This window comes from Janthinobacterium sp. LPB2021202312-11-4 (assembly GCF_037049705.1).
Taxonomy (GTDB): Bacteria; Pseudomonadota; Gammaproteobacteria; order Pseudomonadales; family Pseudomonadaceae; genus Aquipseudomonas.
In genome coordinates, this window is record NZ_JBAGKV010000002.1 from 288,358 (window position 1) to 346,028 (window position 57,671).

46 protein-coding genes (2 of these 46 only partly in view) are annotated in these 57,671 nt (G+C 62.9%); 14 read left to right on the forward strand and 32 right to left on the reverse strand.

Annotated features, from left to right (window positions below):
• The 3 genes from V5E99_RS03295 to V5E99_RS03305 all read left to right on the forward strand — a co-directional run.
• On the forward strand, nt 1–295 hold the 3' portion of the coding sequence (locus tag V5E99_RS03295) for a LysR family transcriptional regulator (protein WP_499800893.1). Its footprint begins 569 nt before the window's first position; the window shows 295 of its 864 coding nt (coding positions 570–864); the start codon falls outside the window, past its left edge; it ends in the stop codon at nt 293–295.
• 104 nt (nt 296–399) lie between these two features.
• On the forward strand, nt 400–1,545 hold the full coding sequence (locus V5E99_RS03300) for a sterol desaturase/SRPBCC family protein (protein ID WP_499800894.1): 1,146 nt from the start codon (nt 400–402) through the stop codon (nt 1,543–1,545).
• Nucleotides 1,542–2,621 (forward strand): SMP-30/gluconolactonase/LRE family protein, encoded by a 1,080-nt coding sequence (locus tag V5E99_RS03305; RefSeq protein WP_499800896.1) that lies wholly within the window; start codon nt 1,542–1,544, stop codon nt 2,619–2,621. Before V5E99_RS03300 ends, V5E99_RS03305 begins: the two co-directional genes overlap by 4 nt.
• A 93-nt stretch (nt 2,622–2,714) precedes the next feature.
• Here V5E99_RS03305 and V5E99_RS03310 read toward each other — a convergent pair whose 3' ends face one another.
• Together V5E99_RS03310 and V5E99_RS03315 are read right to left on the reverse strand one after the other, a co-directional pair.
• Nucleotides 2,715–2,906, reverse strand: coding sequence for a hypothetical protein (locus tag V5E99_RS03310; RefSeq protein ID WP_499800897.1), 192 nt, complete (start codon nt 2,904–2,906; stop codon nt 2,715–2,717).
• A 101-nt stretch (nt 2,907–3,007) separates the two neighbouring features.
• Nucleotides 3,008–3,250 (reverse strand): DUF465 domain-containing protein, encoded by a 243-nt coding sequence (locus V5E99_RS03315; protein ID WP_499800898.1) that lies wholly within the window; start codon nt 3,248–3,250, stop codon nt 3,008–3,010.
• Nucleotides 3,251–3,467: 217 nt separating this feature from the next.
• Between V5E99_RS03315 and V5E99_RS03320 the strand changes: the two genes are divergently transcribed.
• The 7 genes from V5E99_RS03320 (at nt 3,468) to V5E99_RS03350 (ending at nt 9,710) form a co-directional block, all read left to right on the forward strand.
• A complete protein-coding gene (locus tag V5E99_RS03320; RefSeq protein ID WP_499800899.1) occupies nt 3,468–3,989 on the forward strand; it encodes a DUF4142 domain-containing protein in 522 nt (173 codons plus the stop codon).
• Between the two features lie 299 nt (nt 3,990–4,288).
• On the forward strand, nt 4,289–5,140 hold the full coding sequence (locus V5E99_RS03325) for an STAS domain-containing protein (RefSeq protein ID WP_499800900.1): 852 nt from the start codon (nt 4,289–4,291) through the stop codon (nt 5,138–5,140).
• A 4-nt stretch (nt 5,141–5,144) separates the two neighbouring features.
• Complete coding sequence (locus V5E99_RS03330) at nt 5,145–5,507, forward strand: STAS domain-containing protein (RefSeq protein ID WP_499800901.1); 363 nt, start codon at nt 5,145–5,147, stop codon at nt 5,505–5,507.
• Complete coding sequence (locus V5E99_RS03335; RefSeq protein ID WP_499800902.1) at nt 5,504–5,908, forward strand: anti-sigma regulatory factor; 405 nt, start codon at nt 5,504–5,506, stop codon at nt 5,906–5,908. Before V5E99_RS03330 ends, V5E99_RS03335 begins: the two co-directional genes overlap by 4 nt.
• Nucleotides 5,899–6,909, forward strand: coding sequence for an ATP-binding protein (locus V5E99_RS03340; RefSeq protein ID WP_499800903.1), 1,011 nt, complete (start codon nt 5,899–5,901; stop codon nt 6,907–6,909). The genes V5E99_RS03335 and V5E99_RS03340 overlap by 10 nt, the downstream gene beginning before the upstream one ends.
• Nucleotides 6,902–7,777 carry a sensor histidine kinase gene (locus V5E99_RS03345; protein ID WP_499800905.1) on the forward strand — a complete coding sequence of 292 codons (876 nt, stop codon included), beginning with the start codon at nt 6,902–6,904 and terminating at the stop codon, nt 7,775–7,777. Before V5E99_RS03340 ends, V5E99_RS03345 begins: the two co-directional genes overlap by 8 nt.
• On the forward strand, nt 7,767–9,710 hold the full coding sequence (locus V5E99_RS03350; RefSeq protein WP_499800907.1) for a PAS domain-containing hybrid sensor histidine kinase/response regulator: 1,944 nt from the start codon (nt 7,767–7,769) through the stop codon (nt 9,708–9,710). Before V5E99_RS03345 ends, V5E99_RS03350 begins: the two co-directional genes overlap by 11 nt.
• Before the next feature lie 89 nt (nt 9,711–9,799).
• Here the strand turns inward: V5E99_RS03350 and uvrA are convergent, their stop codons facing one another.
• The 13 genes from uvrA to V5E99_RS03415 all read right to left on the reverse strand — a co-directional run bounded on the left by uvrA (nt 9,800) and on the right by V5E99_RS03415 (nt 26,020).
• On the reverse strand, nt 9,800–12,421 hold the full coding sequence (uvrA, locus tag V5E99_RS03355) for an excinuclease ABC subunit UvrA (protein WP_499800908.1): 2,622 nt from the start codon (nt 12,419–12,421) through the stop codon (nt 9,800–9,802).
• A gap of 136 nt (nt 12,422–12,557) precedes the next feature.
• Nucleotides 12,558–14,621 carry a hybrid sensor histidine kinase/response regulator gene (locus tag V5E99_RS03360; RefSeq protein ID WP_499800909.1) on the reverse strand — a complete coding sequence of 688 codons (2,064 nt, stop codon included), beginning with the start codon at nt 14,619–14,621 and terminating at the stop codon, nt 12,558–12,560.
• A gap of 391 nt (nt 14,622–15,012) precedes the next feature.
• On the reverse strand, nt 15,013–15,672 hold the full coding sequence (locus tag V5E99_RS03365) for a DUF799 domain-containing protein (RefSeq protein WP_499800911.1): 660 nt from the start codon (nt 15,670–15,672) through the stop codon (nt 15,013–15,015).
• Complete coding sequence (locus tag V5E99_RS03370; RefSeq protein ID WP_499800913.1) at nt 15,669–16,040, reverse strand: DUF4810 domain-containing protein; 372 nt, start codon at nt 16,038–16,040, stop codon at nt 15,669–15,671. Before V5E99_RS03370 ends, V5E99_RS03365 begins: the two co-directional genes overlap by 4 nt.
• An 18-nt stretch (nt 16,041–16,058) precedes the next feature.
• A complete protein-coding gene (locus V5E99_RS03375; protein ID WP_499801098.1) occupies nt 16,059–16,733 on the reverse strand; it encodes a CsgG/HfaB family protein in 675 nt (224 codons plus the stop codon).
• A 312-nt stretch (nt 16,734–17,045) separates the two neighbouring features.
• Nucleotides 17,046–20,144, reverse strand: a complete 3,099-nt coding sequence (locus V5E99_RS03380; RefSeq protein WP_499800914.1) for an error-prone DNA polymerase — start codon at nt 20,142–20,144, stop codon at nt 17,046–17,048.
• Complete coding sequence (locus tag V5E99_RS03385) at nt 20,120–21,535, reverse strand: Y-family DNA polymerase (protein ID WP_499800916.1); 1,416 nt, start codon at nt 21,533–21,535, stop codon at nt 20,120–20,122. The genes V5E99_RS03380 and V5E99_RS03385 overlap by 25 nt, the downstream gene beginning before the upstream one ends.
• Nucleotides 21,536–21,542: 7 nt before the next feature.
• The gene (gene imuA / locus V5E99_RS03390; protein WP_499800918.1) at nt 21,543–22,160 is read right to left on the reverse strand and encodes a translesion DNA synthesis-associated protein ImuA; all 618 of its coding nucleotides are present in this window, start codon (nt 22,158–22,160) and stop codon (nt 21,543–21,545) included.
• On the reverse strand, nt 22,160–22,768 hold the full coding sequence (gene lexA, locus V5E99_RS03395; protein WP_499800919.1) for a transcriptional repressor LexA: 609 nt from the start codon (nt 22,766–22,768) through the stop codon (nt 22,160–22,162). The genes imuA and lexA overlap by 1 nt, the downstream gene beginning before the upstream one ends.
• A 155-nt stretch (nt 22,769–22,923) precedes the next feature.
• Nucleotides 22,924–23,892 carry a Gfo/Idh/MocA family protein gene (locus tag V5E99_RS03400; protein ID WP_499800920.1) on the reverse strand — a complete coding sequence of 323 codons (969 nt, stop codon included), beginning with the start codon at nt 23,890–23,892 and terminating at the stop codon, nt 22,924–22,926.
• 16 nt (nt 23,893–23,908) lie between these two features.
• Nucleotides 23,909–24,796, reverse strand: coding sequence for a Dyp-type peroxidase (locus V5E99_RS03405; protein WP_499800921.1), 888 nt, complete (start codon nt 24,794–24,796; stop codon nt 23,909–23,911).
• 188 nt (nt 24,797–24,984) lie between these two features.
• Entirely contained in the window at nt 24,985–25,626 is a 642-nt protein-coding gene (locus V5E99_RS03410; protein ID WP_499800922.1) for a helix-turn-helix transcriptional regulator, read from the reverse strand.
• Complete coding sequence (locus V5E99_RS03415) at nt 25,514–26,020, reverse strand: AraC family transcriptional regulator ligand-binding domain-containing protein (protein WP_499800923.1); 507 nt, start codon at nt 26,018–26,020, stop codon at nt 25,514–25,516. Before V5E99_RS03415 ends, V5E99_RS03410 begins: the two co-directional genes overlap by 113 nt.
• A gap of 206 nt (nt 26,021–26,226) precedes the next feature.
• Here V5E99_RS03415 and V5E99_RS03420 point away from each other — a divergent pair, with 206 nt between their 5' ends.
• Nucleotides 26,227–27,177: a SphA family protein gene (locus V5E99_RS03420; protein WP_499800925.1), complete on the forward strand. Its 951-nt coding sequence runs from the start codon at nt 26,227–26,229 to the stop codon at nt 27,175–27,177.
• Between the two features lie 147 nt (nt 27,178–27,324).
• On the opposite strand, the gene V5E99_RS03425 is transcribed toward V5E99_RS03420, so the two are convergent.
• From V5E99_RS03425 to gspG, 9 genes are all read right to left on the reverse strand, one after another.
• Nucleotides 27,325–39,762, reverse strand: coding sequence for a filamentous hemagglutinin family protein (locus tag V5E99_RS03425; protein ID WP_499800927.1), 12,438 nt, complete (start codon nt 39,760–39,762; stop codon nt 27,325–27,327).
• 229 nt (nt 39,763–39,991) lie between these two features.
• Nucleotides 39,992–41,158: a substrate-binding domain-containing protein gene (locus V5E99_RS03430; RefSeq protein ID WP_499800929.1), complete on the reverse strand. Its 1,167-nt coding sequence runs from the start codon at nt 41,156–41,158 to the stop codon at nt 39,992–39,994.
• Between the two features lie 341 nt (nt 41,159–41,499).
• Nucleotides 41,500–42,711, reverse strand: coding sequence for a type II secretion system inner membrane protein GspF (gene gspF / locus V5E99_RS03435; RefSeq protein ID WP_499800931.1), 1,212 nt, complete (start codon nt 42,709–42,711; stop codon nt 41,500–41,502).
• Nucleotides 42,711–44,129, reverse strand: coding sequence for a type II secretion system ATPase GspE (gene gspE, locus V5E99_RS03440; protein ID WP_499800932.1), 1,419 nt, complete (start codon nt 44,127–44,129; stop codon nt 42,711–42,713). Before gspE ends, gspF begins: the two co-directional genes overlap by 1 nt.
• A 136-nt stretch (nt 44,130–44,265) precedes the next feature.
• Complete coding sequence (gene gspD / locus V5E99_RS03445; protein WP_499800933.1) at nt 44,266–46,614, reverse strand: type II secretion system secretin GspD; 2,349 nt, start codon at nt 46,612–46,614, stop codon at nt 44,266–44,268.
• Nucleotides 46,611–47,135, reverse strand: a complete 525-nt coding sequence (locus tag V5E99_RS03450) for a type II secretion system protein M (RefSeq protein ID WP_499800935.1) — start codon at nt 47,133–47,135, stop codon at nt 46,611–46,613. The genes gspD and V5E99_RS03450 overlap by 4 nt, the downstream gene beginning before the upstream one ends.
• The gene (gene gspL, locus V5E99_RS03455; protein WP_499800937.1) at nt 47,128–48,294 is read right to left on the reverse strand and encodes a type II secretion system protein GspL; all 1,167 of its coding nucleotides are present in this window, start codon (nt 48,292–48,294) and stop codon (nt 47,128–47,130) included. The genes V5E99_RS03450 and gspL overlap by 8 nt, the downstream gene beginning before the upstream one ends.
• On the reverse strand, nt 48,291–49,271 hold the full coding sequence (gene gspK / locus V5E99_RS03460) for a type II secretion system minor pseudopilin GspK (RefSeq protein ID WP_499800938.1): 981 nt from the start codon (nt 49,269–49,271) through the stop codon (nt 48,291–48,293). The genes gspL and gspK overlap by 4 nt, the downstream gene beginning before the upstream one ends.
• An 8-nt stretch (nt 49,272–49,279) precedes the next feature.
• The gene (gene gspG / locus V5E99_RS03465; RefSeq protein WP_499800940.1) at nt 49,280–49,729 is read right to left on the reverse strand and encodes a type II secretion system major pseudopilin GspG; all 450 of its coding nucleotides are present in this window, start codon (nt 49,727–49,729) and stop codon (nt 49,280–49,282) included.
• Between the two features lie 146 nt (nt 49,730–49,875).
• Between gspG and gspI the strand changes: the two genes are divergently transcribed.
• Nucleotides 49,876–50,256, forward strand: coding sequence for a type II secretion system minor pseudopilin GspI (gene gspI / locus V5E99_RS03470; protein WP_499800942.1), 381 nt, complete (start codon nt 49,876–49,878; stop codon nt 50,254–50,256).
• A gap of 1 nt (nt 50,257) precedes the next feature.
• Here the strand turns inward: gspI and V5E99_RS03475 are convergent, their stop codons facing one another.
• A complete protein-coding gene (locus tag V5E99_RS03475) occupies nt 50,258–50,689 on the reverse strand; it encodes a type II secretion system protein N (RefSeq protein ID WP_499800943.1) in 432 nt (143 codons plus the stop codon).
• Between the two features lie 120 nt (nt 50,690–50,809).
• Between V5E99_RS03475 and V5E99_RS03480 the strand changes: the two genes are divergently transcribed.
• The gene (locus V5E99_RS03480; protein ID WP_499800944.1) at nt 50,810–51,262 is read left to right on the forward strand and encodes a GspH/FimT family pseudopilin; all 453 of its coding nucleotides are present in this window, start codon (nt 50,810–50,812) and stop codon (nt 51,260–51,262) included.
• Nucleotides 51,259–51,867, forward strand: a complete 609-nt coding sequence (locus V5E99_RS03485) for a type II secretion system protein GspJ (protein ID WP_499800946.1) — start codon at nt 51,259–51,261, stop codon at nt 51,865–51,867. Before V5E99_RS03480 ends, V5E99_RS03485 begins: the two co-directional genes overlap by 4 nt.
• 1 nt (nt 51,868) lies before the next feature.
• Here V5E99_RS03485 and V5E99_RS03490 read toward each other — a convergent pair whose 3' ends face one another.
• From V5E99_RS03490 to V5E99_RS03520, 7 genes are all read right to left on the reverse strand, one after another.
• Nucleotides 51,869–52,849, reverse strand: coding sequence for a LysR substrate-binding domain-containing protein (locus V5E99_RS03490; protein ID WP_499800948.1), 981 nt, complete (start codon nt 52,847–52,849; stop codon nt 51,869–51,871).
• Nucleotides 52,850–52,946: 97 nt separating this feature from the next.
• Nucleotides 52,947–53,870 (reverse strand): peptidylprolyl isomerase, encoded by a 924-nt coding sequence (locus V5E99_RS03495; protein WP_499800949.1) that lies wholly within the window; start codon nt 53,868–53,870, stop codon nt 52,947–52,949.
• Entirely contained in the window at nt 53,867–54,346 is a 480-nt protein-coding gene (locus V5E99_RS03500) for a YbjN domain-containing protein (protein WP_499800950.1), read from the reverse strand. Before V5E99_RS03500 ends, V5E99_RS03495 begins: the two co-directional genes overlap by 4 nt.
• Before the next feature lie 16 nt (nt 54,347–54,362).
• Complete coding sequence (locus V5E99_RS03505; protein WP_499800952.1) at nt 54,363–54,992, reverse strand: DNA repair protein; 630 nt, start codon at nt 54,990–54,992, stop codon at nt 54,363–54,365.
• Between the two features lie 17 nt (nt 54,993–55,009).
• Entirely contained in the window at nt 55,010–56,710 is a 1,701-nt protein-coding gene (locus V5E99_RS03510) for a putative porin (RefSeq protein ID WP_499800954.1), read from the reverse strand.
• Between the two features lie 39 nt (nt 56,711–56,749).
• On the reverse strand, nt 56,750–57,454 hold the full coding sequence (locus tag V5E99_RS03515) for an energy transducer TonB family protein (RefSeq protein ID WP_499800956.1): 705 nt from the start codon (nt 57,452–57,454) through the stop codon (nt 56,750–56,752).
• Nucleotides 57,455–57,456: 2 nt separating this feature from the next.
• Nucleotides 57,457–57,671: the 3' portion of an ExbD/TolR family protein gene (locus V5E99_RS03520; protein ID WP_499800957.1), read on the reverse strand. Its footprint extends 211 nt past the window's final position; 215 of the gene's 426 nt are visible here — the last part of the coding sequence; its start codon lies beyond the right edge, outside the window; it ends in the stop codon at nt 57,457–57,459.

The window sequence follows — 57,671 nt, forward strand, 5'->3', positions numbered from 1 at the left end:
CGCTGCCCTGCCGGAAAAGGCCAAGGCTGCACTGAGTTTCAACCTCGGGCCGCTGGCCTTGCAGTACCTGCTGGAACACGGCGGCAGCGGTTACTTCCGCACCCGCGTGGTTCAAAGCTACCTGGAAAGCGGCGTTCTGGAAGCCGTGGCCAAGGCCCCGGAATTCAGCTACCCGACGTATCTGGTTTACTCCCGGGACCGGGATTCAGCGACCCTGCAACACGCGTTCGACCTGCTGCGCGAAGTGATCAAGAACGACGATGACTGGTCCCAGCGCTGGAACCCGTTGGGCTGAGCACATCGAGAGGCTCGTTTGGCGTTTGTGTCCTCAAGGTTCACCGGGCCTCTGCGGGCGGATCGGCTAATCTGCTGGGATAACAACAATCACAGGTGATTGCAGTGAGGCAGACCACCCAAGCGTTCCGCGCCCGATACCGAGCCGACATTCATCGTTTCTACAATCCCTGGTTGCATGGCGCCTTCGTGCTGCTGTTCGGCCTCCTGGCCATCGGCGGGTTCTGGCGCACGGTGCAGCAGGTTCAGCCGCTGGAGTGGCTGGCCGTGCCGTTGACGCTGCTGTTCTTCAACTTCGGCGTGTACATGGTGCATCGCCACCTCGGGCATCACAAAAAGAGCTTCGCGCGGATGTTCTACGCCCGGCATGCCGGCGACCATCACAGTTTTTTCGCCCCGGGCCACATGACCTATGACGGCGCCCGGGACTGGCGGGTGATTCTGTTTCCAGCCTGGCTGATCGTCGTTCATACGCTGGTCGTTACCCTGCCGCTCTGGTGGCTGATTTCGCAGGTCAACGCCAACGTCGCCGGGTTGTTCGGCGGCTGCATGGTCCTGGGCTACCTGACCTATGAAGTGTTCCATGCCTGCGAACATTTGCCGCCACGCAACCCGATTACCCGGCTGCCGTGGATTCGCCAGATGCGCCGCCTGCATGAACTGCATCACCGCCGCGAGCTGATGCAGGAACGCAACTTCAATATCGTGTTTCCACTGATGGACACCCTGTTCGGCACCCTGTACTGGGAACCGGAGCACGCCAACCCGCACCCGACGAGAACGCCCATGACCCGCATGCAGCACCAGATCGACATCGCCGGCAACCCGATTGCCGTGCTCGCCTACGCCAGCAGCGTGACCCGTTGGCCCGAGTGGCATCCGTCCTCGCTCAAGGTCGATGGCCAAAGCGGTCCGCTGCATGCCGGCTCGCGGTTCGAGGAAGACATCCGGGCTGGCGGGCGTGACGGGCACTTGAGTTGGGAGGTCGAGGAGTATTTGCCGGGCCGTCGTTGGAGCGCCCAGGCCCGGGGCGATCATGGCTTGTCGCTGGTGGTGACTTACGAATGCGAGGCGGTGGGTGACAGCACACGGTTTGTTCGCACCCTTGAGTATCAGTTCAGCGGCCTCGGGATGCGCATCGCCAATCAATTGCTGCTCAAGCGACGCATCGATCACGAGTCGGCAGCGTCATTGCTGGCGCTGCGCACCATGGCGCAACAACACCTCGCCCCGGCAGGAGTGAGCGCGTGAGGTCCGTCTTCAGGTTGTTACTGCTGCTTATCGTCGCGATTGCCGCCTTCCTGCTGCTGATGCCGACCAAGGTGCAACCGGTGGCCTGGACGCCGGCACCGGCGCCGTCTCTGGCCAGCGGCGTGTTTGCCGATAATCAGAAGCTCAAGGACGTGGAGCGCGTGGGCGCCTCGGACATCGACGGGCCCGAGGCCTTGCTACTGGAAAACGACGCCTTGATCACTGGCCTGCACGACGGTCGGGTGATTCGCACCAGCCTCGACGGCAAGGTCAGCAAAGTGTTGACCGATACCGGCGGCCGGCCATTGGGGCTGGCCCGGCATCCCAACGGTTTGCTGGTGATTGCCGACGGGGTCAAGGGCTTGCTGTCCCTCGACGCCCAGGGTCGTCTGATTCCGTTAACCACCCTGGCCAATGGCGTGCCCTTCGGTTTTACCGATGACGTGGCCATCGACAAGCCGGGGCATTACGCCTATTTCAGCGATGCGTCGAGTCGTTGGGGTTATGGCAAGGATGGTGAGGCGATCATCGAGCACGGCGGTGACGGTCGGTTGCTGCGTTATGACTTCCAGACCGGCAAGACCAGCGTGTTGCTGGACAAACTGGAGTTCGCCAACGGCGTGACCCTGGGGCCCGACGATGCGTTTGTGCTGGTCAACGAAACCGGCGCTTATCGCATCAGCCGCTATTGGCTGACCGGGCCGAAAGCCGGGACCCATGACCTGTTTATCGACAACTTGCCAGGGTTGCCGGACAACCTGGCGTTTAACGGTCAAAACCGTTTTTGGGTAGCGCTGTATGCGCCGCGGAACAAACTGCTGGATGCCACGGCGCCGCACCCGTTCGTGCGCAAGATGATTGTGCGAGCCATGAGCGTACTGCCCAAACCCGTGGAGAAACGCGCCTTCGCCTTGGGCCTGGATCTGGACGGCAAAGTGATCGCCAATCTGCAGGATGCCGGGCCTGGCAACTATTCGCCGATCACCACTGTGCGCGAGTATGGGGACTGGTTGTATTTCGGTTCGTTGAAGGCGCAGCACATGGCGCGGTTGCCGCTGGAAAAGGCGTTGCGTTAACGCATCAGGATCAAAAGATCGCAGCCTTCGGCAGCTCCTACCTGGGATTGCGATCATCTTGTAGGAGCTGCCGAAGGCTGCGATCTTTTGATCTCAGTATTTTGGATCTTCAACCCGTTCTACCGGCTTGCCCTGTTCATCATCCGGGATGTCTTCGGCATCCGGCTCTTCAGGCTCAACGGTATTGTGCTGCGGGCTCAACGGCTCCGGATGAGTCGGGATAGGATCGAACCCGCCCTGCTCTTCGCTTGGAAATTTTTCGTTGGACGATCGGGGATGATTCATGGAAGGCACCTCTGCGCGAGTCATGGATGGAAAGACTCTGTACGTTCGAGGTGCCGGGATCTGACGCCGTTCCAATTATTCAGTCACCGATGGTCGGCGACTCAGGACGACGCCTGGAGTTGTTTGACGATCTTGTCCTTGACCAGCAATCGCTGTTCCTTGAGCTTTTTCAGGGCGTCATCGCTGGGTGCATCCGATTTGGCCGTTTCAGCCTTGACCACTTCGGCGTCCGCTTGCGAATACTTGTTGATCAGAGAATCCAGTAATGGGTCCTTGGTGCGTTTTTGCTGGATAACTTCCTTTGAAATCTTCAGGTCCTGATAAAGGTCGTGTGGCACCGGCATGGAACACCTCCGTTTGTTGATCGGTAGCAAACGCGATCAATTGCGTTCACCAATTATCAGAATGGCCTCGGTTACCCGGTTCTGTCGACCTCCTGTCAGACCAGCGGTGTCCGTTCGTCGTCCTTTTGCATACCCGATCAAACCTTTCGCCGCCCGTCAGCCTCCACTGTTCAACGATCCTGTGATCGCCCATGAAAACCTCTGTGGAGAATAACCAATGGACGGATTCACCCTGCGCCACCTCGCCCTGGCCGTTGCCTTGAGCAGCAGCATGGGCACCGCATTCGCCGCCACTTCCAATGATTTTGTCGACAACGCCGCAGCCGGCGGCATTGCCGAAGTCGAAACCAGCAAATTGGCCGTGGAAAAAAGCTCATCGGCGGACATCAAATCGTTTGCCAACATGATGATCACCGATCACACCAAGGCCAACGATGAACTGGCCGCCCTGGCGAAAAAGCATGACATCGAGGTGCCGGACAGCACGACGCTGGTAAAGCAGGCTAAGGAGAAAATCCTCGGCCTGCGTGACGAGTCGTTCGACGCGGCCTACGCCAACAACCAGGTGAAGGCCCACGAAGAAACCATCGCCCTGTTCAAGAAAGAAGCCGACACCGTCACCGACGACCGAACCCCCGGCGCCACCGAACTCAAAGGTTTCGCGCAGAAAATGCTGCCGGCGCTGCAAAAGCACCTGGACGCGGCCAAAGCGTTGCAAGCGGCGCATCCGAGCAAGTAACCCCTCCACCAAAAAAACCGCATCCAGGGATGCGGTTTTTTTTGTCTGCCGTAATCCCCGCTCGAACAAAACAACGCCCCCCGTAGGAGCTGGCGAAGCCTGCGATCTTTTGATCTTTAACAATCCAACCAGCGCCACGATCAAAAAATCGCAGCCTTGGGCAGCGCCTACTAGAGTTGTTGCCCAAGGATGAAAATATCCTGCCGGGGGCGAACAACTATTTCGTACGGCAAATGTCACTGATTTGCGCCGATCAATTTTTGGGAAATCGGCCCAACACTTCCAGGGAGTCAAGGCACATGGCGGCACTGCAAAGCAGCACACTCGATGCAATGAAAAAAAACCAGGTGCAACTGGTTGCCGAATGGACGAACAGCCTCGAGGCCAGTGGTGCCACGCGTAACCTCAAAGACCATGACCTGAAGCAGCAGACGTCAGAGTTCTTTGAGTTGATCACTTCCGGGCTGGACCACGGCAACGGCCAGAACATCGCCGCACCGGGCTGGGACGAAATTCGCCAGTTTCTCGAAAAGCTCTCCCACAGCCGCGCCTTGCTCGGCCACGACTCGCAACAAACCGCCAGTTTCATCTTTGCCCTCAAAGGCCCGCTGTTTTCGTTGCTGCAGAAGCAGTACAAAGACGATCCGGCGCTGCTGGCCGAGCAACTCTGGGAAATCTCCGAACTGCTCGACGCCCTGGGCATGCACACCATCCACACCTTCCAGAAGTCCCGCGAAGCGGTGATCAAGCGCCAGCAAGAAGAATTGCTCGAACTTTCCACCCCGGTGGTCAAACTTTGGGACGGCGTGCTCGCACTGCCAATGATCGGCACCCTCGACTCGCAACGCACCCAAGTGGTGATGGAATCGCTGCTGCAACGGATCGTCGACACCGGCTCGGAAATCGCCATCATCGACATCACCGGCGTGCCGACGGTCGACACCCTGGTGGCGCAACACCTGCTTAAAACCGTCACCGCCATTCGCCTGATGGGCGCCGATTGCATCATCAGCGGCGTACGACCGCAGATCGCGCAAACCATCGTGCACCTGGGCTTGGACCTGCAAGGTGTGGTCACCAAGGCCAACCTGGCCGATGCGCTGAAACTGGCCCTGACCCGGCTGGGACTGACCGTCAGCAAGGCGGTATGAGGTGATGGAGCGGATTCCGATTCTGCAAATGGGCGACTTTCTGCTGGTGACCATCCAGGTTGACATGCATGACCAATTGGCCCTGACCCTTCAGGACGACTTGTCCGAGCGCATCAGCAAAACTTCGGCCCGGGGCGTGCTGATCGATATCTCGGCGCTGGACATGGTCGATTCATTTATCGGCCGGATGATCGGGACCATTTCCGGCCTGTCGAAAATCATGGACGCCCAGACCGTGTTGGTGGGCATGCAGCCGGCCGTGGCGATCACGCTGGTTGAACTCGGCATGACCCTGCCCGGCGTCAGCACCGCGCTGAACGTCGAGCGTGGCATGAAGCTGTTGCATGAGCGGGTGCGTGAACAATGACCGTACGCAGCAGCGGCAGCCAACCGATCCTGATCGAGCAAGACGTGGTGCTGGCCCGCCAGACCGCGCGCAAATTGGCTCAGGAGTGCGGCATGCGCCTGATCGACCTGACCAAACTGGTGACCGCCGTCAGCGAGCTGGCGCGCAACACCATGGTCTATGGTGGCGGCGGCGACATGGACTGGCAGATTCTCGACGAGCCTCCCCGCACCGGGTTGCGCCTGGTCTTTCGTGATGAAGGGCCAGGCATTCCCGACCTCAAGCTGGCCATGACCGATGGCTGGACTTCCGGCAGCGGCCTGGGGCTGGGCCTGACCGGGGCCAAGCGTCTGGTGGAAGAGTTCGAACTGGAAACCGAGCCTGGCAAAGGCACTCGCATAACGATTACCCGATGGACATGAACATTGACGGCACCTTGACGCAGGTCCTGCCGATCGAAGACAGCAGTCAGATCGGTCACGCCCGGCGCACTGCGCAGAAACTCGCGGAGCAAAACGGCTTCGATGTGACCGATTCCGGGCGCGTGGCATTGGTGGCCACTGAACTGGCCAGTAACGTGCTCAAACACGCCGGGCGCGGTGAACTGCACCTGCGGACCTTGCCCCGGGTTTCAGGCACGGGGATCGAGATCATTGCAGTGGACCGTGCCGGTGGCTTTGATTTGCACGCCTGCCTGACCGATGGCTTTTCCACCGGCGGTACGCAAGGCATCGGACTCGGGGCCGTGTCGCGGCAGACGGAAGTCTTCGATGTCTACGCTGATTCAAGGGGCGCCGTGTTGCTGACACGTCTATACCCGCGCACCGACAAGGCACCGGACCGGCGTATCGGCGTCAGCCAGCACTCCTTGCACAATGACCCGGCCTGCGGCGATGTCTGGCGCTTGGCGTTTGACGGGCCATGCATCAGTGCACTGGTGATCGACGGCCTGGGCCATGGCGAGGAAGCTGAACGCGCCGCCCGCGCCGGTGAAAAAGCCTTCGCCCTGACACCGTTTGCTTCTTCGACAGTGTTGCTTGAAGACCTTCATCACGCCATGACCGGCACCCGGGGCGGCGCCGCCGCCATCGCGCAGTTCGACGGTGACGCGCTGAAGTTCATCGGCATCGGCAATATCGGCGCGAGCCTGATCGCCCCGGACAAATCCCGAGGCCTGGCCTCTCATCCAGGCATCGTCGGCGGCCAATACCGGAAGGCCCAGCCCTTTGACTATGCTCATGTGAACGGACAACTGTTGATCATGTACAGCGACGGCCTGCAGTCCCGTTGGAACCTGCAAGATTACCCCGGCCTGGTGCACCGCCATCCCGCCGTGATTGCCACCATTTTGCACCGCGACTTCTGCCGTGGACGGGACGACGTCACGGTGCTGGTTATCGCGCTGGAGGCCGCCCATGGCTGAGTCACCCAACCTGACGCCCGACGAACAATCGGTGCTGATCGCTCAATTGCAGAGCGAAGCCACTGCCCTGTTCGACGAACTCGACGAAACCAACCAGGGGGTTCTGGCGCTCTATGCCGAGCTCGACCAGCAGGCTGAACAACTTCGACAGGCCTCGGACCTGAAAAGCCGCTTCCTGTCGTACATGAGCCATGAGTTCCGCACGCCGTTGGGCTCGATCCTGAGCATTACCGGCCTGCTGACTGACGAGCTCGACGGGCCCTTGAGCCCCGAGCAGCACAAGCAAGTGGCGTTCGTCAGCAGTGCCGCGCGGGAACTGAGCGACATGGTCGACGACTTGCTCGACCTGGCGAAGATCGAGGCCGGGCGCATCACCATTTCACCGGCCTGGTTCGACATGTTCGACCTGTTTGCCGCCCTGCGTGGAATGTTCCGGCCGATAGTCGAGGGCAGCGCCGTGGACCTGATCTTCGAAGAACCGGTCGGTATCCCTCGCCTGTTTACCGACGACAAGAAACTCGCACAGATCCTGCGCAACTTCATTTCCAACTCGTTGAAGTTCACCACACGCGGTGAAGTCCGGGTGTCGGCGCGGCTGGAAAACGGCGATAACGTGCGCTTCGCCGTCAGCGACACCGGAATAGGTATCGCCCCGGAGCTACATGGCGCATTGTTCGAGGACTTTTCCCAAGTTGATTCGCCATTGCAAAAACGCCTGCGTGGCACCGGCCTCGGTCTGTCCTTGTGCAAACGCTTCGCCGCGTTGCTGGAGGACGAAGTCGGGGTCGAGAGCACGCCGGGGACCGGTTCGACTTTTTTCGTGATCATCCCGCTGGCCATTGCCGTGGAGCCCGCCGATGAAACGTGACATCTGCTTGCTGATCGTCGACGACAACGTCGCCACCCGCTACGCCCTGCGTCGGCGCCTGGAACGGCACGGCTACGCGATACTCGAAGCCGGCACCGGCACCGAGGGCCTGGCGTTGATCGACAGCGAACGGATCGATGCGTTGATCCTCGACGTCAACCTGCCGGACATGAGCGGCTTCGATATCGTGCGCAAACTGCGTGCCGAGGCGGCCACCGCCCTGCTGCCGGTGATTCATGTCTCCGCGGCGTCAATCCAGACCGGCGACATCATCACCGGCCTCGACGCCGGCGCCGATGCTTACCTGATCCACCCCGTGGACCCGGACGTCTTGCTCGCGACCCTGCGCACCTTGCTGCGGGTGCGCGACACCGAGAATGCCCTGCGCGAAAGCGAGGCGCGGTTTCGGGAGATCTTCAGCAACGTTTCGGCCCCCATTGCGGTGATGGACGCGACGCTGAAAGTCCACGAATGCAATCACGCTTTTGCGCAACTGATCCAGGACAACCTCGATTCCAACACCCTGCGCGAATGCTTTGCCGACGATCAGGGCGCGGTGATTGATGAGTTGCGTCTGCGCCTGGCCTACGGCGAGCGTTGGAAAGGCACGCTGAACATGCGCGTCGAAGGGCTGGTACGGGAAACCGAGTGGCAAATTTCGCCCTATCGCACCCCGGAACTGAGCCTGGTATTTGTCGAGGATGTCACCGAGCATCGCCACCGCGAACGCTCGCACCTGGCCCGACTCGACGACGCCACCACGCAACTGGCCAAGGAGGTCGCCGAGCGGGTGCGCACCGAAGCGCAGTTGCTGCAAGTGCAGAAAATGGATGCGCTAGGCAAGTTGACCGGGGGCATCGCCCATGACTTCAACAATTTGCTGACCGGCATCATCACCAGTCTGGAACTGATTCAGAAACGGATCGCCGACTCACGCACCGACAAGGTTCAGTTCTACGCCGAAGCGGCGCTGAACTCGGCCATGAGTGCTGCGTCCCTGACCCATCGCCTGCTGGCCTTCGCCCGCCAGCAACCGCTGGATACCCGGCCGGTGGACATCAACGAGAACATCCGCTCACTCGAAGAACTGCTGGTACGCACCATCGGCGAACGCATTGCCCTGAAGCTGGAATTGACCTCCAAGGCTGCCGTCGCGCTGGTCGATCCGATCCAGTTGGAAAGTGCCGTGCTCAACCTGGTGATCAACGCCCGGGATGCGCTGCCCCAGGGCGGCAATATCTGGGTCAGCACCTACGCGGCCTATTCCCACGGCGACCCCAATCTGGCGGACGGCGCCTATGTGGCGCTGGCGGTACGCGATGACGGCACCGGCATTGAACACAGCGTAATCGACAAGGTCTTCGACCCGTTTTTCACCACCAAGCCGCTGGGCCAGGGCACCGGGCTGGGGCTGTCCACCATTTACGGGTTTGCCCGGCAGTCCGGGGGCGATGCGCATATCCGCAGCGTGGCCCGTCGCGGCACCGAAGTGACCATCATGCTGCCGGCCAGCGCCGACCCTACGGCGGCCGAAACTGAATCGGTGGTCGTCGATTCCCAGGGCTCGGGCGAGCATGTGCTGATTGTCGAGGACATGCCGTCGGTGCGCATGTTCGTCGCCGAGGCGTTGGTGGATGCGGGTTATCGATGCACCCAAGTGGGCGATATCGAAACCGCGCTGGAGCGTTTGCAGAATGATCCGACGGTCGACTTGATGCTGACTGATGTCGGCTTGCCGCGCATGAGCGGGCGGGAACTTGCCGATGTCGCTCGGGGCTGGCGCGAAGGGTTGCCGATTTTGTTTATGACCGGTTATGCGGAAAACGCGCTGAATCGTTCTGAGTTTCTGGGCGAAGGCATGGACATGTTGGTCAAACCGTTTCAGATCAATGAATTGCTCGACAAGGTTCGACGCTCCCTCGACGGCGCCTGAGCAACTCAAGATCAAAGGATCACAGCCTTCGCCAGCGCCTACCGGGTTCGGCGTAGGAGCTGCTGAAGGCTGCGATCTTTGAATTGCCGCTACAAAACCCTGGCCAAAAACGGCGCCGTGCGGCTCTTCTTGTTTTTGGCAACGGTCTGCGGCGTACCGGCCACCACAATCTTGCCGCCCTGATCCCCCGCCCCCGGCCCGATGTCGATCACCCAGTCACTCTGGGCAACCACGCGCATTTCATGTTCGACGACGATCACCGTATGCCCTGCTGTCACCAGCGTATCCAGTTGTTCCAGCAACCGATCGACATCCCGTGGGTGCAACCCGGTGGTGGGTTCGTCGAGCACGTACAGGGTCGCGCCCCGCTGGTTGCGTTGCAGTTCGGTGGCCAGTTTGATGCGCTGGGCTTCGCCGCCGGACAACTCGGTTGCCGGTTGCCCAAGGCGCAGGTAACCGAGTCCGATGTCCCGCAGCACCTCCAGCGAGCGGCGGATGCCCGGTTGTTCGGCAAACACCGTGACCGCTTCGTCCACCGTCAGTTGCAGCACCTGGGCGATGCTCAGGCCATTCCAGGTGATCGCCAACGTCTGCGGGTTATAGCGCGCGCCGTGACAAGTCGGGCATGGCGCGTAGATGCTCGGCATGAACAGCAACTCGACACTGACAAAGCCCTCGCCTTCGCAGGTCGGGCAACGGCCCTTGGCGACGTTGAAGGAAAACTGCCCGGCGTCGTACCCCTCGGCCTGCGCCTCGGGGGTGGCGGCGAACAGTTTGCGCACGTTGTCGAACAGCCCGGTGTAGGTCGCCAGGTTCGAGCGCGGCGTGCGGCCAATCGGCTTCTGATCAACTTGCACCAAGCGTTTAATCGACTCCAGCCCCGCCGTGACCTGACCGCCGCTGACTTGCGGCGCGTCATCCTCAAGGCTCAGCTCTTCGGGCTCGCTGGCAGCCCGGCCCAGATGCGCACCCACCAGTTCAAGCAACGCCTGGCTGACCAGACTCGACTTGCCAGAGCCCGAAACACCCGTCACCGAGGTGAAGCAGCCCAAGGGAAACTCGACGCTGAGGTTGTTCAGGTTGTTGCGGCTGATGCCTTCCAGCCGCACCCAGTCCTTGGCCTTGCGAATAGCGCGCGGCGCCGTGACCTGTTCGGCGAACAGGTAGGCGCGGGTCTGGGACTCGCTGATGTGCTCCAGCCCTGACGGCGCGCCGCTGTAGAGAATGCGCCCACCATGCTCGCCCGCCGCCGGCCCGACGTCGATCAACCAGTCAGCGCGGCGCATGGTTTCCAGGTCATGCTCGACCACAAACAGCGTGTTGCCCGCTGCTTTCAGGCGTTGCAGGGCTTCGAACAGTGCCTCGCCATCCGCCGGGTGCAGACCGGCGGACGGTTCATCGAGGACGTAGATCACGCCGAACAGTTGCGACCCCAATTGCGTCGCCAGGCGCAGACGCTGCAACTCGCCGGACGACAACGTCGGCGTGCTGCGTTCCAGCGCCAGGTAACCGAGGCCCAGGTCGGTCAGGGTGCTGACCCGCTCCAGCAAATCTTGGGCGATGCGTTGCGCGGCCAGGCGTTTCTCCACCGACAGGTTCGGCGTGTGGCGCACGTCAGGGGCGTTGGCGTGACCACTGGCGCCGTGGGCGACACGCTGTTCGCGGGCCTCGCGGGTCTGGTCATGGGTCAGGACTTCGCCGGGTTCATCAGGCTGTTCAAGGTAGGTTTGAGCCGCCACCGGTTTCAGGACTTCAGCCACTTGCAGCAACGGCATCTGCGACAACTCACCGATGTCGTACCCGGCAAACGTCACCGATAACGCCTCGCGCTTGAGCCGCTTGCCGTCGCACAACGGGCACGGGCTGCCGAGCATGAATTGCGAAACGCGCTTTTTCATCAACGCACTTTGCGAGTGGCTGAAGGTGTGGAGGATGTAGCGCCGGGCGCCGCTGAAAGTCCCCTGGTAACTCGGCTCCATTTTGCGCTCGAGGGCGACTTTGGTTTCTTCCGGGGTCAGCCCGGCGTACACCGGCACGGTGGGGGCTTCTTCGGTGAAGAGAATCCAGTCCCGCTGCTGCTTCGGCAGTTTGCGCCAGGGAATATCGACGTCGATGCCCATGGTCACCAGGATGTCCCGCAGGTTCTGCCCTTGCCAGGCCAGCGGCCAGGAGGCAATCGCCCGTTGGCGGATGGTCAGGTTCGGGTCCGGGACCATCAACGCTTCGGTCACTTCATAGACACGTCCCAAACCATGGCACTCAGGGCACGCGCCTTGGGGCGTGTTCGGCGAGAAGTCCTCGGCATACAGCATCGCCTGCCCCGGCGGGTAGCTGCCGGCGCGGGAATAGAGCATGCGGATCAGGCTCGACAAGGTTGTCACGCTGCCCACCGAAGACCGGGTGCTCGGCGTGCCGCGCTGCTGTTGCAGGGCCACGGCCGGCGGCAGGCCTTCGATGGAGTCCACGTCCGGCACCCCGACCTGATCGATCAAGCGTCGGGCATAGGGCGCCACGGATTCGAAATAGCGCCGTTGCGCTTCGGCGTACAAGGTCGAAAACGCCAGGGACGACTTGCCCGAGCCGGACACCCCGGTGAACACCACCAGGGCATCGCGGGGAATGTCCACGTCAACGTTCTTGAGGTTGTGCTCCCGGGCGCCGCGCACCCGGACCATGCCGGAGGGAGGGGTTGAGGTGCGCTTTGAAGTCATGAACCAGCCTTAATTCAAGATGCATTGAAAACGCGATCCCCCGTAGGAGCTGCCGAAGGCTGCGATCTTTTGATCTTGATCTTTAAAAGCAAAATCAAAAGATCGCAGCCTTCGGCAGCTCCTACGGGGGTATGTGTCAACCGTTGAGGACGGTGCGGACCATTTGGGTCAGCGCTTGCGGCCCATACGGTTTGCTGAGCAAATGGGTATCAGGGCTTAGTTGGTGATTGCGCGAAATGATGTCCCGGGTGTGCCCGGAGGTAAACAGCACCGCCACCGCCGGGCTCTGCACTTTGGCCCAGGCCGCCAGGTCCGAGCTTTTGATCAGGCCGGGCATGACCACGTCGGTGAAGATCAGGTCCACGGCCACGCCCTCCATCAACATCTGCATGGCCGTGTCGCCATTGGTGGCGGTCAGCACCTGATAGCCTTCTTCACGCAGCAATTCCACCGCCGTGCTACGCACGGCTTCGTTGTCCTCGACCACCAGAATCGTCTCATGCCCGCCCGGCGGATTCGGCCCGTGAAGCGGCGCCTCATTGGCCAGCGGTCGCAGGCTGCGCGGGAAATACAACTGCACCCGCGTGCCCTCGCCCGCCACACTGGCGATCTCGATGTGCCCGCCGCTCTGCTTGACGAAACCGAACACCATGCTCAAGCCCAAACCGGTGCCCTGACCATCGGCCTTGGTGGTGAAAAACGGTTCGAACGCTTGGGCCAGTACCTGCGGTGACATACCGATGCCGGCGTCGGTCACGGTCACGCGCAGGTAGTCACCGGCGACGATGCCTTTGCCCGCACAAAACTTCCGGTCCAGGGCAATATTCCCGACGCCAAGGCCGATGGTGCCCTCGCCTTTCATGGCGTCGCGGGCATTGATCGCCAGGTTGAGAATGGCGTTTTCCAGCTGATTGCGGTCCACATACAGGCGCCAGGCATCGTCGGCCACAGCCACATTGATCTGAATGGTTTCCCCCAATGCCCGCTGCAACAATTCCCCCAGGCCTTCGAAGATTTGCCGGGGGTCGCAGACCGCTGGCGACAACGGCTGACGGCGGGCAAACGCGAGCAGTTGCGATGAAAGCTTGGCGCCGCGCTCGACCGCCGCAATCGAAGCACTGACCCGGCGCTGCACGTTGGGATTATCCGGCTCATGCCGGGCCAGCAGATGCAGGTTGCCGGCAATCACTTGCAGCAAATTGTTGAAGTCATGGGCCACACCGCCGGTGAGGCCACCGATAGCTTCGAGCTTCTGGGACTGGCGTAATTGTTCCTCCGCCGCCAGTCGCGCGCCGACTTCATCAGCCACCCGTTGTTCCAGGTTACGAGTGAACTTGAGCAAGGACTCTTCGGCGATTTTGCGTTCATGGATGTCGATCAACACCCCGGGAAAGCGAAACGGTTTGCCCTGTTCATTGAACTCGCAACAGCCGCTGGCCAGTAACCACCGGTAGCTGCCATCAGGGCACAGGATGCGGTACTCGGCGTTATAAGGCTCACCGGTTTGCACGGAGTGATTGACCTGCTCCTCAACCCAATCGAAATCGTCAGGGTGAATCCGCGATTCGGCGATGGCAGTGGGCAAGTCGGCCAGGTCCTGATGCGCCGGATAAGAAAACGTGCGCGCAAAACGCTCATCTCCGGACAACACGTTGGTCTCGATATCCCAGACAAACGAACCGAGCAACGCCCCGGCATTCAGCGCCAGGCGCACCCGCTCATTGTCAGCGCGATAAGCGTTCTCGGCTTCCTGGCGCCGGCGTTCGGAAATCACATGGGCGGTGGTCTCGACCACCATCGCCATGACCCCGCCGGGATGGCCTTCGTCATTGGCGACGGGGCTGTAATACAGATCCAGCCAGACATCTTCCGGAACACCATCGCGCAACAGCACCAGCTCCTTGTTGCGAAAGGACAAGGTGCCGCCCGCCAGGCACGTATCCACCACGTGGCGATTGAAATCCGCGACTTCCGGCCAACCGAGTTCCACCGGCGCCCCCAGCAGATAGGGATGGCGGCCACCGGCAAACACCGAATAGGCGTCGTTGTAGATCATGTAACCGAGCGGCCCCCAAAGCATCACCATCGGCAGCGGCGACGCCAGCATCAACTGCACCGTACTGATCAGGCTGCGGGGCCAGCGATCAATGGCACCCAGCTCGGTCTGGCTCCAGTCGAACGCACAGATACGTCCGGCCATTTCGCCATTCCAGCCAGCACACCCGTGGCTATCAGATAAAAACTGCATCGGCTGACTCTGTGTCCTGTAATGGCGCCCAGTTGTTTCGAGCACCGCGCAGTGCTAATGGTTTCATGCAGGTATAGCTGATTTACCCATGGAACACTTTTGTGCCGAGGGGCTTGCCAGGCACACCTGCGAGTGCGCCTCGATCAGATACTTGAGCCGATGGTAGCCATTTCTCAGGTTGCCGGCGACGTCGAAAATGGTCTTCTCGATGGCCAACGAAATGCGGGGGGTGGGGAGCGAGATGCTTGCGGGGTGCCGGACGCGTGCAGGTGCACGGCGTGCAGCGATGGCGTCCGTGAAATCGCCATCGCCGCAAAGCCGTGCCACTACAGGAAGATCACTATCAATCCGTGCCGTATTTCGGCGAGCGCGGTCCGTACAGCAAACCGGCTGGATGCCCGGCCGACAGCAATCGATTGCTGGCGACACCGGCAATCGGATAGCCGGCGTCGGTGGAGCTGTTGATGATCTGTTTCACCGCAGCGGTAATCAGCATGCCCACCAGACCGCCGCCGCCGTTGTTGCCGCCCTCTTCGCTCGACGCGCGCGCCGCACCGGTCCACAGGGTGGTGCCGGTTTTCAGGTCGACCAGTTTGGCGGTCGCGGTGACGGCCGTTTCGCTGCTGATCACCATGTAGCGTGTGCCGTATTCAGTCACGGTGATGTACAGCGCGGCGTCGGCGCCGAAAATGCTCCGCAGTTTGTCCGCCGGAGCCTGGTGAATATCCGCTGGCGTGGTCAGGCCGTTCTGGCGAAACGTTTCGTCAACCAAGGCAATCGGCAGCACGTAGTAACCGGCCTCGGCCAACGGAAAGGTCACTTGGGACAGCATGGCGTACGACGCCTTGACGTCCGGGGAGTCGTTCAGCGGCGGCAACACCAGAATGGTTTTCGGGCGGGCTTGCTTGTACGCCGAATAGTCCACGGTCTTGGGGCTGACACAACCGCCAAGAACCGCCAGTGCCAGCAGGCCGGCCATCAGTTTCAATGAGCGCGAGATCATTTGGCGTCTCCGGTTTTAGCGTTCTTGAGCAGAAAATCCATGTACGCCCCGGACTCGGGGAACAGCGTCTTCTCGGTCCGGAACTGCTGAACCATCTGATCGTCCTTACCCATGCTCAGGTACAACAGGCCCAAGTGGGCGTGGTAACCGGGCGGCGGGGTCTTGCCCGTCGAGGCGATCTTCTGCAAGTCGCGCTCCAGGGCTTCGGCCTGTGCTTCCTTGGGTGTTTCACCCTTGAAGTACTCATAGACTTCCGGCTGGTAGCTTTCCCACTGGTACAGGGTGGGCGGGCCGCTGTTGCAGCCGGCCAGCAATGCGCTGCCCGACAGGACCAATGTCATCAATGGCCATGCTAGAAACTTGTTCATTGGGTTATCGCTCCTTGATCAGTTGCCCGGTTTCCATGCACCGGAGTTCATGCCATCCACCAGGCGATTGATCGCCTCGCGCATGGCCAGGTCGAGCACTTTGCCGTTGAGGGTCGAATCGTAGGCCGCAGTGCCGCCAAAACCGATGATTTCGCGGTTGGACAAGGCGTACTCGCCCGCGCCCTGGGTCGAATAGACGACTTCCGAGGTGCTGATATTGACGATGTTCAGGTTGACCTTGGCGTAGGCCACTTGGGTCTTGCCGCGACCGAGGATGCCGAACAGTTGATGATCGCCGGTTTCTTTGCGGCCGAACTCGGTCACATCACCGGTCACCACGAAGTCAGCACCCTTGAGGCGCTGGGTCTGGCCCTTGATCGACGCTTCCTGCTGGATCTCGCCCATGTTGTCGCGGTCCAGCACGCTGAAGCGGTTGGTCTGCTGCAAGTGAGTGATCAAAATGGTCTTGGCCTGACCGCCGAGGCGATCCACGCCATCGGAGAAAATCCCGCGCATGTAGCTCGAACGGTTGTCGAACTTGCCCACCGCCATCGGTACGCGAACACCGGCCCAGGCTTGGCTGGCGCTTTCGACTTTTTCTACCGGCAATGCGCGGGAGCTTTCAGTTGCACACCCGCCGATAGCACTTAATACGGCAATCGCGGTACCCGACACCAACATCCGAGAGATCATTCTCACTGTGTATTCCTTCTTGAAGTGCTGTTGATCCCGGCACGGCATTGGCCAATCGCTGCGGGTTGCAGCGACGAAAAAGCGTTGGGGATTTGAATCGACAATCGACGTGCGGAACGTCGGCGGCGGGCATTATGCCAAAGTGCCACCACCCAGAACAGCGAATAAATATTTTTGGCGCCAGATCGTTGACCGCACCGCCCCTGTAGGAGCTGCCGAAGGCTGCGATCTTTAGCTCTTGATCCTCGTCGATTTGGGGGGCGTCAAAAGATCGCAACCTTCGGCCGCTCCTACGGAGGGTGAACCGGCTGTTCAGCGGAAATCCCGGCTGCGCACGCTGATGCCATCGAGCAACGGGCTCAGGTCGCTCAAGCGTCCGGCAATCAAGTGCCGCACCTCGCCTTCCTTTTCCCAGCGCCCATCGACCTTGAGTAATTGCGACCCCACCAACACCTGGCGCTGCCGCTCGGCCAAATCACGCCAGACCACCACGTTGACGTTGCCGAACTCGTCTTCAAGAGTGACAAAGGTCACGCCACTGGCGGTGCCCGGTCGTTGACGGCCAGTCACCAGCCCGGCGACGCTGACGGGCCGGCCATGCTCGACGTCGAGCAGTTCCTTTGAACTGCGGCAACGCCGGGCTTTCAAGTCTGCACGCAACAACGCCAGCGGGTGCGGCCCGAGGGTGGTGCCCACCGCTGCGTAATCGGCTTGCAAGTCTTCACCCACGGTGGGTTTTGGCAAATCGACTTCAGGTTCTTCCTGACGCGGCAACCCGGCAAACAACCCAAGTTGTTTCTGCACCCCGGCCACTTCCCAGCGCGCTCGATGGCGATCACCGGCCAACCCGCGCAAGGCGCCGGCATCGGCCAGTTGCTCCTGGGCGCGGGCGTCGAGCTGCGCCCGTTCGCCGAGGTCGGCGATGTCGGCAAATGCGCCCCTCAACCGCGCAGCCTCGATGCGCCGGGCATCGTCCTCGCGAAAGCCCTTGATCATGCGCAAGCCCATGCGGATCGCCGGTTGCGCGCCGCTGATCGGTTCCAGGCTGCAATCCCAATCACTGGCGCGCACGTCCACCGGGCGAATCTGCAGATGATGCCGGCGGGCGTCCTGCAGAATCTGGTCCGGGCTGTAGAAACCCATCGGCCAGCTATTGATCAGCGCACAGGCGAACGCTGCCGGTTCGTGGCATTTGAGCCAGCAACTGGCGTAGGTCAGCAAGGCAAAACTGGCGGCATGGGATTCGGGGAAACCGTAGCTGCCGAAGCCTTTGATCTGCTCGAAAATCTGCGCGGCGAATTCTTCCGTATAGCCGTTGTGCTTCATGCCGGCGGCCAAGCGCTCCCTGTGTGGTTCCAGTCCGCCGTGACGCTTCCAGGCAGCCATGGAACGGCGCAACTGATCAGCCTCGCCGGGACTGTAGTCGGCAGCAACGATGGCGATCTGCATGACTTGCTCCTGGAACAACGGCACGCCCAACGTGCGCTCCAGCACGACTTTCAGTTTTTCCGAAGGGTATTCGACCTCCTCCTCACCTTTGCGACGACGCAGGTACGGGTGCACCATGCCGCCCTGAATCGGCCCCGGACGGACAATCGCCACCTCGATCACCAGGTCGTAGAAGTTCACCGGTTTGAGCCGGGGCAGCATCGACATTTGCGCCCGGGATTCGATCTGGAACACACCGATGGTGTCGGCACGGCCAATCATTTCGTAGGTGGCCGCGTCTTCGGACGGGATGGTCGCCAGGCTCAGATCAAGGTTTCTATGGTGTCGCAGCAGATCGAAACAACGGCGAATCGCGCTAAGCATGCCCAGTGCGAGGATATCGACCTTGAGCAACCCGACCGCATCAAGGTCGTCCTTGTCCCACTGGATGATGGTGCGCTCGGCCATGGCCGCATTTTCCACCGGCACCAGACTGTCCAGCGGTTGCTCGGAAATCACGAAACCGCCGGGGTGCTGGGACAGGTGCCGGGGGAAACCGATCAACTGCCCGGTCAGGCTCAAGACCCGGTGCAACACCGGGCTCTCGGGGTCGAACCCGCCTTCCAGCAAGCGCTCGACGGGTGGCGTCTTGTCACTCCAGTGGCCGCAACAATCGGCCAGGGCATTGATCTGATCCGGCGGCAGGCCCAACGCCTTGGCCACATCGCGCACCGCGCCGGCCGCATGGTACGTGCTGACCACCGCTGTCAGCGCGGCGCGGGTGCGGCCATAACGCTGAAACACATACTGCAAGACTTCTTCGCGCCGCTCGTGCTCGAAATCCACGTCGATGTCCGGCGGCTCGTTGCGTTCCTTGGAGAGAAACCGTTCGAACAGCAACGTGGTGCGATCCGGGTCTATTTCGGTGATGCCCAAGGCATAACACACCGCCGAGTTGGCCGCCGAACCCCGGCCCTGGCAGAGGATTTTCTGGTCATGGGCGAAGCGCACGATGTCGTGGACCGTCAGGAAATAGCTCTCGTAGCCCAGCTCGGCGATCAGTTCCAGTTCCTTGTCGATCTGGAGCAGTACTTCAGGTTTCGGCGCTCTTTCCCAGCGCCACTTTATGCCTTCTTCGGTCAAATGACGCAGCCAGGAAGTCGCCGAATGACCGTCAGGCACCAGCTCCCGGGGATATTGATAGCGCAACTGGCCCAGGTCGAAGGTGCAACGCCGGGCGATGACCAGCGTTTCATCGAGCAAGGCCGGCGGATAGATTTCGCCCACAACATCGAGGCTGCGCAGGTGCCGTTCACCATTGGGATGAAGGCGCAAACCGGCCGCCGCCACCGGCAGGTGATGGCGGATCGCGGTCATGGTGTCCTGCAAGGCGCGCCGGCCACGGGCGTGCATGTGCACATCGCCGCTGGCCACCGCCGGGATTCGCAGTTCCCTGGCCAGCATCAACAGGTCGTTCAGCCGTCGGTTATCGTCCTGCCCACAATGCAACTGGACCGCCAGCCACAGGCGTTCGGCGAAGGTCTGTTTGAGCCAGTGACCGCTTTTAAAGTCATCCACCGCATCCGGCACCCACAAGGCCAACAGCCCCGGTAGCGGTTCGTCGAAGTCCTCGCGCAGCACTTGATACTGGCCTTTCTGCGTGCGGCGCCGGGCACGGGTGATGAACCGGCACAACGCCTGATAGCCTTCAAGGTTTTCCACCAGCAGCACCAGCTTCGGCCCGTCCTCGATGCGTATTTCGCTGCCGATGATCAGCGGCAACTCAACCGACTTGGCTGCTTGCCAGGCCCGGACGATCCCGGCCAGGGTGCATTCATCGGTGATCGCCAGCGCCTGATAGCCTTGCTGTTTAGCCCGTTGAAACAACTCCAGCGCACTGGAAGCCCCGCGCTGGAAGCTGAAATTCGACAGGCAATGCAGCTCGGCATACTCGACGCTCATGCGAACCAGCCTTGCAGCCACAACGGACCGCCCTCACCCACCGCACGATAGGCCCAGCCCTGTTGGCCGGCGCGAGTCTGGATCAGGTAATAATCCCGGCGCACGTCAGCGCCGTCCCACCAACCGGATTCGATGCGCTCCGGCCCCATGAGGATACGCGCCGAACCTTCGTGCACCGCGAGCGGTTCGGTCAGCAGCCAGCCCGGCCGATGCACGCCGGGCAATCCGCCACAGAGTTGACTGTCGACGGTGGTCTGCCAGGCACATTCAGGGCGGTGATCGGCCTGGAAGCGCAAACCCTGCACTGCTTCGTCACCCAGCCGTGCCCGCAGGCGTTCGCGCAATTGCTCCCAGGGCAAGGACTGCTGCGGACGGTCGTCGAACAGTTCCTGACGCTGGGGCACGAAGCTCGGCAGGTCTTCGGCGCGCAGGCGAAAACCGCGCACCGGGGCTTCGACTTGCACTTGTTCCAGTCGGCCCCGAGCCAGTTCGAAGAGCATCGCCGGGTCACGTTCGGCACTGAGCAGCCCGACCTTGATCACGCTGTCGGGCAACCCGGCGTGTTCCAGGTGCAGGTCGAAACGCTGCACGCCGCTGTCCCGACCGCAGAGGAATGCCGACAAATCGCCGGTCAATCGGCGTAATGGAAACAGCAGCGCCTGATGGGACTGCACGTCGAAGTTGAGTTCGATGCGCACATCGAAACGGTCCGGTGGCAGGTAGAACGCCAGGGCCAGGTGTCGCAGGCCGAACAACGCGTCCAGATGCTTGAGCACCTGGGCCTCGAAACGCCGGGCCAGGGTATGCCGGGGCAGCGCCTGCACCTGACTCAAGGTGCGCAGGCCCATGCGCGACAACGCCGTGGTCACCGAAGGTTCAAGGGCGACCCGGTCGACGGGTAACTGCCCCAGGTGATAGCGCAAGGCTTGATCATCCGGCACCACCAACCCGTCATAAACGTTGGCCAATACCCGTGCCGCCACCGGGTTGGGCGCAGCGACTATCCGGTGACGAAAACCCAGTTCGGTGAGTTCGGTGCGCAAGCGTGCCTCGAACTGCGGCCAGGCGCCGAACAGGCCCAGGCTTGATTCGATTTCAAACACCACGGCGCGGGGGTAATGCACGCTGACCTGGGAGCTGAACCGATAGGCCCAGGCCGCAAGAAACTGCTGCCAATACTCAATCTCGGCGGCGTCGTATTCAGCCGTGACGAAGCCTTTGCTCAAAGCCTGGGCGGCAGTCATCGACTGGCCCGGACGCAAGCCGAGCGCCCGGGCCGCAGCGTTGACCGCTTGCAGCACCCGACGCTGGGCCGGGCCAGTCAGCAGCGCCAGCGGCTCATCGGGATCGGGGCGCTGGCGCAGTACCGCGTCCAGCGCCAATTGCGGGAACAGAATGCAGACCCAGCGCATGGCAACCTCAATGCCCCATGGCAAAGGCAATCGGCGCCGCGCGGGCCAGTCCGCCGCGACACTTCAAGACCCGTAACTGCGCAGGCCTGGCGTCGATGGCAATGCGCAGGGCCGCCGGCGAAGGGTTGACCGCTTCAGCCAGCGAGCGATAGGCAAACGCCAGGGTCGAGCCGGTTTCCGCCGCCACCTGCAAGCGCCGCAACGCCCGGTCATCGGCCTTGTGCGGCCAGCACAGCACCGCACCGCAACTGCCCGAGCGCAGGCATTGCTCCGCCGCCCACAACGCATCGCGCTCGCTGGCCTGGATGATCGACAACTGGCGCAAATCGACCCCGGCGTTCTGCCAGGCCTGGGGGTATGGCACGTACGGCGGTGCGATCAGCACGATGCGCTCGCCCGCCGCCGACAACCGCGCCAGGGCCGGCCACACCAGTTGCAACTCGCCGACGCCCTGCCCGGCCAGGAGGATTTCGGTCAGCGCCGCTTCCGGCCAGCCACCGGTGGGCAACGCCGCATCCAGCGCGGCATGCCCGGTGGGTTGCGGGCTGACGGCCGGGGGCGCAGGCCGGCCCTTCCAGACCAGGCCGCCATTGAACAGCGTATCCAGCGCAACGACGGCGCCCATCACCCTTGCCTCACCAGGCCACAGAACACGCCTTCGATGGCCAGGTCCTGATCGGCTTCGACGATGATCGGTTTATAGGCCGGGTTGCGTGGCAGCAGTCGCACGGTGTCGCCGACCCGCTCGAAACGCTTGATGGTGACTTCACCGTCGAGCCGCGCCACCACGATCTGGCCGTTCAGCGCCTCAGGGTTGCGGTGCACGCCCACCAGATCGCCGTCGAGAATGCCGTCCTCGATCATCGAATCGCCCTGGACCCGCAGCAGGTAATCCGGCACCCGGGAGAAGATCGACGGGTCGAACAGCAAACGGCTGTGAACCTCGGCATCCGCGCCAATCGGCGCCCCCGCCGCCACCCGGCCGAGCACCGGGATGTCCAGCAACTCAGGCCGTGCCGGTTGCCCGAGCAAGCGAATGCCCCGGGCCTGATGCGGGTTGACCTCGATAAACCCTGCTTCGGTCAGCGCCAGCACATGCTTGCGCGCCACGCTGCGGGAGGCGAAACCAAAGGCCTCGCTGATTTCAGCGAGGCTCGGGGACTGACCGTGCTCCGCGATTCGATCACGGATAAAGGTCAGGATGGCAGTACGGCGGGGAGTGAGAGTCGTCATGGAGTACATTTGTACTCTTTTGACATTTTCCTGGCAAGTGCCAGCGGTGTAGGAGCTGACGAGTGAAACGAGGCTGCGATCTTTTGATCTTGATCTTTAAAGGCAAGATCAAAAGATCGCAGCCTCGTTTCACTCGTCAGCTCCTACAGGGAAGTTCAGCCGCGCTTGAGGATCTGGTCCATCACCCAATCGGTCTTCAACGCCTCCCCGGCCAGCGCCGGGTGCTGGGTTTCACCACGAATATGGGCGTTCATGCCCAACACGTGATGCCACTGGATGTGTTCGTGATGCTCGATGTGCAGGCTGATTTTTTCATCGGCATCAAGCATTACAGGCTGTTCATCGAACACCGAGAAACTGATCCGGCCTTGGCTGCCGATCACCTCGACCCGGTCCTCACGCCGATCCGCCACGAAGTTCCAGCACCCCATCCCCATCGCGCCCGACGCAAAACGCCAACTGGCGCTGACGGCGTCTTCAGCCGCATACAACCCGGCTTGACGCCCGGTGAAACCGGCGACTTCAACAATGTCGCCAAGCAGATACTGGAACAAGTCAAACCCATGGCTGGCCAGATCGGCAAAGTAGCCGCCACCGGCAATCACCGGGTCGGTGCGCCAGTTTTCGGCGCCACTCAAGTCGTTCGGTGACGGGGCTTTGGTCAGCGTCCAGGTCAAATGCCGGACCTCGCCGATCCGCCCTTCTTCCAGCCATTGCCGCACTTGCTGGAAGCGTGGCAACGAACGTCGGTAGTAGGAAACGAACAGTTGCAAACCGGCAGCGCTGAACACCTGCTGCATCTCACGACTTTGCCCGGCATTCAGCGACATCGGTTTTTCGACGCAGCAATGTTTGCCGGCAGCGGCGACCAGCAGGGCATAAGCGTGGTGACTGTCGGGTGGCGTGGCGATGTACACCGCGTCCACCTCGGGGTCGTTGATCAGCGATTGAGCGTCGGTGTAGACCCGGGCGATGCCATGGCGCGCAGCGTAATCGGTCACCGCTTCCAGGCGTCGGCCCATGACCGCCACCAGCGCCGAACCGGGCGCTTTATAGAAGGCCGGTCCGCTTTTGCGCTCAGCGACGCTGCCACAACCGATCATGCCCCAGCGCACCACGCTCATATTCACTCCTTGAGATTCAGCCAATGCGCAATGCGCGCAGGTCCAGATGACCGTCCTTGAGCGGCGGGCACCAGTAATAGCCGCCGGTAATCGGGCGACTCATGCGGTACAAACCATCGGTGATGCCGTCTTCCAGCCCGCTCATGCGCCGCAGTTGCGCTTCGAATGCGTCGAGGGAAAAACCGAACGCCAGGAACATCAAACCGGCGCGGTCGCCTTCGATCCACGGCATCGAACGGCGGACCACGAAGGCTTCGGGGGCGAAGCTTTCCTGGGCGGTGCGTTTGACGTGGGCGGAGATCGGCGCGTCGTCGAGTTCTTCGTTGTCGCTCAGGCGGCGGCCCATGATGTTGTCCTTTTCATGGGACGGCATCGCGTTGAAGCCCTTGAGGTCGTGCTGCCACTGCTGGATCGCGGCGAAGCTGCCACCGACCGTGCCGTCAGCGCCATGGCCCACCAGCGCAGCGGCGACGGCGGCTTCGTCGTGGGGGTTTTCAGTGCCGTCTTCGTAACCGGTCAGGTCGTGGCCGGTGAGGTGGCGGAAGGTTTCATTCATCTGCACCAGGCGAAACGCCGGGGCCAGTGCAGCTTCGAGGGCAGTGCTGCGATTGAGCAATTCACCACGGTCCACGCCGTGCAACCAGCACCAGAGGGCGTGTTGGGTCGAGGGGTTGTCGACGCCGACGCCGGTCATGGCCGGGAATGCGCGCAGGCCTTCGATCTGACCGTGCAACGCCTTGACCAGGGACTCGCCAAAACCGACCACCGCCGACTGGCCGTCCACCAGGTGCAACAATTTGTCGAGCGCAGCCGGCAGCGCGGCGGCGGATTCGAGGGCGAAGAACATATGACGGGCTTGGGGCGGAACGGGGGTGGCGAGAATGCCCGGCTGGTAGTGACTCATATGAACTCCTTAAAAAAGAAGCGCGGAGTTTAACCGTTGCAGGGCAGTGAGCGGTAACGAAAGGCAGAACACAGCCCCTGTAGGAGCGAGGCTTGCCCGCGAAAGCGTCGGCACATTCAACATTGATATTGACTGACACAATGTCTTCGCGGGCAAGCCTCGCTCCTACAGGGGTGGCGGCGCGCAGTCTATGAGCTGACACGAAACGCCGTCGGGCTCATCCCGGTCCAGCGCTTGAACGCCCGGCGGAAGCTGCGCACGTCGCTGTAGCCGACTTCTTCGGTGATCCGTTCGATGGACATCTCGGGGTTGGCCAGCAGGCTCAATGTGCGGGCCTGGCGCACCTGTTCCAACAGCGTTTCGAAGGTCAGGGCATGTTCGGTCAGGCGCCGACGCAAGGTGCGGCTGCTCATGTTCAGGTCGCCGGCGATCTTTTCGATGTGGCTGCCCTGGGTCAGGTCCCGGGCAATCGCTCGTTCCACAGCCTGGATCAGGTCGATTTTCTGGTGCACCTGCGCCGCTTCCAGCTCCAACAACTTGACCGCCTGACGCAACGCCAGCGAGTGGTGATTGGGCAGTCGCACATCCAGCCAATGCGCGGCGATCACCATGCGGTTTTGCAGGCAACCGAAACGCACGTCCGGCCCGAGCAAACGCGTGTATTCAGCGAGGTAATCCGGCGCGGCGTGGACGAACTCCACGGCCATCGGCTTGAAGTCAGCCCCGACCAGTGCCCGGCCATACACCAAGAGGCTGGCGAAAAACTCCTCCACGGCAAACAACTGCACATCGGCAAACGGCAGCCGGCAGCCGGCATTCGATATCGACAAACACCCGATCCCCCGCCTCCTCCACGCTCGACACCACGATGCCGCCGGAGGTGTGCTGGTGGCGGATGCCCAGCTCAAAGGCATCGCGCAGGGTTTTGCACAGCGACAACACATGCCCGAGCAGGCCGAGGGTGCCGAGCACATTCTGCGCGCCGACCCACAAACCGAGCCCGCGATTGGGCAGGACCTTGAGCGCACGCTGGATCATCGCCACGGCTTGTCGATAGGAGATGCGCTGCGCCGGGTCTTGCAAATCTTCCAGGGTGAAGCCCAGCCCACGACAAAGACTCTCGGGGTTGATCCCTTTGAGTTCGGCAACTTCGGCCAGGGTTTGCAGGAGAAATGGCGAAACGAGCGCCAGCTCGTAGGTAGGGTCGACGACTTTCATTTGCATGGGGCAAGACATCCCGGATCAAGCTGAATTCTTATTTTTTGTTACCGGTTATGTCGATGGAAGTTAGCACAGGGTTTGACGGCTGTCCGCAGAAGTCCCCCTACGTGGCCGCCAATACCCTGCCCGGCCCGGCCTGAACCGCTTATTTCTATGCAACGGCCCGCGCGGCCGGCGGTGCGTCCCTAACAATAATAATGAGTACACCCATGAACCCGACCCGCACGACATTCTGCTTGCGCTTGGCTGTCAGCCTCGCCGGCGTGTTTGCCATTCACTTGCCGGCCCTGGCCACCGAGGCCGGCGTGGACAATATCGGCCCCGGCACCGATGGCTTCTTCATGTTGCCGCTGGACGTGAACAGCCTCCCGGACAACATGGTGGCCTTCAACCTCTACTACAACCATTACAAATCGACCCGATTCAACATCAGCTCCCTCGGCGGCAAAGTGCCTAAGGTCGATATCGAATCCACCGCCGTGATCCCGCGCCTGGATTACCTGAGCCCGTTGCACCTTTTCGGCGGGCGCCTGGCCGGCTACATCGCCCAGCCCTGGCTCAAGCAGGAAGTCTCGGTGTTCGGCCTGCACGACACCCGCGAAGGCATGGGCGACACCACGATTGCGCCGATCATTCTCTGGGACATGGGCAAGAACCTGACCCTCGGCGCCGCCGTGGAAATCACCGTGCCGACCGGCGAATACAGCGTCGATCGCATCGCCAACACCAGCAACAATTTCTACACCTACAAGCCGCTGTTCTCCTTCACCTGGCTGCCGACGGACAAGACCGAGGTGTCGATGAAGACCACGTACAGCTTCAACGAAAAGAACAAAGACACCGACTACAAGTCCGGGCAGATTTTCCACTTCGATTATTCCGCCAGCTACAAGATCACCGACGATGTGATGCTCGGGATCAACGGCTATTACCTCAAGCAAACCACCGACGACAAACAGTTCGGCCGCACCGTGCAGTTCAATGGCCAGGACGTCAACGACGGGGTGCGCGGCCAGGTGTTCGCCATCGGCCCGGCGCTGCACCTGACCTTCCTCAAATACGCCAGCGCGGAGATTCGCTGGGCCCGGGAATTCGACGTCGAAAACCGCCCGGAAGGCGACATGCTGTGGGCCAAGGTCAGCATTCCCTACGCGTTTTGATGAACGCCACAGCAACAACTGTGGAAGCGGGCTTGCTCGCGAATAGGCCGCCTCAGTCAACATAGATGCTGGCTGACACAGCGCATTCGCGAGCAAGCCCGCTCCCACACGGGGCTTCGGTGATTGCAGAATCTGTGTTCGACAGTTCTATAACGTCAGTTGGCTGCGCTCCTCCTCGGTCAACTGCTGCCGGGCCCGTTCATCCAGCGCCCCGGCGCCCAGCACTTGCACCGGGCTGTCGGGATTGTAGCCCTTGGTCGGTGCCAGGCTGGCGCCATCGCGGGACGGTGCCAACTGTTCCGAGCCAAAGCTCAGCACCTGCACGGTAAACACCGACGCCTGATTTTGCCGCGCCGCCGCTTGCTGCTGGCGGGCCACGTCTTCCGCCGCTTGGGTGGCCGAGGTCGCCGCCGAACTGGCCGAGGTCATCGCCCCGGTATTGACCGAGGCCGTCACCGGCACCCCGGACGATTTTCCCTGGGTCTGAATGTTCGCCGCGTTCACCACCGTCAGCGCGGCGATGTTGACGTTGCCCGACACCCGAATCCCCGCCTCGCCGGCATCGATAGTGCCCAACGGCGCGATCAGGTCGATGTCCCCCGGCGCCACTTCCGCAATCGGGTTGAGCGTGGCGATCCCCGCGCCAGTGCTCGGCACCGACGGCGACAGGCTGACGTTGCCCCAGGTGTCATAGACCCGTTTCGGTGGCGTGTAGACCACGGTGGTTTTCGAGCCGCGACCGGCGTTGATGTCGCCCTGGGCCGACCAGCCGAAAATCGAGCCGCCGAAGGTGGTCATGATCCGGCTCTGGCCGAGCAAAATGCTGCCCTGGGAATACAGCTGAATATCGCCGGAGCCCTGGGTGATCACCCCCGCCGTGGACGGTGGCGCCGCGCCTTCGATGCCGTAGACCTGGCGTCCGCCCGGGGTCAGCACCTGGATGTCGCCACCGAAATCGGTGTGAATGCCCGCGCCGCCATAGAGCGTCACGTCGCCGTCGTAGTTGATCGTATTGCCCGCCACGTCCTTGGTCGGGAACAGTGCGGTAATCGCCTCGCGTCCTCGCACATAGCTGCCGCTGCGGAGGGCGCCGACGGTGTTGTATTCACGGCCGCCGGCCTTCAGTTCGGCGAAGTAGATCTTGCGTGCAAAGACCCGTTGTTGCTCGGCCGGCAACCCTGCGAAATACGCCGCCGCTTGCTGTTCATCACCGTTGAAACCAAAGCGCTCGCGCAGCCACTGGTTCAGGTCGGTGCTGTAGTTCTTGATCGCGCCCGGCCCCAGGTAACGGTTCAGCAACCCCTGATAATTCGGTCCCTGGGCACCGGCGCCGACAATCAGCGAAATCGAGGCGCCAGCGTCGTTGACCGACGCGCGTGAATCGACATTGCCGATACTGGTAAAACCGCCCTCCTGATACACCTGCCCCACGCCTGAACCGGCGCCGTACAGGTTGCGTCCGGCGGTGACTTCCAGCAGGCCCGGCCCGGCCACGTTGAAGGTGCTCAGGCGAATATCGCGCCCGGCTGACACCACGGAAATATCATCGGCCCGGCTGTGGATGATCAGGTTGCCGGTGGACAGCCCTCCCGCCGTACCATTGACCTCCGTCGGCACGAAGGTAGTTGTGCCCAGCGGCACGCCCGCGTTGACGATGTCACGCCCGGCCATGACGCGTAGCGGACCACTGCCCTCATAGCGAACTTCGTTGCCCGCGTTTCCATAACGCAGGATTTCCCCGGTACGCAAGCCAACGATGTCACCGTCAAGGGCATAGAAGCGCACCGGTTGGCGTTCCGGCCAAGCCATGGTGCTGAAGCCATCGGCGCCGAAGGTGAACAACGAAAATTTGTTGGCCTCTTTGTAAATGTCCGCACTCAGGTTGCTATAGAGAATGGCCCCGTACTGATTGGTGCCCGCAAAGGCCGGGTTGAACGGCGTCGGGATTCGCGCTGGATCGGCACCGGACTGCGTCACCGCATAACCGCCAGCGTAAATCAAATCACCCGCCATCAGTTGCAGCTCGGCATTGGCCGACGGCGCGGTGATGAGTGAATACGTCGATGACTCACCGCTGCGCCCCGATGCCGAAGCACCGTAATAGAGGCTGCCATTGGCCGCCACCGCACGCAGGATCGAGGGATAGAACATCCGTCCCCCGACGGCGGGCGTGTTGAGGCTGGGTTTATTTTCAGTGTTCAGAAATGGCGTCAGATTGCCGCCCGCGCTGAACAGGTCGATCGCGGTGTTCGGGGTCCACAGCGAGAAGCCGCTGTAACCGAAACCGTCATGGTCAGTGCCGGATGCATCCTTGAAGCCCGTGGCGTTTTTCATTTCCAGACGTCCAGGGTCACCCACCCCATCGAGCACCAGGTCACCTCGGCTGTTCAACTGCACACCGGCATCACCGGCCACCACCGTCACGCCCCCTTGAGCCTTGGCCAGGGTGGCGACATAAGCGTCATAGGCGCGGGACTCTTTGGGGTCCTGGTAAGCGCTGTAACTGCCGTAGCTCAGATCCAGCGCACCGATGGCACCGGCCTGCAGTTGCAGGGAACCGCGCAGGTTGACCAGGGTGCCTTTGAGGTCGGCGGTTGAGCCGTTGGCGGCTGCACGGGCGGTGGCCGACGCGTTGAGTTGCCCGCCGATGTGCACCTGCAGGTCGCCACCACCGGTCAGCACCAGGCTGCCATCGCTGGCCACTCGACCGCTGCTGCCCACGGCCAGGTTAATGCCCTGGCTGCGCTGCACCGTCGCATCACCGGTCGCGCCGCTGTACCCCAACAACCCCGCGTCACCGGCAGCGCTCACCTGCAGATTACCGCCGCCCAGCGTGCCGATACCGGTAAAGCCCACCAGCGCCGGGTCACCCGTGGGTTGCCCGACAAACGTACCAAAGTTGATCCACCAGGCGGTCGGGATGTCCGAGCCATTGCCCATGCCCTGGCGCCACAGCCAATTGCCGACGGCGGCCGAGCCCACCTGCGCACGCACGCCATTGGGATCAGCCTTATGCCCCAGCGTATCGCCGCGCAGTTGGCCCCCGGCATTCAATCGCAGGTTACCGCCCTGTTCCGGGTACCACGCTTGATAAGCGGCCCCCTGCGTCAGCGCCTCGTAAGCGCTGGCGTCGGTCCCCAATACGGTGCCGTCGGAACCGCGACCACGGGCTTGTTGCCAGTGATCGCTGCTGTCGCTGGCAAGCGAGGCCGATTGAGTGCCCGCCGTATACACGCCGAACAACGATTGCAGGCTGAAGTCACCGGCGCTGAGCAGGTCAAGATCACCCGTGCCGGTGCGCAAGACGCTGAACAGCTGAGTGCTCGGCGTGACGACGGTGCGAACGGGCTCCTGGGGCGCCGGAACTTCAACGCACCAGCTCGGGAAGAGCGAACAGAACTGAATCTGATCTTCAGGCACGGGCGTTCCCGGGTCCGCGATGGGGTTATCGGGGCTCCACATCCAGACCGTTTTAACCGGCGCCTTTACACACCAATTGGGAAACAGGTCGCATAGCACCAACTGATCCTCAGGCACCGGCGTACCTGGATCGGCAACGCCGTTTTCGTCACTCCAGAGCCAACCCGTGCCCGGGTCTTCACCCGTGGTTTCGCGCTTGGCCATGTAATGCCCATCCGCCAGGCGCAAGTGTCCTTCGCTGCCCTCCACCCGCGTCAGACGAGTATCCGCCGCCTCGGTATCCGCCCCGGCCACCAGGCGCATCGACCACGACAGTGAGCCATCCGGCAACAACGTTGCCACCGCCCAGTTGCGGCCCTGTTGGCCGTTGACGCTGGGGCGCAACTCGATCAGGTCGGTGCCTTCGGCCAGTTTCACGTCGGTTTCAGCCGGGATCAGCCCCCCTATAGGCAAGGCGTTGACTCCCGACTGCACCAGCCCGGTATCCGGCAGCGCAACGCCCTTGGGCCAGACGCCGGCCTGCACGGCCACCGCGACATTGAAGCGGCTGCCAGCGTCCAGGCGGGAACCGGACGGCAAGGTCACCGCGTCCTTCAGCAACGTGCCGGCCGCAAACAGCACGTCGCCATTGACGTCGCGCACGGCGGCGCTGAGCAAGGTCCCGGCGGCCAGGTTCAACGGCGTGTCCAGCACCAAGGCATTGGGCAACAGGGTGCCGGCATTGAGGGTCATCGCCTTGAACGGCACGTCATAGTTGAGCACGCTGCCCGCCGGGTATTGCGTGCCGTCGGCCAGTTCAACACCACCGCGCGGCACCACCACATCCGCGCCGAAGGGTTGCTTGCCGGGGATCAGCAACCAACCGTTACCGTCCGTGCGCCCGACGGCGTCCGATGGGTCCGGCGGCATAAAGCCGTCGGTAACGCTGCCGAAAATATCCAGGTTGCCCCCGGCGCGAATCACCAGGCTGCCCGGCTCGCCGGAACCATAGACCGAGGTTTTCTGACTGTGGGGGTTGAGGCTGGCGTAGCGGTAACCCGACAGATCGACGTCACCGGAAATCACCATGTCGCCGTTCGCCGTTGCGCTGGCAATCTGCACGCCGGGACGCAGGTGGAACGCGTCGGCGTAGGTGCCGTTGTTCAGTCCGGCGAGCTTACCGTTGAGCAACGCGGTGTTGGCCAGTGCCGCGTCGATAAACGCGGCGCTTTCGGTGTGCTTGCCATCGAGGTAGGCCTGATCGATCACCTGATACGGACGGCCCTCGGCATTGTTGCCGTTTCCGGTCGGGGCATCGGTATAACGCTGAACCGCATTGAGCGTGATTGAACGCGCACCTTGAATCGCCAGCGGGCCACGGGCATCGATGTCGATGTCATCCGCGCCCAGACGTCGGGTATTGAGTTCAAGGGTGCCGCGCTGGCGGCCATCGTTTTGGCCGGCACCATTGCCCGTCGGCGCGTCAGTACCATGACGCAAATCGATCCTTGAACCTTGTGCCAGAACCAACGTGCCGTCCCCGGCCGTCAACTCGACAACGGCGCGGTTCGGCGCATCGATGATTTTGCCGTAGCTGTCCACCCGCAATTGCGTACCGTGGGCGTCCAGCAGTGCCGTGCTGGCCAGGGTCAGCCCCGTGTTGCCCGCCAGACGAATGCTGCCCACCTGACGCCCACTGGCGTCCACCGTGCCGAGCACCGTCAGGCTGCCGTTGTCCACCGACACGTTGATCTGATTGGCCTTCAGTTCATTGCCGATCACCAGATCGCCGCGCTTGAGCTGGAAGCTGCGCGAGCCGAACACGTGGTCGCGGTTCAGTCGCTGGTTGAGCGCGGCAAAATCACCGACGCTTTGCGCACGAATATCCACCCCGCCCGCCGCATAAGGCACCTGCGTGCCACCCGCGTTGTAGTCACCGCTGGCACTGCCGAGGATCTGCCCTTGCAAGTCCACCAGGCCAGCCGTTTCATCCAGCGCGTAGGCGCTCAGCGAACCGGCGTGGTTGTTGCGGGCACTCATGTCGATGAGCGACCCGCCCGCCTGGCGAATACTGCCGGTTTGGCTCTTGAGGATCAGGTCACCGCCCCAGCTGTATTTACGCACGTCATTGAGCAGCAATTCGCGGCCGGCCAAATCAATCAACCCGGCGTCACCCAGGGTCAGGTCGCCCGTGGTGGTCAGGCTCAGCTTGCCGCTGGGCAAACGCACGGTGCTGTCGAGCAACACGTTGCGACCTTCGAGGGCCAGTTCCGCACCCAGCGCTGAAGCGTCAACCACCCCGGCGCTCAGGCCTGCCATGCCGGACACGGTAATGGCGCCCCCGGCCTTGATCCGGTTGATCGAACCGGCCTCGCCGGTCCACAACGGCGTGCTGACCCGCAGGTCGCCACCGCTGTAGGTGAAGCCGCTGCCCGCCACGTAATCGCCTTGCGCCTGATAAACCCGCAAGCCACCGGTATGGTTGGCGGTGATGCGCTGGCTCGCCGTGAGACTGACTTGATTGAAGCCCAGGGCCAGGCGCTGGCTGTCGTTGTTACTGGCCTGACTCTGCGGCCCGTAACCGAACTCCAGGGTATCGACCGCAATATCCAGCAAGCCGCTGCCGGTGCCCGCGCCATTGGCAATCGGCGCGGCGGCCGGAGTGCTGGTGCCGTTCCACACCAGGGTGCCGGTGCGAATCGTCGCCCGATCACTCGCGGCGCCGTAACCGTAGATAGCCGGGGTGCCGAGCACCAGGCGTTGCAAGCGCGACTGGCCATTTGAGTCGAGGGTGCTGAGTTCGGCGCTGCCATAAAAGTTCACCGAATCCCGGGCGTTGAGCACCAGGTTTTCCAGGGCCGGGGCGCCTTTGGCCGGGTCGCCGCGCAACAGCCGATCCAGCACTGGCTGATTGAGGGTCAGCCCTTGGGGCAAGGCATTGCGTTGCTGCGCGGCGGCCAACGCCTGGGCCGAACCGATGTTGACCCCGCCCACCGCCAGGATCAGGTTTCGCGTGCCGAAACGTACCGAGTCATCCAGGCTGAAGGTGTTGTCGGTGGCCACGGTGATCGAGCCTTCGGAGTACAACTCTGTCGTACCGGTGCAGGCCAACGCGTTACACAGGCCGATGCGCACCGGGCTGGCGCCGCTGACCCCGGCCGCCGAAGCGGTGGGTGGCAACACATCGAGCCAGCCATTGGACACCGCTAACAAGCCATTCTGGCCCAGATCAAAAATGAAGCCGCTGCGCGAATCGTAAGGTGCCTTACCCTGCCCGAGGGTATTGAGGCTCGCGCCTTGTTCAATGACGATGCCGTCGCTGTTTTTCCCGTTCGCCACCAGGAACACTTCGCCGGCCCGCAGCGTTGCCCCCTGGCGCAGGTAAACATCGCGCACTTGCGCATCAAACGTCACCAGGTTGCCGCCCTGGCCATAGAGCACGCCCGGTAGCGCACCGAGGGACAGCCTCGGGGCCTTGAGCGCATTCAGATCGCTGTCGTACACCGACGGCCCGGTCAGGCCCGGCGTGGCGGACTGGCCGGCCGCCAACACTTCCAATGCGCTGCCGCCGATAACGCCGACGCTGCCGCCTAATCCTTCGCTGGCCGGCGTAAACGCTGCCTGGCCCTTGAAGCTGAAGGTGTGCTCGGGATTGCCGGTGCCGGTGAAGTTCAGCAAAAGCGTCTTGCCGTCCGCCTCGATCATTGGGCGTGGCACACCCTTGAGCGCAGCGTCGGCCTTGGCAAACGCGGCGTAACCGGTTTCGTTGTACTGCGAGTAGCGGCGCAGCACATCGCCCGAGGTCACGATCAACTGGCTGGACAACGGATCACTTATCCCGGTGTTGGCAATCGACAATCGGCCCGATGTCGCCCACGACCCATTGCGCATGGCCAGGCTTTTGCTCAAGGTGCCGGCACGGGCCAGGCCATTGAGCTCAACCCGGAATGCGCCGGGCAGCAAGGCGTAGCTGGCCGGCATCAAAGTGTAGGTTCCGGCTGGCAACCCCGGCACACCGGCGTCCAGGGTGATGCGCTGGCCGATCACCGGGTCGCGCACCCCGCTCTCGCCCGCCAGCGGCGCGTAAGCCGACGCACTGCCCGGCACAATGGCGTACACCGGATTGGTCGAAAGCCCCGGCAACGTGAAACGCCCGTCCGCGCCGTTTTGCACCAGCGGGTTGTAACGGGCGTCCGTGGAACCACCGCGCCCGGCGATAAACCCGGCGCCGCTCAACTCGCCACCGCCGGACAGGTCCAGTACTGCGTCGGGTTGCACGTCAACCCGGGGGGATTTGATTGCAATACCCACGCTCAGTACGCTTTTGCCCACGCTGCCGCCCGCACCCAGCAACTCGACGGTTTTGCCGTTGTATTGATAAGTCAGGCCATCGACGGTGCCGCCGTAGGGCATCCGCAAACCTTGGCCACTGACCGAGGTCAGGCTGCCCGGCAGGAATGACAGTTTTTGCAGGACGTCTTGCTCGAGGCCAAAGCTCAACAGGCCAAACGGCGCACGAATCCACCCGCCTTGCTCAATGACCCCGCCGTCCAACGTCAACTGGCCGAATGCCGAATACGGCACGGCCGGCGCCGTGTCGGTCGTGCGGCCGATGCTCAGGGTTGATTGGGTGGTGGTCAGGACTTTCGCCCTGGCCCCGGTGACCGGGTAAAGCTGGGCGGCCAGCAGGTTGAGGTCGGCGTTGCTTTGCAGCACGGTCTCGCCACCGGCATTGGCGGCCGAGGCCCCCAGGAAGCGCAAATCTCCCGAACTGCGCAGGCGGGTCTGGGCGAAACCGCGACGATCCACCAGAAGGTCCGGCCCTTGATTTTGTTTCAGCGAACCATGGGCACCAAAGGTGACCTGATCGCGCACATCGAGCAGGTCAGCGCTTAACAGCAATTGCGCCGCTGAATCGCGGGTGGACAAGCCCCCCTTCACCGTTGGACGGGTGGCGATATCCGTACTGCTGGCCGTGGCGCCCGCCAACCGCAAGTACGGCGCGTGCAACGACACACGGCTGGTATCCGCCGCGTTTTCCGACAGCGCCAGCGAACCGGCATACAGGCTCAGGCTTTGTTTGAGGTTGAGGTTCACGTCGCCGTCAAACGCCAGGATGCCGTTGCTCAGCAGCGACAGATTGTCGAAACCGCCCGAGACAATGCGTTGCACATCCAAACGCCCCTGACCATAGGCCAGCGGCGCCGAGGGGTCGGCCGCCACGCCGGGCCCCTGGGACAGTATCAACTCCCGTGGCGAACGCACCGCGCTGTCGATCGAGCGATTCAGGTACAACCCGCTCTCCAGCGCCACCGACAGACTCCCGCCCGCCGCTCCCGCGCCACCCGACGTCGCGCTGAGCTGGCCGTCGATCACCAGGCCATTGTTGGAACTCAGGGCAATCTCGCCCCCCGCGCCCGCCATCAAACGCGCGCCCTGGTCGCGGATGTCCAGTTCGGCCTGGGCACCATTGGCCAGCAGTCGCGAACCCTGTTCCAGTACCACAAACAGGTCCGGCGCAGTGGCCGAGCCCTGATCGGCGTTGATCTCACTGCCGATGATGATGCTGCCGCCCGAACCCGCTGTTCCGTAACGCCGCCCCTGTGCGTCGATCGCCGTCACTGCCCGCGCCGAGACATCGATCAGGCCGCGGCTGCCGAGCCGAATTGAACGCTGATGCGCCGCCTCATCCAGACCGGTCTCAATAATCACCGGGTTGATCTGGCTCAGGCTCACGGCGCCACCCCAGGCGTTGAGCTGCCCGTTGACGGTCAACTGGCCAATACTGCCGAGGTTGATGGCCTGGCCCGGATCGACATTCAGCACCGCACCGTCTTCGACGATCAGGCTGACGTCAGGCCGTTCAGTCAGGGCCGACAGCCGCGTACCGGCGTTCAAACTCAGGCCTGCGCCGCCGCGTTGGGTCAGCACGCCCTTGATCGCGTCTTGCTGGTACAGCCCGGGGGTCCAGACTTCCAGCAACTGCTGCGCCGATGTACCGGCGCGGCCCCGCAGATCAGGGCGCAGGCGGTAAACCGGGCGAGTGACATCGACCTGGGTGTCTGCCAGCACCGTCAAGCCCCGGTTGCCGGTCACCTTGTACTGGCCGAAGCCCTTGTTGAAGAAGTCCGCCGCCAGTACCAGGGTGCCGTCCTCCAGCGTGCCGGTCGGGTTGCCGATCTGCACCTTGCCGGCTTGGATATCCAGGAGGCCGGCCCCCTCGACGCCATAACCCGCCAGTTCAGCGCCGAGCAGCAACTGACCTACGGCGTCCGTGCTGTCCGGGGCGCTGCCGGCGGTGGCATTGGCGGCCAGGGTCACGTCACCGCCGCGACCGCCCAGCAGCGTGTTATTGCTGAGCAAGGTCGCGCCCGATGACACATCGATCCGGCTGCCCTGCTGCACGTTCAGATCATCACTGCTGCGCAGCGACACCGTGCCCCCGGAGCGCCAGGCCACGCCGTCGCTGTCCACAGCGTTGCGGGATTGATCGCGCCACAAGCCACTGGCATCCAGGGTGACACCTTGGGCGACCACCACCTTCGCCGGGGTGCCTGACGGTGCGGCGATCAGCGTGTCTTCGACTTTGCTGTCGTTCAGTTGGTTGAGCACGTTGCCGACGCGGAGGCTGCCGCTGTGGGCGGTCAGGTCGGCATTCACGTCAATATGGGGACCGTACAGGGTGATGTCGCCACCGGGGCTCACCTGCAACGCGCCATCGACCACGATCCGGTCCCTGGCGGCGATGCGGATCGCGCCCAGTTCAAAGTCATTGAGCAAGCGACTGTTCAAGGACAGGTTGCCCTTGCGTTCGCCCGTGACCGCGTCATCGAGGCCGATGGTTTCGCTGGTCGCGATGGGCGCTTCACTGAGGGTGACCTGGTCCAGCACGGCGCCGAGTTGCTGGGTCAGGCCGCCGGCACCTGGCAGATAGCGCGGCACGTAACTGCCGATAATCAGTTGCGCCCCCCGGGCGACGCTGCTTTGGGTTTGCTGGTAACCGTCGAGCCCGGCCTGGGGCGCCTGGGTTTGCCGATCGCCTTGGAAGGTCTTGCCCAGCAGCTCACCTTCGAGCACCGCGTTGTTGGTCGCCACCACCAGTTGCCCGGCGTCACGACCGACGCTGTAGCCTTCTTCATAACGCTGACGCGGCGCAATCAGCGGGTTGTAGAAATAATCGGTCTGGCCCCAGCGCTCGCTGTGGTTTTCATAACCCTTGTAGACGCCGGTATACAGCAGGTCACCGGGGGCTTTCGACACCTCATACAAACGCCCGTCAGCCCCCTTGAGCCAACTCTGCTGGACATAGCCGCTCTGCACATCGAGGGTGCCGCCCGACAGGTTGATCTGCGACCCCTGTCGGGTCACCAGGTCGTTGCCGGTAAAGGTCAGGCTGCCGCCCTGGGCCATCCATTCACCGAGGCTATGGTTACGCGTGCCGAGGTAACCGCCGACTTCCAGCAAACCGCCAGCGGTGTACCAACGGTCCGTGGCGTAGCCGTTGACGCCAGCGGCCACGTGCACCAGATCACGCACATCAACCCACACATCGGTACTGTTGAGGCTGCCCTTGTCGCGGTTGCCCGAGGCATCGCGCTGTTCGTTGCCCTGAATGTTGACCTTGATGCTGTTGGCTTCCATCGCCACCTTGACGCCCACCGCACCGGCCACATCGATGATCGCCCCTTCCCGCACCAGGCTGCGCTTGCCGGCGCTGACCGCGACCTGGCCGCCGGTGGCCAGGATGATCGAGCCGCTCTGGAAGTCCACGGTGCCGCCACTGACGATTTCTACCCGGGACTGATCGGTGCGGTCACTGACTTTGCTCAAATTGTCGAAGCGCCCGGTGGCGTTGTTCGGCAGCAGCCCATTGAGGTTGTTGATCGCAGCCTGACGCTGGCTGTCCAGGGCCGACGTGTCTTGTTCGAGCAGGATCGTGCTGACGCTGCCCTGCCCCAGCGTAACGCTGCCCGTGGCATCGCTGGCGGCATTGAGCAAATGGATCGTGCCGCGTGTATCCACCGACGTGCTGGTCAGCAACACGCCGTTTTGCCGGACCTGATGCCCGGTCAGCGTAATGTCGCCGGTCGATGCCTGAATCATCCCGCTGTTGATCACCCTGCCAGCGCGGCTATCCACATTGAGGCTGGCCGCGACTTCGTTGCCACGGGTGGTCGATTGCTGATTGCCCTCGGTGCCCGCGCCACGGCGAATGTAAAAGCTGTCGCCGGCAGCCAGGGTGGCCTGGCCCTTGGGCGTGACGATGCTCCCGTCGTTCTGCACCTCATTGCCGAGCAACAAGGCATAGCCACCGGATTGCGTCGATGCACCGGCCGGCAGGGTTTGCAGCACCGCGCCCCGTTGCACTTCAACCTTGCCGAATGCATCGCTGAAGGTCGGCTGAGTACCGTTCTGATCGACGTACAGTCCGTTCTTGCTGAATTGGTCATCACTGATCGTCGCGGCAGCCGCCACCAGGTTGCGCACGTTGACCTGGCTACCGCCGCTGAACAGGATGCCGTTGCGGTTGACTAGCATCACCGTGCCCGGCGCGTTGATCTGGCCGGCAATCACACTGGCGCGGGCGTTGGGGTCGTTGACCCGGTTAAGCACCGCCCAGTTCGATTGCTGGGCGAATTCCACCGTGGTGTCGCGCCCGACGTTGAAGGTTTCCCAGTTCAGGATCGCCTTGTCGGCGGTTTGCTGGATGCGCACCGTGGTCTTGCCGTCAACCTGGGTCTGTTGCGGCCCGTTGGCGTTGATCCAGCCCTTGGTCAGCGCATTGTCATCAACCTTCAGGCCGCCCTCGCCCAAGCCGTTGGGAATGCTTTGCGGCTGCCCGAGGGCAAACTGGCGTCCGGCCGCTTGGGCCGCCTGTTGCGCGGCAATCGCCGCCACGGTGTTGTTCAGGTTATCCAGCGAACGCTGCAACTGCTGAGTGACCCGCTGCTGCTGGGCCAGCGGTGGCGGCGCGCCGGGCACCTGGGCACCGGGTCGTGCGGCACCGCTGGCCTGGGCCGCACCCTTGGCCGCAAACCAACCGGAACTGAACGCCGTGGCCGCCTCGGCACTGCCGGCGATCATCAGCAACGCGATGGCTTGCGCCAGCGGTTTCAAGCGCAGCAACGGGTGCTCCATCGAGCGCACAGGGACATTCAGATCAGGCGTGGTTTTACCGCGAGGCATCACTACTCTTCCTTTTGCAATTCTCGAAAACGGGCTGCTGCAACGGCAGGCGCTGCTGATATGGGATAAGGCAGTTGGCGCGGGCCGGGACCGAACGCTTGTCATGCAAAGTTCATATGGCTGGGGTAAAGCCGCGCGCGCCCACGCAAAAATCGGCAGCGCCCTGTTGGCCGCTGCCGATCGTTATTGCCTTCGCCAGACCGGCGCGAAGTGACGTCAAACGCTTGGCTTACGGACGACCTACACCGTTGCAAACGCTGATGTTGGCGATGTCCAGACCGTCGCCGTAGGTGTTGTCGAGGAAGGTTTTCTTGACCTCAGCCGCGAACGCGCTTGGCAGGCTGACAAACGAGTGCACCAGGATGGTTGTGGACTTGGTGCCGGTGTACAGGTCGTTCAGGAAAGTACGTACAGCGGTGGCATCGGCGGCGGTGGCGTAGCACTGACCGACGAGGAAGTTGGTGTAGCCCACGATTGGGTAGCCAGAGGTTGGGACAGGCTTGTCGCCGGCAGCGGTGTTGCTGCCGAAGGTCGGTACCCATTTCAGCGGGTTGGCGCGATCCGCTGCGGTGGCCGGTGCCAGGGCAGTGCCCAGGGCGGTGCTGGTGTTGGTAGCGTTTGGCAGCGGTGCGGCAACGCCAGCGGCCGGCGCGACTTTGCTGACGCGTGCAACCACAGCTGCGCTGTTGGCGTTGACGTAGTCAGGGCTGACATAACCGATCGCACCGTCGTTGGCGTTGACAGCGGCGACCACGTCGGCGCTGGTGGCCACGGCTTGCCAGTTGGCAGGTTCGGCACCGATGTTGGCGGTGATGAACGTGCCGCTCACGCCGAACTTGGTAGGGCAGGAATCGTTCAGGAAGCGCGACAGCAGTTCAGTGGTGCCACTGCTGCCGGAACGGTAGATCACTTTGATGGCCGTGGTGTCAGCCGTGCCCAGCAATTGACCCCAGGTGGTCTTGGTGCCGGAGAACACGTCACACAGTTGCGCGCCGGTCAGTTGCAGGGAGGTCACACCGGTGCGTTTGTACGGGATGGTCACCGACGTACCGACCGCTGGAATCTGGATCAGCTTGCCGAACGTCGCCAGTTTGGCGGTGTTGTAGTTGGTCAGTTCAGTCGAAGTCAGCGCCGAATCGCTGCCAGCGAAATCAACCGGAGTACCGGCAGGCTGGTTGATCGAAGCCGGGGCGTTGGTCAGGAAAGCTGTCTTGCCGGCACCGCTGCCGACACCGGTGTAGCTGAAGTCGGTAGGCAACAGGCGAGGCAGGGTCGAGGTGCCGTTGTAGAGGTTTTCCGGCAGGGTGGCGCCGCCGCCAACTACGGCGGCCATGGATTGGGCCGAGGCCAGTGCGGCAACAGCCAACGAGGCTGCGATCATAGTGCGCTTAAACATGAAGAAGCTCCTTTCGTCGTGTTCGTACGTGGGGGTGATGTGCTCGCTAATGACGCCATGGCGCTCAAATCCTCGCCTTGCTCTGAAGGTCGTCCGGGGTGAGGCCATGGGGTAGAAGTTCGCAGCTTCCAGTGACAGATAAAGGAAAAAACCTCGGGTGCCGGGCGTTGATTTTCCGGGGATTTCTCGGGTGTTTGCACACGGGATGGCAGGTGTCTGGGGCGGGGGTTTGGCAGAAACTGAGGGGAGTGAGCGGCAAGGCTTGATTCGCCGTTGCAGATGACAGAACGGCGAACCCGAGGATGGCTCGGGTGATGGGTCTATCGCCGCAAAATAAACCGCTATTGCACCAACTGATTGATCTCGATAATCGGCAACAACACCGCCATCACGATCACCAACACCACCGCGCCCATGACCACAATCATCAGCGGCTCCAGCAGCGCGGTCATGCCCATGGCCCGGCGCTCGATATCCCGGGACAAGGTTTGCGCGGCGCGCTCGAGCATCGGCGGCAGCGAGCCGGTTTTCTCGCCACTGGCGATCAAGTGGATCAGCACCGGCGGAAAGACCTTCTCGACCCGCAGCGCGGCGGCGAGGTTGACCCCTTCGCGAACCTTGGCCGTGGCGTCGCTGACGCTCAGGCTCAAGCGGTCGTTGGACAGGGTCTGGCGCGCCGCTTCCAGAGCCCGCAACAACGGCACGCCGGCGCCGCCGAGAATCGCCAGGGTCGAGGCAAAACGCGCGGTGTTCAGCCCCAGCACAAAGCGCCCGAACAATGGCAACCGCAGGATGCGACTGTGCCAGCTCAGCCGCGCCACGGGGTTGCGCAAATACAAACGCCAGCCCCAGAAACTCCCGGCCATGACGCCAAAACACAACCAGCCCCAGCCGCGAATAAAGTCGCTGGCATTGAGCATCGCCAACGTCAGGCCCGGCAGGTCCTGACGGGCCTGGGAAAAAGCGCTGACCACCTGGGGCACCACGTAGCTGAGCAGGAAGATCACGATGGCAATCGACACCAGTCCGACCACCCCCGGGTAGATAAACGCGGTGAGAATCTTGCCCCGCAGGTTGTTGCGTTCTTCGATGTAGTCGGCCAGGCGCTCCATGACTTGGGCCAGGTCACCCGACTCCTCCCCGGCGGCAATCAGCGCCCGGTAGATTTCCGGAAAGTCCCGGGGCCGCGCCGCCAGGGCTTCGGCCAGGCGCATGCCGCTGCGCACATCGGCGCGCACCGCGCTCAGGGTCTGGGCGATGTGCTTTTTTTCGGCTTGCTCCACCGTGGCGCTCAACGCGGCCTCAAGCGGCAGACTGGCGCCGAGCAGGCTCGCCAATTGTCGGGTGGCCCAGGCCAGGTCGTTGTCCGAGAGCTTGGTACTGAACAGGCCTGCGCCCGATCCGCCCGGTGTGTTGCTGTCGATTTGCACCAGCAACGCGGTCAAGCCGCGACTGCGCAACACGCCAAATGCGGCGCTTTGGCTGTCGGCTTCCAGGTGCCCGGCCTCGATCTTGCCCGTGGCGTCGGCGGCTTCAAAACGGTAGCGATTCATCAGGCGTCCCGTGTCACGCGAAGGATTTCTTCCGGCGCAGTGGCACCGCTGCGCACCCAGCGCTCGCCGTCTTCACGCATGCTGAACATGCCGGCCTCGCGAGCGGCGGCCCTGAGGGCTTGTTCACCCGCGCCCTGGTGGATCAGCGTGCGAACGTCGTCGTCAATGCAGAACAACTCATGAATCCCGGTGCGGCCGCTGTAACCGGTGTGGTTGCACACCGCGCAACCGACCGGGCGCCAGGTGCCGGGGTTGGCCGGATCTTCCTGTTTGCAGGGTTGGCAGAGTCGTCGCACCAGCCGTTGCGCCAGGACCCCGAGCATCGACGACGCCAGCAAAAACGGCTCGACGCCCATGTCGATTAAGCGGTTGATCGCCGACACCGCGTCGTTGGTGTGCAGGGTCGCCAGCACCAGGTGCCCGGTAAGCGAGGCCTGCACGGCGATTTGCGCGGTTTCGAGGTCACGGATCTCGCCGATCATGATGATGTCCGGGTCCTGGCGCAGGATGGCGCGCAGGGCCAGGGCAAAGGTCATGTCGATCTTGGCGTTGACCTGGATCTGACTGATGCCCGGCAAGTCGTATTCCACCGGGTCTTCGACGGTGAGGATGTTGCTGGTGCTGGCATCGAGTCGCGCCAACGCCGCGTAGAGGCTGGTGGTTTTGCCGCTGCCGGTGGGCCCGGTGACCAGCACGATGCCGTGGGGCTGGCGGATCAGATGGTCGAGTTTGGCCAGCACCTGTGCATCCATGCCGAGGGTTTCCAGTTGCAGGCGTCCGGCCTGTTTATCCAGCAAACGCATGACCACCCGCTCGCCGTGGCCGGTCGGCACCGTGGACACGCGAATATCGATCGGCCGCCCGGCCACCCGCAAGGCGATGCGCCCGTCCTGGGGCAGGCGTTTTTCGGCGATGTCGAGTTGCGCCATGATCTTGATCCGCGACACCAGCGCCCCGTGTAACGCCTTGCGCGGCGACACCACGTCACGCAGGGTGCCGTCGACCCGGTAGCGCACCACTGAGTGACTTTCGTAGGGCTCGATGTGAATGTCGCTGGCTTCGTCCCGCGCCGCTTGGGTGAGCAAGGCGTTGATCATGCGGATCACCGGCGCGCCGTCCTGGGTGTCCAGCAGGTCGGTGATTTCCGGGATGTCCTGCATCAAGCGGTCGAGATCCACTTCGTTTTCCGCCGCCCCGACCACCGCCGCCGCGCTGCCGGTGTCGGCGTAGGCACTGGCGAGCAAGCCGTCGAGCTCTTCATCCCGCACCCGCTCCAGCCGCGCCGGGCCGAACTGGCGGCGCACTTCGCTGATCGACCAGCCGGGCGTCGATGGACACACCGTCAGCACCGCGCCCTCCTCGCCATCGCGCAGGAGAATGCGTTGGGCCTTGGCCCAGGCGTAGGGCAAAGCACTCATAATCTTACCCCCCAGCACACACTCCCCGTAGGAGCTGCCGAAGGCTGCGATCTGTTGATCTTGCGCTTAGGGGCCCTCCAAAAAATCAAAGTCAAAAGATCGCAGCCTTCGGCAGCTCCTACGGGGATCGATGTGCTCATTGGATTGGCACCGCCCGGATGCTCGCTCGCGGCTGCACATTCACTGCCGGCACACCCTGGGCCGCCGCCGGCAGTTGTGGCGCCTGCATGTCCGGCATCGCCCAACTGCGTTCCGGTTGCAGCCCGCCCTGGGCGCGGCGCATGAAGTCGTAGCGGTTGAGGGTAATGGCCCGCCCGGCGCCGCTGTCGCGAATGATGTAGGGGCGCAGGAACACCATCAGATTGGTCTTGGTGATCGCCCGGCGTTCGTTGCGAAACAACGCGCCCAGCCCCGGGATGCTCGACAACCATGGCACCGCGTCGTTGCTCTGGCTGTAGCCGTCTTGCAGCAAGCCGCCGAGGACCATGATCTGCCCGTCGTCGAGCAGGATGCTGGTGTCGATCGCCCGTTTGTTGGTGACGATGCCGGCCGCGGTCACGCTGTTGGAGGCGCGTTCGTCGATGCTGCTGACTTCCTGATAGATGTCGAGCTTGACCGTGCCGCCCTCGGAAATCTGCGGCCGCACGTTGAGCTTCAAACCGACCTCTTCCCGGGTCACGGTCTGGAACGGGTTGTTGCTGGTGCCACCGCCCCCGGTCACGTAGCTGCCGCTGACAAACGGGATGGTCTGACCGACGAAAATGCTCGCCGCTTCGTTGTCCAGGGTCAGCAGGTTCGGCGTCGACAGCACGTTAGTGCCGCCCTTGCTCTTGAGCGCGTGGGCCAGCACTTTCAGGTCCATGACCTTGCCGATCCCGGGAATGTCCACGGTGCCGTTGAGGAAGCCGACGCTCAGGCCGCCGGGCAACACGTCAACGCTGGTCTTGCCGCCAGCCTTGAAGCCGCTGCCGCCCAGGTTCGCCCCGCCGATCACGCCATTGCCGGCGAGGTTGCCGGTCTGCCACTGCACACCGAATTCATTGGCATCGTCTTCGCCCACTTCGACGATCAGGCTTTCGATCACCACTTGGGCGCGGCGCTGGTCAAGCATGTCGATGACTTCCCGCAGGTTGCGGTACAGCGGGTCCGGCGCGGAAATCAGCAAGGTGTTGGTGGTGGCGTCGGCCTGAATCGTCACCCCGCCAGCGCTGAAGGCAACACTTTGCTCACTTTGCTGGCCACCGGTCTGAGTGCCCGAACTGCTGGTGCCCTGGCCGTAAGCACTACCGCTGTTGGTGCTGCTGCCGGTGGTCGAACCCTGGCTGGTGCTGCCCTGGCTTTGGCCGTTTTGCCCGCCGCTGGCGGTGCCGCCGCCCATGGCGCTGAGCACTGAACGGCCATTGTCGCTGCCGCCGCTATCGCTTTCCCCGGTCAGCAAACCGCGCAGGGCCTGGGCCAGTTTTGCCGCTTGGGCGTTGCGCAGGTACACCACGTGCAGGTTGCTCGGGTTGCTTTGGGCGTTATCGAGTTTGTAGATCAGGTTGCGCGCCAGCTCGGTACGCTCGGGGCTGCCGGCGCGGATGATGATCGAGTTGGAACGCGGGTCGCCGATCACCGAAATTTTCTGGGTCGGGTCATTGCCCGGTTGTTCGAGCAATTCCGAAACCATGCCCGCGATGTCTACCGCGATACCGTTCTGGATCTGCACCACGTCGGTGTCGATGGCGCTCGGGGTGTCGATGCCTTCGATCAGTTGCGCCACCCGCGTCAGGTTCTCGGCGTAGTCGGTGATGACGATGGTGTTATTGCCGGGGTAAGCGTTGATCGGGTTGTTCGGCGAGACGATCGGACGCAGCACCGGGATCAGGTTCACTGCGTTTTCGTATTGCAGGCGAAAGGTGCGGGTGAGCATGCCGTTGCCCGCCGGTTTGTCGGCGCTGTAGATCGGCCCGCCGAGCAGTTTGGCGTCGGCTTCCGGCACCACTTGGGCGACGCCGCCGACATCCACCACGCTGAACCCTTGCATGCGCAACGCCGCCAAAAGCATGTCGTAGGCCTGGCGCGCCGGCACCTGGCCCTCGGACACCAGCGTCAGGTTGCCCTTGACCCGTGGATCGACCAGAAACTGTTGCCCGGTGGAACGGGACAAGGCGCGCACCACCGCTTGTATATCGGCATCGACGAAGTTCAGGGTCACCGGTTGTTCGCCCAGCGGATTGCCCGGCAACGTGCTGCTGCGAGTGGAACCACCGCTGCGCGAGGGGGTGCTGATTGTGTGCTGTGGTCGCGGCGGCTGTTGTGCGGGTACCCGTTGCCGATCCGCCAGTGCATCGCCGCTGCGCTGAGTGTTGGCCAACGGCCGACCGAGTTCACTGTCCACCAGCAGCGGCGGTTGATTCGGCACCGGTTGAGAGCTGCACGCGCCCAGCGCCAACAACAGAAACGGCACGGCGGTGCGTGCGTAATTGGAACCTGACCACTTCATGAAGCTTCCTTAGCGCCCTGCGCCTGATCCATGCGAACGGTTCCCGACAGAGTGCCTGCCGTGTCATCGGCCGTGGCGTCGCCTGCACGTTGCAAACGAGCCTCGACCACTTCCAGGGAAAATTGCCTCGGGTTGCCCAGCAGCCAACCGATCACTTCGTCGGCCGGGGCGTCTTCAAACGTCAACTGCCAAGCGCTGTCCAGCGCCTGTAAACGGTAGTGCCCCGCCAAGCCGCTGGCGTCGAGGGTTTGCTGCAACGACTGTTCGAGGGTCTGCCCGGCGGGCGGCGTCGCGACCTCGCGCAGCAACAATTCAAGCGTCTCGGACTGGGAGCGCAGCTTGGGTGTTTCGGCCTGCCAGTATTCGATTTTCTTCAGCGGCGGCTGAATCAACAGCAGCCAGGTCAACAGGCCACCGAGCACCAGCGCCGTGCCGCCGACCATGCGTTTTTCCCGCAGGCCCAGGCCTTGCCAGAACTGCCGGGCGCGGGCGCGCAGTTGAATCAGCGCTGACCTATTCATCGTCGGCTCCGGCCGGGGTGTCTTCTTGGCTGGCGGTTGCCTCAGGGACCGGGCGCAGTGTCCAGCCCTGATCGGTAGCGCTGACCGCGATACCCGCCTGGGTCAACGCGGTTTGCCAGGCTTTGTCGGCGCTGTTTCGGCGTGCGTCTTCCAGCAGAGCGAGTTGTAGTTCTCCGTTTTCGAACACCAGGCTTTGCACACTGCCTGCCATGAACGGCATGCCGCTGCCCGCTTGCAGCATCAGGTTGGCGAAGCGCTGGGTGGTGTCGGTCGCGGCGCTGTTCTGGCGCGCGGCCAGTTGCTGGCGGGCCTGTTGCAGCGGGTTGAGAATCACCGGCAATTGCGGGAAAGCCTGTTTCACCCGTTGAGTCATCTGTGCCTTGAGCTGCTGCCCTTGCGCGGCTTCCCGGGCGGCGTACAGGTTCAGGCCGATCGTCCAGGCCCCCAGCGCCACCGCGCAACACGCCGCCGCGCGTCCCCAGCCCGATTGTCGGGCGCTGCGCTGCTGCACCCCGGCGTGCAAGCCCCAACCCGGCAACGGGCCGGTCCAGCGTTGGGTCTCAGGTAAGTGCTTGGCCACGCCCTGCGGTGCGGCGTCGCCGATCCACTGCAAACCGCCGTCGGCCTCCAGTAACAGATCGCTCAACGCTTCGTCGAAATGCGGATGCACCACCGCGTACTCCAGACTGTGGCGCACCAGCAAATGATCTTCGTATAAGCACGCGGCGTTGACCGGCAACCCATAAGCCGCCGGGTACACCCCGCGCAGATTCAGGCGCGCCAGACGCAGCAACTGGCCAAATTCGCCCAGCCATTGCCGGGGCAACCAGGCAATATGCACCCGGCCCTGGGCATCCCGTGGGCTATGGGCAATGTGCATCGGCTCGCACGGGCCGAGGATCAGCGATTGCGCCGCGCAGTGCACCGCCGCCAGGGTTTTCGCCGAGGGCAGCAGCGGTAAGTCGATGCTCGCCAATAGGCTGTCTTCGGGGTGCAGGAAACACGTGATCGGCGGAATTTTGCCGCCCTGCCCCAGGTGCAACAACGTGCTTTGACCCTCGGCGCTCACGTGGCCCTGGCGGTCCAGCCGGACAAAGGTCACGACGCTTTCCAGGGTCAGTTGGGCCAGGGGCGGCAAGGCAACGCGCAACTGACTCATACCCCCACCCGCGACCAGATCACTTGGGGCAAACGGTCCTCGGATCGTTGCAGCAATGCCTCCAGGCTGACCCGCTGTCGTTCGCTACGCGCCTGGCCGTGCAGGCGAAACCAGTCACTGGTGATGCCGACCTTGATGGTGGTCAACTCCAGCTCGGGCATGCGCAAGCGGTTCACAAAGTCGCCGCGATTGATAAACCACTGGCCGCCGTCACGCTCGGCGACCAAGGCCCGGGCCCGCTCAATCGACAGCCCCGGCACATACGCCGCCAACACCTGGGCGCTGGCGGTGTTGCCGTTGAGCCAGGTATTGGCCGGCACAATCGTGATGAACGGGCTGAGCTTCGCCAACAGCGTTTCGGTGACGCCCTCAACCCCGCGCAAGTCTTCGACGCTGCGCAACATCGGGCGCGTGGCGGCCTGGGGTTGGCGCACGGCCGTTGGCGACGTGCCGCGACCGCTATTCAAACCGCTGCTGAGCGGCGCCTTGTCCGCCAGCCCCGGATTGAGCACGCGCGGATAAGCGGCGATCACCCGCTGACTGATGCGTTGGCTCACCGTGGCGTCGATCCCGATCAGCTCGCACAACCGCTGAAAGTTACGCAATTGCTCGTCATCGATTCGCTCGTTGGCGATCAAATTGCGCAGGTTGAACTTGCCTTGCTCGTCTTCCAGTCGCCCGTCAAACGTCGGCGCGCCCAACGGGCTCATCACAATCGGTTGCGCCCAGGGCTGATCGAGGCGGGTCAGCGGATCACGCTGGCGGGCTTCACGCAGCAACTGTCGGCTGATTTCGATGCCGCCGTGCAGCACCCACGCGCCCTGCACCCGAGACTGTTCGGCCTCAAGACTGCGGGTAAACACGGTCTGGCGGGTGAGCATGCCCCCGGCGATCACCGCCACCACGGCGGCGATCAGCAACGCACTGATGATCGCCATGCCGCGTTGCTTCGCCGCTGTCAGCGAATAGGTTTTCATGACCGGCCTTACAACTGCCAGGAGCCGATGTCGGCGTTCACACCGTCGCCGTCGGGTTGGCCGTCGGCGCCGAGGGAAAAGATGTCGACTTCACCGTTGGCCCCCGGATTCAAATAGTTGTAGGGCCGGCCCCACGGGTCGTTGGGCAAGCGTTCCAGGTAGGAACGCCAGTTGCTGTTTTTCGCGTCGGCGGGACGCTCCACCAGCACTTTCAGGCCCTGGGTCATGTTCGGGTAAGTGCCGTGATCGAGGCGGTACAGCTTCAACGCCTGCATCAAGCCGCCAATGTCTTGCTTGGCGGCGGTCGCCCGAGCCTGGTCCGGGCGGTCCAGCACCTTGGGCACCACCATGGCGGCGAGAATCCCGAGGATCACCACCACAACCATGATTTCGATCAGGGTGAAACCGGCCTGTCCATGGGGCCGGTGCTTGCGGGCGTTGCAGTGCGCGATATCCATCTCGTCATTCCCTGGCTTGATTCGATTCGACGCGCAGTGTTGCAAGAAGATATGTCAGTGACGTTGAAAATCCTCGGGAGCTTTGGTCGTCAAGCGGTCAAGCCCGGGGGCTACGCTCGGCGCCATCCAAACCGTTCGAGGCCCCGATGCGACGCCCTTCCCGACAAGCCGGTTTTACCCTGATCGAAGTGCTGGTGGCGTTGGCGATCATTGCCGTGGCGATGTCCGCCGCCGTGCGCGTGGCCGGGTTGATGACCCAGAGCAACGGGCTGTTGCGCGACCGGTCGATTGCGCTGCTGGCGGCGCAGAGTCGGCTGGCGGAGTTGCGCCTGGAGGGGCGCTTGCCGTCGGGAATGCGCGCGGTCGAGTGTGATCAGGGGCGTTTGTTGTTGCGCTGCGAGCAGGTGATCGGCCGTGCGCAGGATGGCCGGTTGTTGCAAGTTGGCGTGCAGGTGTTTGATCGCAGCCGCGACGCGCCGCCGTTGGCGCGGCTGGATACGTTGTTGAGCCGGCCAACGGTGAAATGATCTAGCGCTTCAACAAATCCGGCAAAAACGCGGAATCCGGCAATTTCTCGAGCGCGACCCGGCTCTTTTCCGTCCCGCGTTCAATCACCACCCCATCGCCTTCGATGGCCGCGACTTTCACCCCATGACTCATGCTCTCCCCCACCCGGAAACTGCGGGGCGCCCCACCGTTGAGGCTCAGAATCGCCACCGCCCCACGACTGCCGGCCATGACACCGCTGACCTTGATCTCGACCGCCGCCGGCTGGTTGGAAAACCACTGCAACGCCGGGTTATCGCTGCGGACCGCGAGCCGTTGCGACGGCACATCCGGGGTGCGTGACTCGGCGGCGGTCAGCAGCAGCGACGACCAGGTGACGAGGCCGGCCAGCGCCGCCAGCAAGGCCATCGATTGCACTAATTGCGGGGCGCTGAAGCGTTCGGTGAACGACATGGGCTGAATCTCCTTTTAGTCCCGACCCCGAGCCTACAGCGCAAAGTTCACGTTTTTATTTCACACACTCATCATCTTCACCGTGCACGATGAAAATCGACGCAAAGGAGCGCGCAGCGGATGAACGGCTTCAGACAACACGGCTTTACCCTGATCGAGTTGATGGTGGTGCTGGTGATCATCGGCATCGCCAGCGCGGCGATCAGCCTGAGCATCAAACCCGACCCGCTGCACTTGCTGCGCAAGGACGCCGCGCGGGTCGCGCAGTTGCTGCAAGTGGCCCAGGCCGAAGCCCGGGCCGATGGTCGGCCGATCAGTTGGCGGGCCGATGCCAAGGGCTTTCGTTTCAGCCGGCGCAATGACAGTGGCGACGGGTTTGACCATTTCAACAACGACCCGCAATTGCGCCCTCGGCCCTGGGAAACCCCCGGGATGGAAGTGCGCATCGAGCCCCGGCAGAAACTGGTGCTCAACGCCGAGTGGATCAATCCGCCGCTGCAACTGACCCTCTCCGATGGCCTCAACCGCATCGTGGTGCAGCGCAGCGCCGCCGGCCAGGTGAGCGTGCAATGAAAGACCAACAAGGTTTCACGCTGATCGAGGTGATGGTCGCGATCATGTTGATGGCCGTGGTCAGCCTGATCGCCTGGCGCGGGCTGGACAGTGTGACCCGCGCCGATGCGCACTTGCAGGCCAGCACCGAGCAGACGGAAGGGTTGCTGCGAGCGCTGAACCAACTGGAACGGGACGTCACCTTGCGCGCCGGCATCGAGTTGGCCGAACCCATACGCCCCGGCACCGAGAATGAACCGGTCAACGCCCCGCCCGCGCTGACCGTGCGCAGTACCGAGGGCAAGGGCTTTCGCCTGGACCTGATCCGCGCCTCGGCCGACGGCAACGGCGAGTTGCAACGGGTGCGCTGGTGGCTCAAGGGCGACGTTCTGTACCGCTCGATTGCCCCGGCGCGCAACCACTACCCGTTGCCCGCCCCGACGGATGGCGTCGCCGTGTTGAATGGCGTCAGCGACGCCACGTTACGCGTTTGGGAGGTCGGCAAGGGCTGGCGCAAACTCAGCGGAAACCGCCAGGAAAACCCCTTGGGCATCGAGATCAGCCTGACCCGCCAGACACCCCAAGGCGTTGAGAAATATCGCCAGGTGATGGGGCCGCTGGAGTGATTCAGGCCTCAAACCACTCGCGGCGCTCGGCGAAGGTGTTGCGGATCAGTTGCGCGAGCATCTGCACCTCGGCCACCTCCCCGGAATCGGCATTCACCGCCAGCCACACCTGATGCTGCATCGGCTCGCTGAACACCCCCGGCAGGCTCACGAGGCTGCGGTCGTAGCGGCTCATGTAACCGGGCAGCAGGCCGATGCAGGCGCTGCAGCGGATCATGTCGAGCATCAGTTCATAGGACTGCAATTTCACCACCCCGGCCAGGCGCTGTTCCACCAGCTCATTCCACGGCCGGAAGCTGTCAACGTGGCGATCGTGCTGCCATTGCACCAGCATGAAATCCGCCAGGTCATCGGCGCTGGTCGGCCGGGCCGTCACCCGGGAATAACGCTTGGCGATGTGCGGCAGGTACGTCAGTTGGGCGAGGTGCTGCGGCTCACTGATGGCGAACGTCGGCCCCGGCACTGGCGACGCTCCGGCGGCGAGCCACAGCACCACGTCGGCGCTGGCGGCTTGCAACGCCAGTTCACTGTCCAGGGAGGTGATGTCCAGGCGAATGCTGGCGTTGCGGCGCAACAGTGACACCAGATCGCGGCCGAGGATGTCATGCAGCAACGACTCGGCCACGGCCAGGCGAATGGAGCGTTGTTCGACCACCGGCAACTTGCGGTCATGGGCCAGGGCAACGAGTTGCGCGTGTAACTGCTGGCCTTCGCGGCTGAGGGTCAGGGCACTGCCCTGGAAGCTGAACAATGAACGTTGCACGCGTTCCTCCAGTTGCGCCAATTGCTTGCGCAGCAGCGTGGCCCGCACATTCAGACTGCGCGCCGCCTGCATGAAACAGCCACAGCGGGCGCTGACCAAAAAGTACTGCGCCACCTCCTCTTCAATCCCGGCGGCCACGGCCAGCCAGGATTCGGTGTGCGGTCGTGGCGGCCGGTAATCGGTCGTGCCCTGGCGTCCTGCGGGTTCTATGAATGACATCGATGACTCCCTGTCGATCTTTGTTGGGTTTGCAGCAATTGAAATGATTACAGGGCTGAACGTGCTGAGGCCATCGCGCATCAACCCTCCTGCGCATCTAAAGCTTCTCCTCCAGCACCTTGTTCAACTCGGCCCCATCAATACTCAACGTCGCCGTATTGAGCATCCCTTCCAGGTACGCCTTGGCAATCTGTTCCTGACGCTGGGCGCGCAGGGCCTGGGTCAGGCGTTCGCGCAGTTCGTCGAGGGTCGCCGTGCGGGCCGGTTGTTGCTCGGTGAGTTTGATCACATGGAAACCGGCCGCGCTCTGCACCGGCTCGGACACGGCGCCGACCTTGAGCCGTGACACCACGCCTCGCACCTCGGGCAGCAATTGCTGCAAGGGTTGCAGGCCGGTGTCGTTGACGCCGCCCTGCCCCGCCAGCGCCGCAAAATCCCCTGGCGCGGCCTGGGCTTTCTTGCTCAGTTCCAGGGCCTGTTTGCGCACGGTTTCAAGGTTTTGCGGCTCGCCCACACGGAGGAAAATCTGACTGACCCGGTACAACGGCGGTGTCAGCCAACCCGACTTGCCCGCGTCATAGGCCTGTTGCAACTCGGCGGCATTGGGGTAATCCGCCGGGACCTGACTGACCGATTGCAGATAGTCGCGAAAGACAATCTGCTCAGTGGCCGCCCGGGTTTGCTGCTCGACTTCCGGGCGCTGCCGCCAGCCTTGGGCGTCGGCCTGTTCGAGCACGGCTTTCTCGGCGAGGCGCGAGCGAATCCAGCTCTCCAGTGCCTCGCGATTGCCGCGCAATTGCTCACGCCCCTCAGGTGCCACGGTCGCGAGCAAGTCTTTCAACTCTTGCGGACTGACAAGCTGATTGCCCAACCGAGCCACCGCCGGCCCGTTTACCTTCACTGCCGCTGGCGCCGGCTGCTGGGCGGCGACCGGGTCATTGCCCGGCCGCAACCCCAGCGCAATCGCCACCACCAGCACGGTCAGCGCGCCGGCGCTGACCACTGCCGTTCGTTTTTTCACAGGGCCGCCACCTCGTCAGTCACCGCCTCGGCCGTTTGCGCCTGGGCCTGCAAATTCGCGGCGTTCTGGCTGTATTCACGCAGGTAAACGACGAATTCCTGCAACAGACGATCCCACAACTCCAGGTTGCCCTTGAGGTGATCGGCACTCACACCCGCAGCCACTACCACGTCCATTTCCATCACCAGAAACTCGCCCTGCACCGACAACCGGGCAAAGCGCCGGGACGCGTTCCACAGTTCCGCCAACCCGGCCGGCAATTCACCCTGTACGCGCAAGGCGCAACTGAAGGTGAAATCGACGTAGCTGCCCTGCTCAACCGCCGGGTTGCCGAAACGCACGGCATAGCCGATGCCCTGGCTGGCACTGAGCAATTGCACGATGCCGTTCTGTTCGGTCTGGTTGACCCGGTAACCGGCGGCTTGCAGCACGTCGGTCAGGGATTGCGGCGATACGTGGCTGATCAATTGAGTCATGGGGTTCATCCTTGGTTTAGTGAGCGAGCGCCGCTTGTGGCGCGTCGAATTGCGTCTTGTAGAGTTCGTCGCCAAAGCCCTGGGCCAGCTCTTCGAACTTGACCCGGGCGCCACCGGCAAACGGTTGGCGAATCTTCATCACCTCGGCGACGTCGATTTTTTCGTAGGCCGCGAGAATCTCCTTGGCCACGCCGTACATCTGCTGATTCTTGACTGAACATTGCTGCACTTGTGTGTCACGTTCCGCCAATTGCGTCTGGAGCTTAGACCGTTCTGCCTCTTTGGCACGGGCCATGACCAGCAACTCCTCATACGCTTTCTTGAACTTGCCGATCTGCTCGCTGCTGGCCGCCACTTGCGCCTGGGCCTGGCTTTGCAGGCTGCTTTGCTGGCCGGCCAGTTGCTCGGCGACGCCTTTGGCCTTGGCCAGTTCGGCGCTCAGTTGCTTGATCTGCGCCTGGGCCGCTTTGGCCTCGCCCTGGGCCGCCAGTTGCGCGGCACTGGCCTGGGCCTGTTGGCTTTGCAGGGCTTGCAGTTGTTGAGTGGTGCTGCGCAACTGGGTGCGCAGGCGCTCTTCCATGCCTTCGGCGCTCGCACCCTGGGCGATCAACAGCCCCAACGCCAGCCACACAAATGGTGATTTCATGAAGCTCTCCCGGCGCCTTAGAAGCGCGTGTTGATTTCAAGCTGCAAGACATCGATATCGAACGGCGCGCCGTACACGGCTTCGGAACTCAACCAACGACCGGTGGCGTAGACGTTCTTGGCCAAGCCGTAATTGCCGCCGAGGAAATAGCCCTTGGCGTTGGTCCCGCCCAAGTGGAACGATGAATCGTTGAAGCCATCGGGCAAGGCATCGGGCTGGATGTATTTGTAGCCCGCGAAGAAATTCCAGTCGCCCTGCTTCTTCAACTCCAACGCGCTGCCGAGGGTGAACTGCACCATCCACGCATTGGCGCCGCTTTCGATGTCGCCGCTGCTGTCGAGGTTGTTGACGAGCTGCCCGGCCGAGCGTTTGCGCATGTCGCCTTCGTCGTAACCGAGGTTGTGGATGTAGTTACCCTGACTACGCAATTTGAAGTCTTGCGGCAGGTCGGCGTCCCACACCACGTTCAGGTCCAGCAGGTTGAATTCCGAGGCCAGTCCAACGAATTGCGGCTGTGGCGTGGCGGCCGGGTTGAGCGGGTTGGGCGTGATGTCGCGCAGCAGGAACACGCTGTTGCCCTTCTGCATGAACGCCGAGCGGCTGCCATCGGTGTCACAACCCGGCGCGCCGGCCCAGGGTTCGCAAGGGCTGGAACGCTGCCCTTCGATGTCATCGAAACGGTAATAAGCCAAGGCCCCCTTGAGCCGGTTGTTGCTGTTGATCGCCCACTTGGCGCCGACTTGCGCGCCGTACAGCCACTTGTTGTCGCTGTCTTCCTTGTCCAGGCCGTTGCTGGTGCTGGTGTCGTTGGTGTACTCCACCGGGAACGCGCCGACGGTGCCGAACACGCCCCAGTCGCGGCTGAGTTTGTGGTCGAAAATCGCCGCGATGCCGTCGAAGTTCAGGTCGTTGGAATAGAGCATGTCGGTGGAGAAGAACGGGTTGGCGATTCGTCCGCCGGTCAACGTCACGTCCTGCGTCGCCTTCCAGGTCAAGTAACCCTGATCGAGCCAGATGTCTTTCTTGCCGAAACCGCCACCCAGGGTTTGCGTGGTCGAAACCGGGTTGTTGTCGGAACCGGTGCCGAGGCGAATACCGGCGGTCCAGTCCGGCGCGAGCACCGCTTTCATGCCCAGGCGCGCCCGCAGGCGGAACAGGTTTGAGCGGTCTTCCCGGGTGTTGAGCAACGGCGGCAGGCTTGTGCTGCTGTTGGGGTTCACGTCGTAGGGGCCGTTATTGTTGAGCTTGGCAAAGTCGACGATTTCGTTGCTGTTGCTGTCGGAGTAATACCGCGACTCATCCCGCAAACGAATGTCGCCGTCGAAGCTGATGCGCGAGACCCAGTCCGGGAAGGTGTTGGGCTGGGCCCAGTTTTCCTGTTTGGCGGTGGCCATGACCTCAGCCTTGACCTGATCGCGGATCTGATCGCGCACGGCGGCCGGCACGTATTGCACCCGCACATCCCCCGGTGCCGCCACCGGACCGGCCGCCACCACGGCGGGCGCACTGGCCGCCTGACGCGCCTGGGTCGCTTCGTTCTGGGCCTGGGCGATCAATGCGTCGGCCTTGTCCTGCTTCAAAATGCCCTGCTCGACCAGCAAGCGGATCAGATTGATCGTGGCGTTTTCCGAGGGCGCAGGGGCTGCCGCTGCGTGCCCGACCAGGGTCGCAATGACCATGCCGACCGCCAGGGACAATCGATTCACGTTGGAAATCATCTGCACACAACTCCTTTTGGCAAACTTTAGAAAAATCGGTTAACCCGGACGCCGCCCTTGCAGGGACAAGCGCACAGGCAAAGTCATGGAGGCCGGTGGCCGTTCGCTCAGGTGCGGCGCGCTGCGTAACGCGGCGAGCACCTGGGTGTCGATCTCGGGTTTGCCGCTGGACTTGACCAACTCGACCCGGGTGATTTCACCGACGCTGCTCAGCCAGACGTCGGCCTGCAGCGAAAACGCCAGGTTGCGCAGGTCCGGGTTCTCACGCAGCAAACGCTGAAACGTGAAGGCCAGAAACTGGCTGTACGTGCCGTTGCCCACGCGTCCGCCACCGGCCCCGGCCATGCCACCGCCCTTGCCCGCACCAATGTTGAAAGCGTCGTTGCCGGACTGCGCATCGCCGTCCATTTGCATCGGGTTGGCCAAATCATCCGCCGGGGATGGCGGCGCCTCTTCGGCCGGTTTCACCTCTTCGGGCTCCGGGGTCGGTTGCGGCTCGACCATTTTTTCTTCCACGGGTGGTTCCGGTTCCGGCGGTTTTTCCGGCGGCGGTGGAGGTGGTGGCGGCAACGGAATAATCGTCGGCACCTTCGGCGCTTCCCGGCGGATGCCGCTCATGTCGTTGGCCCATTGCCACAGGAACCACGCGGCCACCGCGCCAATCAGCAACCCGGCGCCCCACTTGATAAAGCGCACAGGTGACGGCTTCACCGGCAACGGTTTGAAGGATGGTTGTGCAGTCATGGTCAGCCCTGGCTCGGTTTGCCGGTGACGAGACCGACCTGGGACAACTCCAGGCGTCGCAGCAGGTCCAGCACCTCGATCACCTTCTGGTACTGCACCTGAGCATCGCCGCGCACGATCACCGGGAAGTCCGGGCTCTGGGCCTTCTCGATGCGCAGCCGATCTTCCAGCTCGGCCAGCGTCACCGGGTAGGCATCAAGGAAAACCTGGCCGCCGT

Excerpts from the sequence above, each read along its gene's own strand:
- gspK (WP_499800938.1), bottom strand. The coding sequence starts at position 49,271 with ATGAAAACCTATTCGCTGACAGCGGCGAAGCAACGCGGCATGGCGATC.
- V5E99_RS03425 (WP_499800927.1), bottom strand. The coding sequence starts at position 39,762 with ATGCCTCGCGGTAAAACCACGCCTGATCTGAATGTCCCTGTGCGCTCG.
- V5E99_RS03385 (WP_499800916.1), bottom strand. The coding sequence starts at position 21,535 with ATGCGCTGGGTCTGCATTCTGTTCCCGCAATTGGCGCTGGACGCGGTA.
- V5E99_RS03430 (WP_499800929.1), bottom strand. The coding sequence starts at position 41,158 with ATGTTTAAGCGCACTATGATCGCAGCCTCGTTGGCTGTTGCCGCACTG.
- V5E99_RS03415 (WP_499800923.1), bottom strand. The coding sequence starts at position 26,020 with ATGCAAATGAAAGTCGTCGACCCTACCTACGAGCTGGCGCTCGTTTCG.
- V5E99_RS03345 (WP_499800905.1), top strand. The coding sequence starts at position 6,902 with ATGGCTGAGTCACCCAACCTGACGCCCGACGAACAATCGGTGCTGATC.
- V5E99_RS03375 (WP_499801098.1), bottom strand. The coding sequence starts at position 16,733 with ATGATCTCTCGGATGTTGGTGTCGGGTACCGCGATTGCCGTATTAAGT.
- V5E99_RS03350 (WP_499800907.1), top strand. The coding sequence starts at position 7,767 with ATGAAACGTGACATCTGCTTGCTGATCGTCGACGACAACGTCGCCACC.
- V5E99_RS03475 (WP_499800943.1), bottom strand. The coding sequence starts at position 50,689 with ATGTCGTTCACCGAACGCTTCAGCGCCCCGCAATTAGTGCAATCGATG.
- V5E99_RS03505 (WP_499800952.1), bottom strand. The coding sequence starts at position 54,992 with ATGAAATCACCATTTGTGTGGCTGGCGTTGGGGCTGTTGATCGCCCAG.
- V5E99_RS03330 (WP_499800901.1), top strand. The coding sequence starts at position 5,145 with ATGGAGCGGATTCCGATTCTGCAAATGGGCGACTTTCTGCTGGTGACC.
- lexA (WP_499800919.1), bottom strand. The coding sequence starts at position 22,768 with ATGACGACTCTCACTCCCCGCCGTACTGCCATCCTGACCTTTATCCGT.
- gspE (WP_499800932.1), bottom strand. The coding sequence starts at position 44,129 with ATGAGTGCTTTGCCCTACGCCTGGGCCAAGGCCCAACGCATTCTCCTG.
- V5E99_RS03480 (WP_499800944.1), top strand. The coding sequence starts at position 50,810 with ATGAACGGCTTCAGACAACACGGCTTTACCCTGATCGAGTTGATGGTG.
- V5E99_RS03510 (WP_499800954.1), bottom strand. The coding sequence starts at position 56,710 with ATGATTTCCAACGTGAATCGATTGTCCCTGGCGGTCGGCATGGTCATT.
- V5E99_RS03515 (WP_499800956.1), bottom strand. The coding sequence starts at position 57,454 with ATGACTGCACAACCATCCTTCAAACCGTTGCCGGTGAAGCCGTCACCT.
- uvrA (WP_499800908.1), bottom strand. The coding sequence starts at position 12,421 with ATGACTTCAAAGCGCACCTCAACCCCTCCCTCCGGCATGGTCCGGGTG.
- gspL (WP_499800937.1), bottom strand. The coding sequence starts at position 48,294 with ATGAGTCAGTTGCGCGTTGCCTTGCCGCCCCTGGCCCAACTGACCCTG.
- V5E99_RS03360 (WP_499800909.1), bottom strand. The coding sequence starts at position 14,621 with ATGGCCGGACGTATCTGTGCGTTCGACTGGAGCCAGACCGAGCTGGGT.
- V5E99_RS03485 (WP_499800946.1), top strand. The coding sequence starts at position 51,259 with ATGAAAGACCAACAAGGTTTCACGCTGATCGAGGTGATGGTCGCGATC.
- imuA (WP_499800918.1), bottom strand. The coding sequence starts at position 22,160 with ATGGGCGCCGTCGTTGCGCTGGATACGCTGTTCAATGGCGGCCTGGTC.
- V5E99_RS03450 (WP_499800935.1), bottom strand. The coding sequence starts at position 47,135 with ATGAATAGGTCAGCGCTGATTCAACTGCGCGCCCGCGCCCGGCAGTTC.
- gspI (WP_499800942.1), top strand. The coding sequence starts at position 49,876 with ATGCGACGCCCTTCCCGACAAGCCGGTTTTACCCTGATCGAAGTGCTG.
- gspF (WP_499800931.1), bottom strand. The coding sequence starts at position 42,711 with ATGAATCGCTACCGTTTTGAAGCCGCCGACGCCACGGGCAAGATCGAG.
- V5E99_RS03405 (WP_499800921.1), bottom strand. The coding sequence starts at position 24,796 with ATGAGTCACTACCAGCCGGGCATTCTCGCCACCCCCGTTCCGCCCCAA.
- V5E99_RS03420 (WP_499800925.1), top strand. The coding sequence starts at position 26,227 with ATGAACCCGACCCGCACGACATTCTGCTTGCGCTTGGCTGTCAGCCTC.
- V5E99_RS03320 (WP_499800899.1), top strand. The coding sequence starts at position 3,468 with ATGGACGGATTCACCCTGCGCCACCTCGCCCTGGCCGTTGCCTTGAGC.
- V5E99_RS03500 (WP_499800950.1), bottom strand. The coding sequence starts at position 54,346 with ATGACTCAATTGATCAGCCACGTATCGCCGCAATCCCTGACCGACGTG.
- V5E99_RS03325 (WP_499800900.1), top strand. The coding sequence starts at position 4,289 with ATGGCGGCACTGCAAAGCAGCACACTCGATGCAATGAAAAAAAACCAG.
- V5E99_RS03365 (WP_499800911.1), bottom strand. The coding sequence starts at position 15,672 with ATGATCTCGCGCTCATTGAAACTGATGGCCGGCCTGCTGGCACTGGCG.
- gspD (WP_499800933.1), bottom strand. The coding sequence starts at position 46,614 with ATGAAGTGGTCAGGTTCCAATTACGCACGCACCGCCGTGCCGTTTCTG.
- V5E99_RS03335 (WP_499800902.1), top strand. The coding sequence starts at position 5,504 with ATGACCGTACGCAGCAGCGGCAGCCAACCGATCCTGATCGAGCAAGAC.
- V5E99_RS03400 (WP_499800920.1), bottom strand. The coding sequence starts at position 23,892 with ATGAGCGTGGTGCGCTGGGGCATGATCGGTTGTGGCAGCGTCGCTGAG.
- V5E99_RS03310 (WP_499800897.1), bottom strand. The coding sequence starts at position 2,906 with ATGAATCATCCCCGATCGTCCAACGAAAAATTTCCAAGCGAAGAGCAG.
- gspG (WP_499800940.1), bottom strand. The coding sequence starts at position 49,729 with ATGGATATCGCGCACTGCAACGCCCGCAAGCACCGGCCCCATGGACAG.
- V5E99_RS03315 (WP_499800898.1), bottom strand. The coding sequence starts at position 3,250 with ATGCCGGTGCCACACGACCTTTATCAGGACCTGAAGATTTCAAAGGAA.
- V5E99_RS03370 (WP_499800913.1), bottom strand. The coding sequence starts at position 16,040 with ATGAACAAGTTTCTAGCATGGCCATTGATGACATTGGTCCTGTCGGGC.
- V5E99_RS03340 (WP_499800903.1), top strand. The coding sequence starts at position 5,899 with ATGGACATGAACATTGACGGCACCTTGACGCAGGTCCTGCCGATCGAA.
- V5E99_RS03490 (WP_499800948.1), bottom strand. The coding sequence starts at position 52,849 with ATGTCATTCATAGAACCCGCAGGACGCCAGGGCACGACCGATTACCGG.